Genomic DNA, 57671 nt, shown 5'->3' on the forward strand with positions numbered 1-57671 from the left:
CCGTCGCGGGCGCAGGAAATTTGAGAGGAGCTGTCCTTAGTACGAGAGGACCGGGATGGACATACCGCTGGTGTACCAGTTGTTCCGCCAGGAGCATCGCTGGGTAGCTACGTGTGGACGGGATAAGTGCTGAAAGCATCTAAGCATGAAGCCCCCCTCAAGATGAGATTTCCCATCGCAGTTTACTGCGAGTAAGATCCCTCAGAGAAGATGAGGTAGATAGGTCTCGGGTGGACGCGTGGCGACACGTGGAGCTGAGAGATACTAATCGATCGAGGGCTTAACCAAAAAAGCGTATTGTAAGGCACCGATTCCTTTACATATCCCGTTATCCAGTTTTGAGAGGGCAGTTTTATTATTTTATTCCACAGTAGCTCAGTGGTAGAGCTATCGGCTGTTAACCGATCGGTCGTAGGTTCGAATCCTACCTGTGGAGCCATCTGGAGAGCTGTCCGAGTGGCCGAAGGAGCACGATTGGAAATCGTGTAGGCGGTTTTAACCCGTCTCGAGGGTTCGAATCCCTCGCTCTCCGCCAGAATGGCCCGTTGGTCAAGTGGTTAAGACACCGCCCTTTCACGGCGGTAACACGGGTTCGAATCCCGTACGGGTCACCATTACTTAATTTTCACAGTAGTTGATATTCACCCGAGTTTTCAAACATGATCTTCAGGCAAGAAGGTCGAGAAAACAAAGGAAAAGACGTTTGAGCGTACTTCGGTGCGTGAGAAAAGGAAACGAGTGCAGTTGACGAAGAGATTCGCAGCTTATTGCATTAAGATGGAGGATTAGCTCAGTTGGGAGAGCATCTGCCTTACAAGCAGGGGGTCGGCGGTTCGAGCCCGTCATCCTCCACCATTTTAATAATACCGCGGGGTGGAGCAGTCTGGTAGCTCGTTGGGCTCATAACCCAAAGGTCGATGGTTCAAATCCATCCCCCGCAACCAATTTACATATTGGCTCGGTAGCTCAGTCGGTAGAGCAACGGACTGAAAATCCGTGTGTCGGCGGTTCGATTCCGTCCCGAGCCACCATTGTTACCTTGCTGGCCTAGCTCAATTGGTAGAGCAACTGACTTGTAATCAGTAGGTTGGGGGTTCAAGTCCTCTGGCCAGCACCATTTCTTACTTGACCAGTTTTAAGCCTTTTGATAATATTAAGCTTATCTTTTCTGAGATTAAGTTTGAAATGGCAGCCTGCAAAGAAATTCGCAGCTTATTTGCAAGAAAACGTGGAGGGGTAGCGAAGTTGGCCAAACGCGGCGGACTGTAAATCCGCTCCTTCGGGTTCGGCAGTTCGAATCTGTCCCCCTCCACCATTTTACTACTCCTGCATGGCGGTTGTGGCGAAGTGGTTAACGCACCGGATTGTGATTCCGGCATTCGTGGGTTCGATTCCCATCAGCCGCCCCATAAAATTAAAAACAAAGATAGGGCTATAGCCAAGCGGTAAGGCATCGGATTTTGATTCCGTGACTCGCAGGTTCGAATCCTGCTAGCCCTGCCATTTTTATATATTAAGCGGGAATAGCTCAGTGGTAGAGCACCACCTTGCCAAGGTGGGGGTCGCGGGTTCGAATCCCGTTTCCCGCTCCATTTTTATAAGGCGGCATAGCCAAGTGGTAAGGCAGAGGTCTGCAAAACCTCTATCACCGGTTCGAATCCGGTTGTCGCCTCCATAAATTAATTTTATATTGTACATAACTCCTAAGTTACCTGCCGGGGTGGTGGAATTGGCAGACACACAGGACTTAAAATCCTGCGGTAATTAATTACCGTGCCGGTTCAAGTCCGGCCCTCGGCACCAAAATTCAATTACATATTTGCCGGAGTGGTGGAATGGCAGACACGTTGGACTCAAAATCCAATGCCTTCACGGGCGTGCGGGTTCAAGTCCCGCCTCCGGTACCATATATATTAATTTCTCTATCCTGTTAATCAATAGGGTAGTTTTTTTATGGTTTCTGACAGCAGAAATGAACGAACTATTACTTATAAAAAGCTTTTGTCTAAAATCTGAAATGATAAGATAAAATAATGATTTTCAAGCAAAATGTTTCTCCAGGAGAAATTGACATACTTCATATGAAGTAGTAGACTTCATTCAGACTTGTAATACCAGGAACTAAGAAATTTGTAACTTTCAGCAGTGTATGGCGTCTTAATTTATGACTGAAGCTGCTTTTTGTGTAAAAGTGAGGGATCGGAATGAATGCCGATATTAAAAATAAAATAATTAAGTACAGTAAAGAAATTGGTATCGATAAGATTGGATTTGCTTCCGCTGATCCATTTGTTACGATGAAGGAAAGATTACGCGTACAGCAGGAAAACGGGTTCCAATCCGGCTTTGAAAAAGGTACATTGGAAGAACGGACTAAGCCGGATCTGCTGCTTCCTCAAGCAAAGACAGTAATTTCTATCGCCTTGGCGTATCCTTCTAAAATGAAAAATGCTCCCCGGTCTGTAAAAGGGGATAGAAGGGGAATATTCTGCCGTGCTTCCTGGGGGGAGGATTACCATCACGTACTGCGCCGAAAGCTGAATCTTCTCGAGGAATTCATTACAAATATGTATCCTGAAGAAAGATGCAGATCTATGGTTGATACCGGTGAACTCTCAGATCGGGCTGCAGCAGAAAGAGCAGGAATTGGGTGGAGCGGAAAGAACTGCGCAGTGATTACTCCAGAATTTGGCTCTTATGTATATCTCGGAGAAATGATTACTACGCTCTCTATGGAAGAGGATACGCCTATAGAAGATCAATGCGGCACCTGTAATAAATGTGTAGATGCCTGTCCTACCGGTGCTTTAGTGCAGGGAGGACAACTCGACGCTACAAAGTGTATCGCTTTCTTGACACAGACGAAAACAATGCTTCCAGAGAGGTATCGAAAAAAACTCGGGAACCGTCTTTACGGATGTGACACCTGCCAGACAGTGTGTCCTGAAAATAAAGGAATAGATGAACATAGACATCCTGAGATGGAACCTGACCCTGAGATAGTGAAGCCAAGCCTGGAACCATTGTTAACGATATCCAATAAAGAATTCAAAAATAAATACGGAAAAATCTCAGGCTCCTGGCGCGGGAAAAAACCAATTCAGCGAAACGCTTTAATAGCTTTGGCCGTATTTAAAGAAGAAACATCGCTGCCGTCTATTATAAAAGTAATGAATGAGGATCCGAGGCCTGTGATGCGGGGCACAGCGGTATGGGCATTGAAAGAAATCGCACCTACTGCAGAAACAAAGCATTTGTTACAATCCTTTAAGACGAAGGAAGAAGCACCGGAAGTACTGGAAGAAGTAGAAAAAGCGTTAGCCGATCTTTCATCTCAAGGAGGGATGTACGTATGACGAACATATATTATACGGAGTTATCCTCGCCAATTGGTCCGCTTACCATGGCGAGTACAGAAAAAGGTATCTGCAACATTACATTTGGATCTTCTGAGAAAATGCTGGATACGCTGAAGCGGGCCTGGAAAAAACATGAACCTGGAAGCAAATTTATTTATGATGAAAATGGCGGCTGGCTGACACAGGGAAGAAATGAGTTAAATGAGTTTTTTCATTCCGGCAGAAGGAATTTTGAAACAGCACTTGATCTTCGAGGGACGCTCTTTCAAAAATTAGTATGGAGACAGCTGCAGCAAATTCCTTATGGAGAGACAAGGTCTTATAAAGATGTGGCGGCAGCAATTGGGCTCCCTAAATCAGTCAGGGCAGTTGGCGGAGCAAATAACCGCAATCCTATTCCTATCATTATTCCCTGCCATAGAGTAATTGGAAGTAATGGTGCACTTGTAGGCTATGGGGGAGGAATGAATAAAAAAGAAATTTTATTAGAAATTGAAGGAGCTCTGCATAAACTATAAATGAAATAAGGAATCTGGTGAAATGATGAAAAAACTGCTATTATTGATGCTGCTCCTTTTCCTAAGCGCTTGCCAGTCACCGGAAGCAGTTTTAACTGAAGCGGAACAGAATGTCCCGTTTCAGCTTCTTATGCCGCAGGAGCTTTCTAAGGAATGGAGTTTAAAAGAAGTAATTTATGAAGATGACTTAGTCGTTGCTGTCTACAAAAATGATCAGAATGGGACGATTGAACTAATTCAGGATCCTAAAATACAAGGGTTAAATAAAGAAGTGCTGCGAGATTATCTGAAGCAGGGGGAATGGGGAGAGCAGGACATTCAGCTGTCTTCTCAGGACATGATGGTAATAAGGAATTATGTAGGAGAATGGACTGCGCTTGAAGAAGAAGAATGGAAAACGCAGTACACATTTGTAAGGCAGTTTGATTTATTCACAGAACCTTTAGATGGTCTCCCTTATTATCAGGTAATTGGGGTGGAAGTGCCGGCTGAGGAAATAATTAAATTTGTAAAATCCCTAGATAGATTGCACAGTTAAAAAACAAACAGAGGTGTACACAGTGGCTATACATGTTGTTCTTCATGAACCGGAAATACCAGCAAATACAGGAAATATTGCCAGAACATGTGCGGGAACCAATTCAGCACTTCATTTAATTCATCCGCTTGGATTTTCGACGGACGACCGGATGCTGAAACGTGCGGGATGCGATTACTGGCCAAATGTTAAAGTGGAGCATCACGATTCTATAGAGGAATTGATTGCGGCTTATCCTGAAGGGGAGTTCTATTATATTGAAACGATAGGCAAAACATTTTATTCAGAAGTAGATTACTCTGACCTGGAGAAGGATTACTTTTTTGTGTTTGGCAAAGAAACAAAAGGGCTCCCTGCGGAACTTACAGAAGCGAATGCAGAAAGATGTTTGTTAATTCCTCAAACGAATCTTGTACGATCGCTGAATTTATCAAATACGGCTGCCATTCTGGTATATGAAGCCATGAGACAGCAGAATTATACAAGTATTCATACCCATGTGAGCAATTAAATCAGTGTGAAATAAATAAGGGGGAATCTCAAATAAATGATGAGATTCCCCCTGCAGCTTTTAGAAATTAGTTACTGTCAGACTTTGTGTTGTAACCGCCGGTCCAGATTGACGCTAAAAAGACAACACATACTGCAAGTATCAGTAATAGATTCACAAACTCCGCCTCCTTATTTTCTCTCTACATTAAAATATACCATGTTTAATTAAAGAAAAAAAGTACAGATACTATTATGAGTGGTGAAATAATTCAGCAGAGAGTTATAATAAGGAAGTAATGATAATTAGGAGGAGGCACAAATATGTATGTAGTAATGAACCAGCTTCATGTTCCTGCAGAAGGAAGAGACAACGTGGCAGGGCGCTTTGCTAACAGTGCAGAGAAAATGCGGGAAGTAGAAGGCTGTCTAGATTTTATGTTTCTTCAGCCTGCAGAAGATGAAAATTATCCTGTCGTTTTAACAAAATGGGAGAGTAAAGAAGCCTACCATAACTGGATTCATAGTGATGCTTTCAAGAAGGCGCATCAGCCTAGAAAAGAAAATTTGGACAGCAGTCCGACACAGAGCAACAAGATATTCGAATACGAAGTACCGCACCACTTATAAAAATGAATGCTGATAAGAAGTGCCCCTTTACTAAGGGGCTGCTTTTTTATGAATCCTTCGAATATTACCAGCATATGCTGCTGATGCAACAAGAATGGCTGCCGTTTAGATAAGCCTATGGCTGAACGCATGTTAATGAGGACCTGCATTCGCTAAAATTTCACATGAATAAGAGATGCAATACAGTTCATATTAAACAGGAATCTTTTACCGTCATTTTATTAAGAAAAGCTATACATAGAGATTAGGAGAAAGAGCTTATGAGAAATGCTTATCTTACCAGCCATTTTCCATTGATTTCAATTGTTTTATTCAGTTTATCATTTGGAATTTATACAGAAAGAATTATCAGTGCCTATCTGCAGGAAATCGGAATCTATAGTGGAATGACTGAATTTTTCTCAGAGCAGGGAATTGTATTCGCTTTAGTTTTTGTCGCCTGGCTGATATATTTTATGATTTTTGCAGCAATGAAGCTGATAGCAGATACTATTAATGAATTGTCGCTGCTTTTTTTCTCTAAAGAGGAAGAAGGGGTCGATATTAGAGTTATTAGAGGCGGCTCCTGGATTTTTTTAGTAACAGGTATATTATCTTTAATAGCTGTGATAGATATTAGAGCACTCGCTGGTATTTTTCTGCTGGCATGCTTTATATATTTTATCTTTTTCGTTTACCGCGTAAGTGCTTCTATGAGCCCTATGGGATTAATAGGTCTGATTATGTTTCATATGATCATCTGGATTTCTTTTTTCATTGCCGTAGGGTACCTCCTGCTTCGATTGTACATGAGTGTTTTATCCAGTCTTCCTTTGTAATCCTGGCATTATTAGAAAGCAAAAAATATCTGGAAGATTTACTATAGAATAATGCCTCCTTCCCTGTATAAGAGGAAAGAGGCATTATTTTTTGTTAGAGGATTTTATTCCAGTGTACGCATGATATCTCTCCACAAATTCGTATGGCTGTTATTTCTGCTTTGTTCCTGAATACTTTCCGGCTGATCTTTTCCAAGCCAGACACCTGCTGTATAATTACTGTTTGCTCCTACAAACCACAGGTCATTATAATCGTTCGTAGTACCTGTTTTTCCGCCGAGGTAGCCGGACGTATTATAATAGGCCCCTTTACCAGTACCATTCGTTACAACCTGGCGCATCATACCACGTATTTCCGCTGAAGTTTCTTCGCTGTATACTTTCTTCCCCGGTATATTCCACTCATACAGAATTTCTCCCTCTAATGATTCAACAGACCGAATCGCCCGTGGAGAAGTATAGTAACCATTATTCGAGAAAACAGTATATGCCTGGGTAAGTTCGTTGACACTTACTCCGCGGGAAAGTCCTCCAAGCGCAGCTGGAAGCTTACGGTCCTCGGCAGTAATTCTGGAAAAATTAAATTTATTCAAGTATGAAAAACCGGTATCAATTCCTATTTTATGAAGAAGTCTTACAGCTGCTGTATTATAAGAATTCTTCAATGCCTCTTCCAGCGTAACTACGCCGTAAACAGCACCACCTGAATTGCGTGGAACATAGCCGTCATAGGAGAAGGTGCCTGCATCAATTAAAGAAGCAGGATCTTCGAGAGGATTTTCATTTAAATAAGGAGCGTAAGAGAGTAAAGGTTTTAAAGCGGACCCCGGCTGACGAAAGCTTTGATATCCTCTGTGAAAATCGAATTTGTTATAATTGGTTCCACCTGTAATTGCAACGATTTCCGCTTGGTGATGATCAATAATACTTGCAGCAGCTTCGATGGAGGAGCCTGAAAATCTATCGTTAATAATACTTGTCACTTCTTCCTGCACAGTTGGGTCCAGCGCTGTATTTATTGTTATTCCGGAACCAAGTACACTCTTCACTTTTTCATCAAGCTCTTCCTCCAGTACAATTCGGGTTTCTTCATCAGCAGACGCAAGGCGCTCTGAATATCCTTCTGAGGAAGAAATAAGTTCCTTCAATTCTGCATTTACATATGTTACATAATCAGGATATTTGTCTATTCGGGTATTCAAGTTCATTTCAATGGGTGCTGCCGCTGCTTCGTTGAATTCCTCTTCTGTAAGATAATTATTTTCAAGCATCCTCTTCAGCATATATTCCTGCCGTTCTGCAGTAGCTTCAGGATTCTCAAGAGGATCATACCGGGAGGGACTATTTGGAATTGCGCCGATATAAGCGATTTCAGCAAGAGATAGTTCTTCAGAAGACTTATTAAAATAAAATTGACTTGCTGATTCAAAACCGTACACTCCATTGGCAAAGTAAATTGAATTAATATATAACTCCAGAATTTCCTCTTTTGTTTTTTCACGCTCCAGCTGATAAGCATAGAGGAGCTCTGAAATTTTTCTTTCATATGTCTGTTCATGGGAGAGGTATAGGTTTCTAGCTACCTGCTGTGTGATGGTACTGCCGCCCTGATCTATCGTCTGTGCCTGCAGATTCACGAGCAGCGCTCTTGCTATTCCGTTGATATCAAAACCTTCGTGCTGATAAAAATAACGGTCTTCCACTGCTAAAAACATATTAATAACTTCTTGGGGAATACTATAGTAATCAAGATACACCCGGTTTTCTTCTGAATAAATATCTGAAACTATATTCCTGTCCCGATCGAGAATCTGGCTGTTCGTTGAGATCCGCAGATCATCAAACTGTATGTTTTCATCCAGGACTTCATGAAGCGTCTGCGCAGAAGATAGTTCTTCCGTAAGCTGTGCAGAAACTGCTAGAGAAAACGTAAGAAAAAACGCAGTGATTAAAAATCCCATAAGAGCTCGCAAAGGCTGAACCTGCTTTCTTGTTAAAGATACTATCCTATATTTTACCCTGCGGAGGAAGGAATAGAAAGAAAAAGTAGTAATTTTGCCATGTACATAATATTACCTGTTTAAATACTGGGAGAAAGGGCTATTTAATAACTATGATACATTGAAATAGCTAGTAAGCTGGAGGAGATGAAAATGCAATCTAAAAGGAAAGTAAAAGATATGTACCGGAAGCCGGTATGGCTTCGGATTGCCTGGGGTACAATGCAGGCTGTTCTCATAGTAGCAGTCTTCTCCTTTGTAGTAAGAGAGTTTATGTTTACGAATTATGTGGTGTATGGACAGTCAATGATGCCTACCATTAGAGATGGAGAAAGAATCATTGTTAATAAAATAGGTTATGAACTAATGGAACCCGACAGGTTTGATTTAATTATTTTTCATGCAGATGAAGACTCTGATTATATAAAAAGAATTATTGGTTTACCCGGAGATGAATTAAGATATGAGTCCGACACCCTCTACGTAAATGGAGAAGCGGTAGAAGAAGATTTTTTGGAAGAGTCAAAAGGAAGTAATGGATCAGAAGTTTTTACTGATGATTTCACTCTGGAAGATTTAACAGATGAGCAGACGGTTCCAGAAGATCATGTGTTTGTATTAGGGGACAACCGGCAGAACAGTATTGACAGCAGGCAGATTGGATACGTCCCCGCCGAGGAAATTGTAGGACGAGTAAATATGACTTTCTGGCCGCCACAGAATATACGGTTTGTCCATTAAGTAATTTGAAGAAAGTAATAATTCCTTTTTGGAATGCGATGCGGTTTTAAATAAAGCTGCCAGTAAGGATAGTAATTCATAATTGAATAAATCTTTACTTAACAAACTGAAAAGCTCCTGTACACGATCAGGAGCTTATTTCTTTTTTAATAGCTACCTTGAAAATAAAAGTTTTGCTAAAAAGAAGTAATCATACTGCTTCACTTTCGGCGAGGTTTGCCCAAGGGCTTGTTCTCGACTAATTTTGGCGGAAAGACCGTCCGCCAAAATTAGTCGAGAACTGCGCTTATCCTTTGGGTGTCCTCTCCTTCGTTACACAGCAGTATTAATTTTCATACTTCATGGTGCAAAAATTTTGCATGAGTGTCTCTGTTAATGCTAATTTGAAAAGAGAAAACTTCGCTGCAACCCGGCCTGCCGTGGACGAGCTCCTCCGCTTCCTCGCTTCGCTGTGGGTTCTTCCCAGCTCTTTCTTCCCTTGGCTAAACAAAAGAAAGAGAGTGTTTCTGTTACAAGTTTTTCTATCAACAAAACGTAGACAAAGCGGTATAGACGCTTGCGGGAAAGCAAGAGCAGAAGATCCGCCGCCGGCGAATTTCCGGCGGTTAGCTGAAGCTTTGGCCGTGGCAAGCGATTGTAGGTGGAAGAATCGTCCTCCCATAAATAAAAGCAGCTCTCCCCAATGAAATTTGGCGAGAGCTGCTTTTTTATAGAGGGGGTTTTGTCCCAGCCTCTTTCCATTACTGAAGAATAAAGCTCCAGTACCTATAAAAATTATGAGCGTTTCTTTTCTCTCTCCGCATCCAAAGCTGCTTTTTCTATACGTAATGATTTAATTAATGACCAAGTCATTAAGATCATTATAATTGAGAAAGGAAGAGCAGCCACGATCATCGCATTTTCGAGTCCCTCTAAGCCTCCAGTGAAAAGAAGGATAGAAGCAGTTGCTGAAAGCATCAGCCCCCAGATTAACTTTACAGTTTTAGGAGGAGTTAAAGAACCATTTGTCGTCTGCATCCCAAGAATAAACGTTCCTGAGTCAGCAGAAGTAATAAAGAAAGTAGCAATTAAAGTAATTGCTATTACAGACATAAATGCTCCCATTGGATAATTATCAAGTACTCCAAAGAGTGCTTCTTCTGTAGCTAATTCAGAAATTGCTGCAATTCCATTCTGTTCAAGGAAGATAGCTGAACCGCCAAAGATGGAAAACCAAAGGAATCCAACGATGGAAGGTACAAGTAAAACTCCCAGAACAAATTCGCGAAGAGTTCTTCCTTTGGATACCCTGGCAATAAAGGACCCTACGAAAGGTGCCCAAGAGATCCACCAGGCCCAGTAGAAGATAGTCCAGCCATCAATCCAGGCTCTCTGCTCTTCTTCAAAAGGTGCAATTCTAAAACTCATACTCGGTAGTTGCTGAATATAAGTACCAATCGTGTTCGTAAAAAGGTTTAAATTGAACAGAGTTGGACCAAAAACAAACATAAATGCAAACAAAGTTACTGCCAAAATTAAGTTAACATTGGATAAAATCTTTATTCCTCTGTTAAGACCTGTATAAGCTGAAATTAAAAATAATACCGTAACTACTAGGATAATAATAAACTGAACCGTAAAATTATTTCCGACACCTAAGAGAAAGTCAAGGCCGCCATTAATCTGCACAGCACCGAATCCCAGCGTACTTGCAACACCTACAACAGTAGCAGTTACAGCAATGATATCAACTGCATGCCCGACAGGTCCGCGTGAGTATTTTCCCAGAACAGGACCTAGTGTACCACTGATAAGTCCTGGAGCATCTTTTCTAAACTTAAAGTAAGCTAATGCCATTGCGACTACGGCATAAATTCCCCATGCATGTACTCCCCAATGGAAGAACGAAAAACGCATTGCCTCCATAATTGCTTCACTGGATCCAGTTTCTGCTGTTGGTGCATTTGTCATAAAGTGTGCTATTGGCTCTGCTGCACCCCAGAATACAAGCCCGATCCCCATTCCAGCTGAAAAAAGCATGGCGAACCAGGTTAAATAAGTATATTCCGGTTTGTCATCAGGCTTACCTAACTTGATTTTTCCAAAAGGACTAACAACAATAAATCCACATACCAATACAAAACCAGTGACCACCAGTAAGTAATACCACCCTAATGTATCAGCAATAAATCCTCTTAATTCTCCGCTGTAAAATTCAAATGTGGAAGGGGCAATAATTCCAAATAAAACGAAGAACAATAATATACCAAGTGCTACCCAAAATACAATTGTAAGTTTCTTCATCGTGTTCACCTCTCCTCATTTATTATATATACCCTAACCCCTTAAGTGGAAACAACACAGTGTTTATACAAGGGCTCATCTAAACAATCAACTATTAACTATACTATAGTTAATTGTTTGTTTGCAACATAAGCAGTTATAATCATACTTCTGCTCAGCAAACAGTAACCTAATATACTATATATAGAAATTTTCGGTAACTTTGCTCATAAAATAATGGAACTGATGTTGTTAAATGAACATTACTTTGCATCCATGCAAAATTTTGCACTATAAGAAAATAAACACTGCTGCGTAACGAAGGAGCACAAGCCCTTGGATAAGCCTATCTGGAAGTGCAGCAGCGTTATGGTTTTTATAAAACAAAACTTTTATTTTCAAGGCAGGTAAAATATAAAAAGTTGTGTTGATCCGGGCTCCGAATCTCATTATATATAAGTTAACCTTTCCATGCAGTTTTTTAGACATTTTTTATACTGGAAATAAAAGTATTTTTTGATATTCAGGATCTAAAATTTATATTTAATGAGTACATAACCTGAGGCAATTTCATAATACAAAATCAGATAATTTAAAACGAACAATAGAGGACCCCTTCGTTATAGACGGATGCTTTCCCGGGGGCTTGTCTTCAACTGAATAGGACGATAAAAAACCTTCGTCTTATTGGATCTTCAGACTGCGCTGATCCTTCGGGAGTCACCGTCTGTCACTCCGGAATACTTGTTAAAAACGAATATTAAATGTTTAATATCAATGAACGTTCTTCAATTCTCCTTGAAAATGTAATTATGAAATTGGCTCAATCTATTAAATCATTGTAAATAATTTAAATTAACGAGGCCCGTTTTTAAAAGGGATTGTCTTCAATTAAATAATTCTAAAAAAATATAATAATATCAAAAATATCTCTTCATCATTTTTGTTTCCATGGGTACACTTTCCGGGCGGACTGATCTCAGCTCATTTCCGCCCCATGGCTCGTCGGGAGGAATGGATCTTTGGTTCGGTCTTACCTGCCCTAGAGCCGTCCCATTTCCAAGCCGGCTGTAGAAAAAGTATTTTTTAAATTAGAAAGATCATTTATTTCATTCTCTCTATCCCTGTTAACTACACTTTGCAATATAGGACTTAATAATTCGAAATTAGCTTTAAATATCCCCTCCTTTTTCTTGTTATGCGGGTACTTGGAAGCAGGAGGAGATAATATGAAAATTCTTGATCAACGAGGAAAGCTAGTTCAGCAAAGTAATGCACGGTATAAAGATGGAGGACAGCCGAACAGAATCACTATTCACCACAGTGCGGGCAATACAGGAAGTGCAGATACTTTTGCACATTATCATACGCAGCACCTGGGATGGCCGGGTATTGGTTACCATTATGTGATAAACAGAAACGGAGATATAGAACGCTGCTGGAATGATACGGTCGTTTCTTATCATACCAAAGGAAGTAATACGGGAAATATCGGAATTTGTCTAGTGGGGAACGGGAGTTTTACAACGGAGCAGATGAAGCAGTTAATTACCTTAATACAGTCTTTGCAGAAAAGATGGGGGATTCAAACCTCTAATGTGAAAGGACACCGGGAATGGAAAGGCCAGCAGACGGAATGTCCAGGGTTTGAAGTTTCCAGAGTACGGGGACTGCTGCCTGTACGTAAACTGTTGAGAAAGGGAAGCAAAGGGGAAGAGGTCCTGGAGCTGCAAAACAGGTTGTTAAGCAGAGGAATTCCTTTACCCGTTTTCGGGGCGGATGGAATTTACGGAAGTGAAACTGAAAAAGCAGTTCGTGAGTATCAAAAACAATATAATTTAACAGCTGATGGTGTTACTGGAGCGGAAACTTGGGGAAGCTTATTACGAACTGAATACCTTACTACATGAATTCCAATATCTAATTTTTAGATGATAGTAAATAAGCTCTTTAATTTTAACTATATTAATTCAGGTTTACTTCATTCTGGAGGTTAAATAAAGAATGCCGAGCCATTGGAAAGAATCTTCAGACTGGCCTCCATTTCTGCCGCCGCAGAAATCAGCCGAGAGGAAACGGAGCGAATCGAAGATTTAGGGTGGGAAAGTCAGCGGAGAGAATTACCTCCGCAGGTGGAAGCTAGGGAGCGTATGCTTTTTACAGAAATTATTCTTTCCCAACATTATAAAAAATAAAGCTGCCGGAAGCCCGGCAGCTTTATTTTTTATTTTTTGTAAAGGAAATGCAAAAGTCGATAAATCGGTAAATGCCAAACAACAAAATAACTGAGAGCAGTGCGCCGGCCATGTAGCCTGCAGTAAAGTTACGGCGGAGAAACCATTCTTCGTTCATACCAACGATAATTCCGATGATTACCGAAATGATTAGAAGAGAAGCCATAATAATATATTCAATTCTTTGTTCTCTGCTTAATTCCTTAAGTGCAGTCATATGAATAGCCTCCTGAAATCATTTTACAGATATCATTTAGTATAAAACGAAAATCACTGCACTGCAATATCAGTTAAATTTAAATTGTTTTCAAAGCTTCTCCTATAGGAACATCCCCGCCAATTAACTCAAACGTTTTATTGTAAGTGTTCTCCAGCGTTAAGCAATTGGAAGCCACAGCTGCTACATCCTCCCGAGGAATAGACCCATCATAGCTGTCAAGCTTTTCTTTCACTGTAATAGTACCGCGCGCAGCATCATTTGATAATGGTCCGGGACGGAGGATTGTATATTTTAAAGAGCTTTGCTGCAGTTTTTCATCTGCTGCAAGCTTGGCTTTAAGATAATGCTGAATATCTTCAGAAGCAGTCTCTGCTTCATCTGCCATCATCGAACTGATCATTATAAAACGGTCAAGCCCTGCTTTTTCAGCTTCTTCTACAGTTTGAATAGCTCCGTTTCTGTCGATAACTTCTGTTTGTTCTTTTCCAGTGTGCCCGCCTGAACCTGCGGTGAATACTACTGCATCCATCCCGTGAAAGGCATGAGAAAAGTCTTTTTCCAAATCACCGATCACGATATCTTCAGCGCCCAGTTCACGCATATTTGCTTTTTGTTCTTCTTTTCTTATCATTGCCCTTACTTCATGCTTTGTACTTAAACTAAGCATTCGAACAAGATGGCTGCCTATTTTTCCATTCGCTCCTACTACTAAAACCTTCATTAAATATTCCTCCTTCTGCTTACTTAAGGATAAAATTCCCATGATTCCTTTTATATAAACATTTCTGAATTGACGGAATATAATTAGGAAGCTTAAGATAGCATTAAAAGGAGTGATCTACATATGAAAAAAATGCAGCCAAAAGTTGCTACATACTCTTTAATTGGGTTCGATCCTGAAACAAATGAGACAGGAATTGTGGTGCAGTCAAAATTTTTAGGTGTAGGAGCAGTGGTGCCATGGGCAAAAGCTGGAGTTGGAGCAGTAGCCACACAATCTTTCGCTAATACCTCTTTCGGTCCGCAAGGTCTGGACATGCTGGAAAAAGGTATGCATCCTGAAGAAGTAAAAAATCACCTCATTGCAGAAGATCACGAAAAGGAATTACGGCAATTTGCAATTATGAATGCGAATGGAGAGACTGCAGTATTTACTGGGACTGAATGCTATGACTGGGCAGGAGATCGTATGGGGAAATTTTGTTCTGCACAGGGAAATATTCTTCTGAACAAAGAAACAGTAGATGCACTGGTGGAAACTTTTGAAAATTCTTCAGGTCCTTTAGCAGAACGGCTTCTGTCAGCATTGGAAGAAGCAGAAAAGGCAGGAGGGGATGCTCGAGGAAAACAATCTGCTGCGCTGTTTATTGTTCAGGAAAAAGGAGGATATGGAGGTTATAATGATCGTAAATATGATCTGAGAGTGGATGATCATAAAGAACCTATTAAAGAATTAAAAAGGCTGTATGAGCTTCATCAACTTTATTTTTCAAAGCCGGAACCTGGAGATCTCCTTGTAATTGAAAAAGAAGTTTTAAAAGAAATTGAAGTAAATTTAATCAGCGAAGGACTTTTAGATCAGCATTATAATGCTTACAATGTAGATGTAAAAGAAGCTTTAAAAAATTATTTTTTGAGGGAGAATTTCGAAGAGCGCTGGCAGGAGGAAGATAAAATCGATCCGGCAGTACTTACATATATGAGAGCAGGCCAATAAGAATCCGGAGGAAGAGCTTCTATCAGCTATCCCCTGGAAATTAGCAAAGGTCTGCACAGCCAATCCAAGAAAAACACAGACCCTCTTTCTTGGTTTCAAGAGCCCGGCTGGCTTCCCACTGCTGTTTGGGTTCATCTACAGTGCGATCTTTACGCTTACTTTTTCCGCAGGCCTCTACACCGCCTTGTCTTCATTTTGTTGATAGAAAAGCTTGTAATAAAACAATCTTTTCAATTGTTTCGCCAAGGTAAGAACGAGCGGGAAGATCCCACAGCGAAGCGAGGAAGGGGAGGAGCTCGTCCACGGCAGGTCAGTTGCAGCGAAGTTTTCTCTTACCAATAATGAGCATTAGCAGAGCTATAAAATAGAAAACGTTTTAAAGGATGTCATAGTATGTGGTTAAATGACGTTATTATATGGATATTAGTAGGTTTTCTCATTATAGGCATCCTGGATAAAATAATTGGAAACAGAAAAGGCTATGGAGATGCTTTTGATGAAGGTTTTCGTACGATGGGCCCTCTTGGCTTTGTAATGATCGGTATGATATCTATTGCTCCAGTACTTGCTGAAATTTTAAGGCCGGTACTTATACCAATATTTACTTTTTTAGGTGCAGACCCCGGCATGTTTCCAGGAATGATATTAGCGATTGATATGGGAGGATATCCTCTGGCACTGGAACTCGCAGATTCAGAAGATGCAGCCATGTTTTCTGGTATAATTTTAGCTACGATGCTCGGTCCCACCTTTGTATTCACTGTTCCAGTTGCATTGGGTCTGTTACATAAAGACCAGTATTCTTTATTAGCAAGAGGAATTATGTTTGGATTAATTCCGGTTCCTGCAGGGGCCCTTCTTGCAGGGTTAATTGCGGGCATGCCATTACTTTTTCTACTGCAGCAGCTGCTTCCCGTCATTTTATTTGTAGGTGTTCTTATCGCAGGACTGACTTGGATTCAACCGGTGATGGTTTCACTATTTATCATCTGCGGAAAAGGGATTATGACTTTTATTAGTGTGATTATGGGAATTGTAGCTGTGCAGGAATTAACAAACGTAACTATTATTTCAGGACTGACTCCATTCGAGGAATCTATGCAGGTAGTTGGTTTAATTGTCCTTGCACTGGCAGGAGCCTTTCCACTGGTACATTTTATGAAATCTGTAATTGTTCCTTTATGTAAAGGATTAATTGATAAAAGCCCGATAGCTGGAGACGCCTGGGTAGGATTTGTTACTCAGCTCGCTCACAGTATACCGATGTTTAAGAAACTGCATTTAATGGACGAGAAAAGCAAGCTGATGAATGTAGCTTTTTCAGTAAGCGGCGCTTTTTTATTAGGAGGTCATCTTGGTTTTACAGCAGCTGTGGAGCCGGAGATGACAATTGCTATGCTGGTGGGAAAAGCAAGTGCGGGGATAATGGCAGTATTAATTGTATATTGGAAAGTGTCTTCTTCACCAGATTCCACTGAACAACCCCGCTTCTAGAAGGAAGCGGGGTTGTATTTTTGCAGTAATGGGAGGATGTTCTGTTCGCTCGCTGGTTTTCGAAGGTAGGCATCTGCACCAAGATGAAGCGCTCTGCGCAGATGAGACTGTTGAGAGCAGGAAGAGGTCATAATAATCCGGGAATTTTTTTTGTAAGAAACTAATTCTTTCAGCGTGGAGATTCCATCCTGTTTTGGCATGATAATATCCATGAAAACAAGATCAGGCTCATAATCCAGAAACATTTGTACAGCTTCAATGCCATTGCCAGCCTCATAAACTTTCTGAATTCCTGCTTCATTTAAAATCATTTTCAACTGTTCTCTGAAGATTGCAGAATCATCGCAAATCAGTGTACTAGCTGTCATATTAAACAATACCTCCGCATTTAATTTATTTACCAAAATTAAAAAGTGCTTGAATGAGGATAATAGTAGTACTGAGCTCCAGTAATTGAAATAAAAACTTAAGAACATATCAGCTTTTGATAATCGTGGGGGTCAATAGTAAACTGACTTTTAATTTATCTATTCTATCATTAATTATTCGTTTATACACAGATTTTTTAGAAAACTTCATAAATTCTTCGGAGCCAATTTCAAATTGCTTTCCAAATAAAATATATGAAAAATTTTAACTTAAATAAGTTACTTCTTTTCATACGAAATTGAAAAATTGTTTAAAAAGTATTTATTATTTTTTTAAAAGGTGATATATTGAATTTATGTTATAGAAAACGCTCTCATTAAATAACTGCGCCTTTTTTAAAGGTCAGACATCAAACAAGTAAATTTTTATTTTTTGGAAGCGTTTTTAAGATTATCTTTTTCAAATTTATATGGCATAATGGGAACAGAGTTTTTATCTCCTGAAAATACAGGAGATAAAAACTAAAAATATAAATTTTCAAGGGGGAAGTACTTAATGAAAAAAAGTAAAAAAGTATTATTGTCTTCTATTCTGGCAACGGGAGTATTATTAGCAGCATGTGGGGAGAACAACGAAGAAAACGATACAACACCTGTTAATAATAACGCTGGTAATAATGCGGAGAATACAGAAGTAAATGACAATGCTGAAAATAATAACGCTGCAGACGACGCAGCCGAAAACGATGCAGCAAATGAAGAGAACAATAATGAAGGCGGGGAAGCATCCGGGGACGGCTCAGACTTCTCATCTAAAATGGTTACAGATGTTGGTGGAGTAGATGACCGTTCATTCAACGAATCAGCATGGGCTGGTTTAACTCAGTTTGGTGAAGACTATCCGGAAGCTGAAGTTGATTATGTTCAGTCCGGAGATGCAGCAGACTATCTTCCGAACTTGCAGCAGCTTGCACGTGAAGGTACAGATATCACTTTCGCTATCGGATTTTTAATGGCTGACGATGTGCGTACAGTAGCTGAACAAAATCCTGATCAGAACTTTGCTATTATCGATGAAGTAGTAACTGATGAAGATGGAAATCCACTTGATAACCTAGCAAGTGTAACTTTTGCTGAGCATGAAGGTTCTTTCCTTGTAGGTGTTATTGCAGCACTCCACTCTGAAAATAACGAAGTTGGCTTTATCGGTGGTGTGGAAAGCCCGCTGATTAAAAAATTCGAAAATGGATTTAAAGCAGGCGTAAGCTATGTAGATTCTGATATTGAGATCGCAGTGCAGTATGCACAGGACTTCAACGATGCATCCACTGGTCAAAACATTGCTGACACTATGTACTCCAACGGAGCAGATATCATTTATCATGCTGCCGGAGGAACTGGTAATGGATTATTCACTGAAGCAATTGACCGCAATGAAGGTGGCGAAACTGTCTGGGCTATCGGTGTAGACCAGGATCAGGCGCTTACAGAAGGTGACTGGTCAGATGGAAATGTAATTCTTTCTTCTATGGTTAAACGTGTAGACCAGGCAGTATACACTGTTTCTGAAGATACAATGAACGGTAATTTCCCAGCTGGCGAGACGTTGGAATTCGCTCTGGAAGATGACGGTGTAGGTATCGCAGAAACTCAGGATAATGTTTCTGATGAAGCTCTTGATGCTGTGGAAGAGTATGAGCAGATGATCATTGATGGAGAAATTGAAGTACCGCAGACTGACGATGAATACGAAGAGTTTCTTGGTTCTCTCTAAGGAATAATATTTCCAGAGATAAAATGACAAAGGCTAGTCTAGCACTAGCCTTTGTTTTTACCTGATTTAGGATTAATCCGACTTATTATTTCAAAAAACGACAAATTATACAGGTAATTGTCTCTAGTTAAATTTTAGGGAAACTAAAAATCTCTTATGAAGCCGATAGGAGTTGTTAATCGTGGAATACGTTATTGAGATGAATAACATACGCAAGGAATTTCCCGGTATCGTTGCCAACGACAATATTACGCTGCAGGTCAAACAAGGCGAAATTCATGCGTTATTAGGGGAGAACGGGGCAGGTAAATCAACACTAATGAACGTCTTGTTCGGCTTGTATCAACCGGAGCGTGGAGAAATTAAAGTGCGTGGGGAAAAAGTTAATATTACAGATCCTAATGTTGCAAACGACCTTGGAATAGGAATGGTGCATCAGCATTTTATGCTGGTTCAGAACTTTTCAGTTACGGAAAACATAATTTTGGGCAGTGAACCTACCAGCCGGGGAAGTATCAATCTTCGTAAAGCAGAAAAGGATGTGCAGGAGATATCTGACCGGTACGGTTTAAGAGTAGATCCCCGGGCTAAAATAGAAGATATTTCTGTAGGAATGCAGCAGCGGGCTGAAATTTTAAAAACTTTATACCGCGGTGCAGATATACTTATTTTTGATGAGCCGACCGGTGCTCTTACGCCTCCTGAAATTAAAGAACTTATTCAGATCATGCATAATTTAATAAAAGAAGGAAAATCTATTATATTAATTACGCACAAATTAAAAGAAATATTAGAAGTCTGTGACCGTTGTACCGTTATTCGACGCGGTGTAGGCATTGGTACTGTAGATGTAGCTGATTCTACTGAAAACAGCCTTGCGGAAATGATGGTAGGGCGTGAGGTAAGCTTTAAGGTTGAGAAGACGCCGGCCTCCCCTAAGGAAACAGTTCTTTCTGTAAAAAATCTTGTCGTGGAAGATTCACGTAAAGTAAGTGTTGTGAACAATCTTAACCTTGATGTAAGAGAAGGAGAAATTGTTGGAATAGCAGGGGTGGACGGAAACGGCCAGACAGAGCTGGTAGAAGCTCTTACAGGTCTCCGCAAGATTAAGAGCGGAAGCATTAATATTACGGGCAAAGATACAACAAAGTTTAAACCCCGGAAAATTACTGAAGTAGGGGTAGGACATATTCCACAGGATCGTCATAAGCATGGGCTTGTGCTTGATTTTACGATTGGGGAAAACATGGTCTTGCAGACTTATTATCAAAAGCCTTATACAAAGACGGGAATTCTTAATTACCAGTCCATGTACGAAAAGGCAAAAGTATTAATTGAAGAATTTGATGTAAGAACCCCAAGTGAAAAAACGCCGGCTAGAGCTTTGTCAGGTGGAAATCAGCAGAAAGCAATTATTGCAAGGGAAGTAGATCGTTCGCCTGCTCTATTAATTGCTGCACAGCCTACAAGAGGACTTGATGTAGGTGCAATCGAATTTATTCATAAAAAACTGATTGAAGAGCGGGATAAAGGACGGGCGATTCTGCTTGTGTCTCTTGAGCTGGAAGAGGTCCTTAACGTCAGTGACCGCATTGCGGTAATTTATGAAGGTGAAATTGTTTCTGTAGTTGAAGCTGATAAAACAAATGAACAGGAGCTGGGGCTTCTTATGGCAGGCAGTGTAAAGGAAGCAGGTGAGACAACCTCATGATGTCTATGTTAAAAGGAAGAGCATTCGGAATAACCATTCCAATTATCGCAATTTTATTTGGTTTTCTTGCCGGAGCTGTAATTATGCTTTTCAGCGGAAATAATCCAATTACCGGATATACTGCTCTTGTAAATGGAATTGTAGGGGATACTTATCAATTCGGGGAAACATTGCAGCGCATGACTCCCCTGATTTTTTCCGGGATTGCAGTAGCTTTTGCATTTCGGACCGGCCTCCTGAACATTGGGGTCGAAGGACAGCTGATTGTCGGCTGGTTTACGTCGGTGTATGTCGGTCTGGCAATTGATCCTCCGATGATTATTCACCTCCCGCTTGCTATTCTGGCAGGTGCTGTAGCAGGGGCTCTGTGGGGATTTGTTCCAGGGCTGCTTAAAGCACGTTTCCAGGTTCATGAAGTTATCGTAACTATTATGATGAACTATATTGCAATGCATGTAACGAATTCTTTAATTCGTACGTACTTACTGGATTCCGGACAAAGAACTGGGTTTATTAACAGCTCTGCTTCTCTGGAATCGGAGTTTCTATCCGAGTTGACTCAATTTTCGAGACTTCACTGGGGTTTCCTGATTGCAGCTGCAGCTTGTGTATTGATGTGGTTCATTCTTTGGAAAACGAAGAAAGGCTTTGAACTGCGTTCTGTAGGCTTTAATAAAAATGCATCTTTATATGCAGGAATGAACGTAGATCAAAATATTGTTTTATCAATGTCTGTATCCGGTGCTTTTGCCGGAATTGGTGGTGCAATGGTTGGTCTTGGAACATACGGATATGCAAATATATTACCGACATTTACAAACATCGGTTTTGATGGAATTGCAGTAGCTTTACTTGGAGCAAGTTCCTCTATAGGAATTTTTCTTGCTGCCTTCTTGTTCGGTGGATTACAGCAGGGTGCAAACATGATGCAGTCTCAAGCTGGAGTTGCTCCCGAATTAGTAGAGATTATTATTGCACTAATCATTCTTTTCGTTGCTTCCAGTTATATAATTCGTTGGGCACTCGACCGCCTTCAAAGCAGGAAGGAGGAGAAATAAATGGATGTAGTATTACAGATATTGTATATTATTGTTCCAGCAGCCTTAATTGCTGCGACTCCTCTAATGCTTACTGCAATGGGAGGATTATTCAGTGAACGTTCAGGTGTAGTAAATATCGGTCTAGAAGGACTCATGGTAATGGGGGCTTTTGGAGGTATTATTGGTACACTTATGTTTGAAGCACTTGGTATGGGGGCACTCTCTCCCTGGCTGGGAATAGGATTCGCTGTCATTATTGGAGCAATCTTTTCTTTAATTCATGCAGTAGCGTCAATTTCTTTTCGAGCTGATCAGATTGTAAGCGGGGTAGCGATAAACTTTCTTGCAGTCGGGCTGACAGTTTTCATTGTAAGAGAAATTTATGATGCAGGCCAAACAGCTACAATTGGAACGAGAATATTAAGATCGAATATTCCATTCTTGTCTGATATACCAGTAATAGGCCCAATGCTATTTTCCAGAGTTTACTTAACTACGTATATTGCTCTGATCATCATTGCTGTTGTCTGGTATGTAGTATTTAAGACACCTTTCGGACTTAGATTGCGAGCGGTAGGGGAACATCCTATGGCTGCTGATACGATGGGTATTAAAGTACAGCGTATGCGTTACATTGGGGTAATGCTGAGTGGAGCTTTTGCAGGCGCAGGTGGTTCTGTGTATGCAGTTACGATTGCTGGTAACTTCTCTGCAGGTACGATAGTAGGACAAGGGTTTATGGCACTGGCTGCCTTAATCTTTGGTAAATGGACCCCGTTTGGAGCAATGGGTGCGGCGATATTCTTTGGGTTTGCAATGGCCTTGAGTACTTCTGCACAGCAGCTTCCAGGTTTTCAAAATATTCCTCAGGTATGGTTCCTGATTCTGCCATACGTATTAACAATCCTTGCATTAGCCGGCTTTGTTGGAAAAGCAGAACCGCCTAAAGCACTTAACCAGCCTTATACTAAAGGCAGCCGTTAATTCATAGAAAGCACCCTGCTTAAGAAGCAGGGTGCTTTTTCATAGTGTTTATAAAGTAAGAAATTTTGTATTTTTATAATTTTTCATGTATAAGGTTCTCCACCGCTTACCGGTGGAAGCTTGCCGACCGGTCTTCAGCTATTTCTCCTGCCCTTGGGCCAGAAGAAAGGATCTTCAGACTGCGCTTCAATCCCGCTGTCACCACCGGACGCTATGGAGAATAGGTTTTTATAGAAAAAGCTGCGCTTGTACTGGAGACGCTCTATAAAATCTAATCCTCTTTTTTCTCAGCTGCAGTCGCAGAAGGTCGACTCCTGGAAGATTAAGAACGATTCTTATATCTTCCCAGGCGTTCTTACTGGGAAGATATAGTAAGCATGTGCGAAACCAGCCAATGATCTTGAAAGCACTGGAAAGAGCTCTTTGCTTTCCAGTGATTTGGCTGCGTGAAGCCATGCTCCTCTTTTAAGAAGGCAGGTTCGCGGAGAGAGTTCCCTTCGGAAAGCGACCCTTCGGAGACAAAAGCATAAAATCGTATACTTATACAAAAAAACTATTACAACAGCCTGAGAAAGCAACTGCTGAAAAGCAGTGTGCTTTTTATTGTTGAACTAGTACTTAAGATACTTAGAAAACTTGAAATTAATTATAAATTAAAAATAATCAACAAAAACCTTTACTTTTGTAACGTGTCCTTTATACTATAATTAAGAAGTAATTAAAGGGGGAGCTAAAAATGAATGAGATTCCTCCATTATACGATAAAGAAACAATATGTCTTATGTGCAGTGCGGAATTTGAAACAAAAAGGCTGCGCAGCAGAGCAGTCAGGCTGTTGAAAACCTATAATGATTTTTACAAAGAATATAAAGACCCTGTACTAAATCCTGTTTTGTACGAAGTAAATGTATGCATTAAATGCGGGTTTGCTTACACAGATCAGTTTGAGCCTGTGAAAGCAGCAGAAGATAAAGAACTTTTTGCTGAAAAAGTTACTGCCAGATGGAATCCGCAGAATTATAGTTTGAGCAGAACGTACAATCAGGCGGTAAAAACATTTAAGCTTGCAGTGATGGCAGGGAACATAACAAACCAGCCGGCAGTGGTAATGGCCGGCCTGAGTCTGAAACTCAGCTGGATTTACAGATTTCTGGGTACGATGGAAGAAGAAAAAAGGTTTAAACATCATGCTGCTGCCTATTATGAAAGTTCTCTTCTAAATGGAGATTTTAAAGATAAGGGTATGTCAGAATTATCTTTACTGTATCTGCTTGGGGAGCTCAACAGGCAATTAAATCAATTTGTAAAAGCAGGACAGTTTTTTTCGGAAGTTTTGCAGCATGAGCAAAGGCATTTGGAACCCCAGCTGCTGGATAAGGCCCGGGAGCAGTGGTATGAAGCAAGAGAGGAAATGAAAAACACCAAGTGAAGAGATGAGGAAATAAAATGAACGCAGTACATATTAATGCGGTATGCAGAGCAGCTAAAACTATTTTAAACAGTCACCTTGGAGTAGAGGTTACTCCAAATAAGCCAACTGTAGGAAAGGATGCAGTTCCGTCAAACGATGTTTCAGTAGTTTTGGGAGTAAGTGGAGAACTGACAGGGCAGATTATTTGTTCTGTAAATACTTCTACCGCCAAAAAAATTGTGGGTTCCATGATGGGCGGTGTGGAAGTGTCCCAGCTGGATGATTTGGGGTGGAGTGCTATTCAGGAATTCGGAAATTGGATCGCTGGATCTACAGCAACAGAACTTTCTAAAGAAGAATGCGTCATTGATGTTACACCCCCCGTTGTGAATGAAGGATCTTCCAGGTTCAGGACAAGCAAAACTTTTATTACTGTTCCGATGGACACAGGTATTGGAGAATTATCAGTACATATCTCCTTATCTGAAATGTGAAATTATTAAGTATAAAAAGCGTATCTTTTCGTTTGTAGTATATGACGGATAGGTACGCTTTTATATTGTGCTCCAAAAATATAATCTGCGGATAGGATAAGACTCTGGAGCTACTCGACAGGCTAGCAGCGGAAGCCATTCCTGCCACCTAACAAAACCAGGCTTTAACATAGTCTCATGTAAAATTTTTGCACCATGAGGTATGAAAATTAATAATACTGTGTAACGAAGGAGAGGACGCACCCGCACAGTATGATTACTTCTTTTTAACAAACCTTTTATTTTCAAAGCAGCCTTTAATAAAGCGATCGAATTTCACCGAGAAATTCCTGTTAAAAAAACTGCACCTTGCAGGAGGAAAGAATCACACCTGATGACGATGTATTCACTTGGGAAATTGCCTGAAGATGCGTTAATGCATTGTATTCTGATTATTATCTAGAAATCATTTCCATGTATCGTGTACAGAGTTCTTATTAGGAGCAGATTACAGATTGTGCTAAAATATACAGGGTGAATTGAATCAAGGAGTGAGTTATATTGTCATCATTAGATATGTCAAAGTTTGAAAAGAAAATAATAGTTCGTAATATACGATTTGAAGATATAGACAGCATCATTGAACTCTCTAAAATTAGTTTTCCTAATATGGATCCCTGGACAAGGCAGCACTTGATAAGCCATTTGGAAGTCTTTCCGGAAGGGCAGTTCTGTGTAGAGCTTGACGGCGAAGTAATTGGATCATGTTCCAGTCTGCTGATAAATTTTGATGAGTATGACGATCAGCATACCTGGGATGAAGTAACAGATGAAGGTTATATTACAAATCATGATCCTGAAGGGTATAATCTCTATGGAATTGAGGTTGCAGTTCATCCGGATTATCGGCGAATGAAAATCGGCAGGCGTCTATATGAAGCAAGGAAAGAACTTGCAAGGGAATTAAATCTGAAATCGATCATTATTGGCGGGCGTATCCCGAATTTCAGAAAATATTCTTCAGAAATGTCACCGCGGCAGTATGTTGAAGAAGTAATGCACCATAATGTATTTGATCCGGTACTCACATTTCAGGTAATGAATGGCTTTACCCTAAAACGAATTAATAGAAATTATCTGGATGATGACTGGGCTTCTATGAGATATGCGACATTAATGGAGTGGAATAATGTAGATTACCGCCCGACTACAAAAAGACATTTTAAAACAGCCTTTCCGGTAAGAATCTGCGCAATTCAGTATATGATGAAAAAAATAGATTCTTTTGATGAATTTGCCCAACAATGTGAATACTATGCAGATGTAGGAGCAAGCTATAATTCAGATTTTGTAGTTTTTCCTGAAATATTCACTACGCAGCTGCTGTCCTTTATAGATGAGAAAAGTCCAAGCCGGGCAATAAGAAGACTGACAGATTTCACAGAAGACTACATCAATTTATTTACAGATCTTGCCATTAAATATAATATTAATATTATTGGAGGTTCGCATTTCGTAGAAGAAGAAGGCGATATTTATAATATTGCTTATCTTTTCAGAAGAGATGGGACGATTGAAAAGCAGTACAAGATACACATTACACCAAATGAAAGAAAGTTCTGGGGAATCCAGGGCGGAGATAAAGTAGAAGTGTTTGATACAGACTGCGGCAAGATTGCCATTCAAATCTGTTATGATATCGAATTTCCGGAACTTGGCCGGATTGCTACTGAAAAGGGAGCAAATATTATTTTCAGTCCTTTCTGTACAGACGACCGCCAGGGCTATTTAAGAGTAAGGTACTGTTCTCAGGCGAGAGCTGTGGAAAATCAGATATATACTGTTATTACCGGTACAGTAGGAAACCTTACTCATGTTGAAAATATGGATATTCAATATGCACAGTCCGGCATTTTCACCCCATCAGATTTTGCTTTTGCGAGAGATGGGATTGTAGGAGAATGTCATCCGAATATTGAAACAGTTGTAGTAGGGGAAGTCGATCTGGAGCTCCTGCGCCGTACCCGCAAATCTGGAAATGTAACACAGTGGAAAGACCGCCGAAAAGATTTATATTCTGTTGATTATAAGCTGTAACTTTTTTTTAACAGAGAAAGATGTATCAGGAAAACAAACATTCCTGATACATCCTTTTTTGATATACTGAATGTAAGCTTTTATTCGCAGGAATTCTCTTGCGAGTATTTCTTTATAATCTTGCTTTTTGCTCTTGCAGAGATTTTGTTCTAAGGTAAGAGTGCATAAAATGTCCAAAACCTTTTCACTTTTTTGCAGTAAATGATTACACATAAAAACATTACAGGAGTGGTTTAATTGAAAAAACTTACGGAGATACAAGGCCGGGATGTAGTAGAATATACGCTTACAAATAAGGCAGGAATGAAAGTAACAGCGCTTAACTTTGGAGCAGTAATCACGGGCATGCACGTACCTGATGGAGAAGGGAATTTACACAATACTGTTCTTGCTTATGATAATCCGGAAAATTATGCTGATAACAGCGTATTTTTTGGTGCAGCTGTAGGAAGGACTTCAGGCAGAACAAAGGATGCGCAGTTTGAACTTGATGGAAGTGTATATGAACTGGCTCCAAATGATGGAAGTAATAACCTTCATGGGGGAAAATCTGGATTTACACACCGTTTTTTTGAGGTCGAGCAGACCGAGAACAAATTAAAGTTTTCTTATGACAGTCCCGATGGAGAAGAGGGCTTTCCTGGAAATGTAGCACTCACCATCACTTATTCGCTCACAGAAAGAAATGAATTACATATTGATTATGCAGCAACAACGGACAAAGCTACTCCGTTAAATTTAACGAATCATTCTTATTTTAATTTAGGCGACGGAGACATTACTGATCACACCTTGCAGCTGAGCAGTGATTATTTTTATGAACTTGATGAAGAGTCGATTCCTGTAAAAAAGCAATCTGCGGACAATAATCCAGTATTTGACTTTAGAGAACCGAAAAAAATTAAAGAGGCACTGTACGCTGAAGATCCTCAAATAGCAATCGTCCAGGGGGGCATCGATCATCCATTTGAATTAAACAGCGGACTGCCGGCAGCGATATTAAAAAATGAGCAAAATGATATAACACTTACAATTGAGACAGACAATTCTGCAATTGTAGTTTATACCGGCAACATGCTTGGAGAAGAAATTCAGGCAAATGGAAGAAAACTGAGCCGGCATAGTGCTGTTTGTCTGGAAACTCAGCATGTACCTGATGATATTCCAGGGATTATTTTACGGCCGGAAGAAAAATATGAAAAGCGAACAACCTACCGTTTTACCAACACTGCAGGACTGTCTCAATAATTCTGTGAAGTGAATCTTGAAGAAGCGGAAAGACTTTAGTCTTTGCGCTTTTTCTCCCCTCTTTATAAATTCATTTGAAAAGGAGAACCTATGTTTAACAATACTACTATTCTGCCTGCAATCAGAGACTTAAAAGATATAGATAAAGCAATTAAAATGGACAGTGAATATATAGTTCTGCTTAACACTCATGTTGGACAGTTGAAAAGTTTAGTGAAAATGATTAAAAGTGAAAATAAGAAAGTGCTGCTTCATGCTGACCTTGTGCAGGGACTGAAAAATGATGAATTTGCGGCACAGTTTCTTGCGCAGGATATTCGCCCGGATGGACTTATTTCAACACGGAGAAATGTATTGATGACTGCGAAAAAAGCAAACCTTATCACGATTCAACGATTATTTATCCTGGATTCATTGGCTTTACAGTCCAGTTATCAGATGTTAAAAACAATTCAGCCGGACTGCGTAGAAATTCTCCCGGGGGTAATTCCACATATTATTAAAGAAATTTATGAGGAAACAAAAATACCGATTATTGCAGGAGGGCTGATCCGTTCGCATGAAGAAGTTCAGTCGGCACTGGATGCAGGGGCTATCGCGATTACTACTTCCAACAGAGATCTTTGGAAAAAATAATATAAATTATAGATTGACAACGCTTTCATACTTTGGTTTAATATTAATTAAGTTAATAACTTATTCATGGAGACATTGGAGACCAATGAATATTTGCTCAGTCACTAGGCATTACTGGGTCAAATTTTCATTGGTCTTTTTTTGTATCCAAAAATTATGAAAGAGGAGGAGTATTAACATGTCGCCATTCTGGGGAGAACTAATTGGTACGATGATCTTGATCATTTTTGGTGCGGGGGTAGTTGCAGGTGTTGCTTTAAAAGATTCAAAAGCTTCTGCCGGGGGATGGATTGTTATTACAGCTGGCTGGGGTCTTGGAGTTGCGTTAGCTGTTTATGCGGTAGGGGATATCAGTGGAGCACACATTAATCCTGCTGTAACTGTCGGACTTGCTACAATTGGAGAGTTTGCCTGGGCATCCGTTCCGGGGTATATTGCAGCACAGATAATTGGAGCTATGATAGGGGCATCTTTGATATACTTTATGTATTCTGCCCATTTTAATGCTACAGAGGATCCAGGTCCCAAACTTGCAGTGTTTTCCACCAGTCCTGCTATCCGTCACACGCCTTCAAACTTCTTCAGCGAAACATTAGGCACATTTGTACTTGTACTGGGAATTTTATTTATCGGTGCGAATGCTTTTACTGAAGGATTGAATCCGCTGATTGTAGGTCTGCTCATTGTAGCAATTGGTCTCTCTCTTGGAGGAACTACTGGTTATGCAATTAACCCTGCCAGAGACTTTGGCCCAAGATTAGTACATGCTTTAATGCCGATTAAAGGAAAAGGCTCCTCTGAATGGTGGTATGCATGGATTCCGATTGCAGGACCAATTTTAGGCGGGGGCTTGGGCGCACTTTTTTATGCAGCAGTTTTTGAAGGTGTTGTTCATAACCTGCTTTGGATATTCCTTGCGTTATTTGCAGCGACTCAGGTACTCACATTCTCTTTAGAAAAGAAACACATCAAGACGCATTCAGACAAACAGGTATTTCATAATCCGCAAGAGAAAAAAGCTTAAAGGGGAGATGTATTTATGACTAAAAAATACGTACTAGCACTGGACCAGGGAACAACAAGCTCGAGAGCAATTTTGTTTAATAAAGAAGGAGAAATTGTAGATACAGCACAGAAGGAATTTAAGCAGTATTTCCCTAAGCCGGGCTGGGTAGAGCATAATGCAAATGAGATATGGTCTTCTATTCTTGGAGTAATGGCAGAAGTATTAAATAATCAAAACGTTTCACCAAGTGATATCGCTTCTATAGGTATTACCAATCAGCGTGAAACAACAGTAGTATGGGATAAAAATACCGGAAGGCCGATTTATCACGCTCTCGTTTGGCAGTCAAGACAAACTGACGAAATCTGCCAGGAGCTGAAGGATGCAGGATATAATGATAAATTCCGTGATAAGACGGGTCTTCTGATTGATGCATATTTTTCCGGTACTAAAGTAAAATGGCTGCTTGATAATGTAGACGGTGCACGTGAAAAAGCAGAGAATGGGGAGCTGCTTTTTGGTACGATTGATACTTGGCTCATCTGGAAACTTTCCGGCGGAAAAGCGCATGTAACTGACTATTCAAATGCTTCTAGAACTTTAATGTATAATATTTATGACTTGGAATGGGATAAGGAACTCCTCGATATTCTGGGTGTACCGGAATCCATGCTTCCGGAAGTACGGCCATCTTCGGAAGTCTATGCCAATACAGTGGATTATCACTTCTTTGGTCATGAAGTACCGATTGCAGGTGCTGCAGGAGACCAGCAGTCAGCCTTATTCGGCCAGACCTGTTTTGAAAAAGGGATGGCAAAGAACACATATGGAACTGGCTGCTTTATGCTGATGAATACAGGGGAGAAGCCGGTAAAATCAACCCACGGTCTGTTAACTACGATTGCCTGGGGACTTGATGGTAAAGTAGAGTACGCTCTGGAAGGAAGTATCTTTGTAGCAGGCTCAGCAGTGCAGTGGCTGCGTGACGGCCTGAGAATGTTTAAGGATGCATCTGAAACAGAAAAATATGCGGAAAAAGTAGAATCCACAGATGGAGTTTATTTTGTGCCTGCTTTTGTAGGACTCGGTACACCATATTGGGACAGTGAAGTACGCGGGGCAATATTCGGACTTACGCGCGGAACAGAAAAAGAGCACTTCATCCGTGCAACACTTGAATCGCTGACATACCAGACGCGGGACGTACTTGATGCAATGGAAGCTGATTCTGGAATTGAACTCAAGAAACTGCGTGTGGACGGTGGAGCTGTAGCAAACAACTTCCTGATGCAGTTCCAGAGTGATATTCTTGGTACCGAAGTGGAACGCCCGCAGATTCAGGAAACTACTGCACTGGGCGCAGCTTATCTTGCAGGTATTGCTGTTGGCTTCTGGGAAAATAAAGAAGAAGTAGTAAAACAGTGGAGTGTGGAAAGATCTTTTAATCCGACAATGGGGGAGAATGAAAGAGAAGAACTTTACACCGGCTGGCAGACTGCAGTAAAAGCTGCCATGGCCTTTAAAAAGGGTACTCCTTTAACAACAGGCTGATCTATGATATAATGGTCTTAAATTAATAGAAGGTCTGGAGATTAAGGAGAGACCACAACGCTGAAGCTTTTTTATACTGCTTCCTTGTTGTGGTCTCTTTTTTAATATAAAAACAGACTTTTCTAAAATTCTGGAAAGGGTGTAAATCATGGCGAAACCATTCTCAGCATTACAAAGAAACACCTATTTGAAAAAAATGAATCAAACAGAATTAGATGTGTTAGTAATCGGCGGAGGGATTACCGGAGCAGGAATCGCATTGGACGCAGCTTCCAGAGGGCTGAAAACTGGACTAGTGGAAATGCAGGACTTTGCAGCTGGTACTTCAAGCCGTTCTACGAAACTTGTACATGGCGGGCTGCGCTATCTTAAACAGTTTGAATTTAATATTGTAAAAGAAACAGGGCGGGAACGCGCAATTGTTTATGAAAATGCACCGCATGTAACTAAGCCCGAATGGATGCTTCTTCCTATCGTAAAAGGAGGCACATATGGAAAACTTGCAAGTTCTGTAGGCCTGAAAGTGTACGATACGCTTGCTGGAGTAAGAAAACACGAACGAAGAAAAATGCTGAATAAAAATGAAACGTTAGAAAAAGAGCCGCTGCTTAGAGAAGATAAATTAAAAGGCGGCGGCTATTACGTGGAGTATAAAACCGATGATGCAAGACTGACCCTGGAAACTTTAAAAGAAGCAGTACACCGAGGGGTTACTGCTGTTAACTATACAAAAGCTGAAACGCTGCTATATGAAAATGGGAAAGTCATTGGGGCAAGAGTAAAAGATCTGCGCACTGGAGAAACTTTCGATCTTAGAGCAAAACATGTAGTTAACGCTGCAGGGCCATGGGTGGATGATCTGCGTGAACAGGATAAGTCAAAGCAGGGAAAGTACCTGTACCTTACTAAAGGGGTGCACATTGTTATCGATCAGTCCCGCTTCCCGCTCAAGCAGGCAGTGTACTTTGATACTGATGATAAGCGGATGGTCTTTGCAATCCCGCGCGGCAGGAAAACGTATATCGGTACTACTGATACCCACTACAAAGATGATATCGCTTCTCCGAAAATGACAGAAGCTGACCTGGAATATTTAATTAAAGCAGCAAATTATACCTTTCCTTCTGTAAATATCAGCAGAGAAGATGTGGAATCCAGCTGGAGCGGACTGCGGCCGTTAATACACGAAGAAGGAAAAAGCGCCTCAGAAATTTCCAGAAAAGATGAGACATTCATTTCTGATTCCGGCCTGATCTCCATCGCAGGCGGAAAACTCACTGGATATCGAAAAATGGCGGAAAGAATTATTGATTATGTGTTAAAGCAGGAAGGGATAAAAGAAAAATGTAAGACTGATAAAATTAAATTGTCAGGCGGGGATGTAGGTGGTTCCGATAAACTGGAATCTTTCATCAAAAAGGCCGTGGAAGAAGGAGTGCGTCTTGGTCTTCCTGTAGATGAAGCTGAAAGACTGGCAAATCTCTATGGATCAAATGTAACAAGAGTGTTTGAAATTTTGGAAGTACAGGGCGAAGAAGCGAAAAATTATGGACTGCCGGCCGGCGTATTTGCTTCACTCATCTACGGAATTGAAGAAGAAATGGTGTTTTCACCTATTGACTTCTTTAACCGCAGAACAGCTGCTCTTTACTTTGATATGGCATCCGTCGAAAAATATAAAGAAGGTGTGCTGAAGTATATGGCTCTCCGTTTTAATTGGAATCAAGAAGAAATGACGAAGCATATATCTATTTTAGAAGAAGAAATCTATTACGCGAGAAATCCAATCGTGACTAAAGAGAAAAACTGACAATTTATCCTTTACTAGATGCTGAAAAATGCGTATAACTAAGTGTATAGGTATACACACGAAGGGAGAGTTATACATGGATTGGAAGCATCACTACGAAAGATGGGCTGCAAAAACAGATCTGGATTCTTCTTTAAAAGCAGAACTGAAAAGTTTAGAGGGAGATCACAATTCTCTGGAAGACAGCTTTTATAAAACGTTGGAATTTGGAACCGGCGGTATGCGTGGGGAAATTGGAGCAGGTACGAATCGAATGAATGTTTACACGATCCGTAAAGCTGCTCAGGGACTGGCTGATTTTATTGCGGAAGCAGGAGAAGAAGCAAAAAGCAAAGGGGTCGTTATTGCTTTTGATAATCGCAGGATGTCAAAAGAATTTGCATTGGAAGCTGCCTGCACATTGGGAGCAAACGGTGTGAAAACGTATGTTTTTAAACAGCTGCGTCCTACACCGGAGCTCTCTTATGCCGTGAGAATGCTTGGAACTCATTCTGGAATAATGATTACGGCAAGTCATAACCCTCCGGAATATAACGGGTTTAAAGTGTATGGCGCTGATGGTGCACAGCTTGTACCGAGAGATGCAGACCGGTTAATTGCGATGGTAGACGCAGTGGCTGACGAACTGAGTGTGGAAACAGCCCCTGCTTCTTTTCTGGAAGAAAAAGGATTGCTGGAATGGGTTTTAAAAGAAATTGATGAAGCATATGCAAAAGAACTTCAGTCAGTCGTCATCGACAGGGAACTCATTCGTAAGCACGGTGATGACTTATCCATCGTATTCACACCGCTTCATGGGACCGCTACTGTGCCAATGGAACGCGGGCTTAAAGACGCAGGTTTTAATAATGTGCATACAGTCCCGGAGCAGAGAGAACCTGACACAGAATTTTCTACAGTCCGCTCTCCCAATCCTGAAGAAGCCGATGCATTTGAACTTGCAATGAAACTGGGAGAAGAAAAGAAGGCAGATTTGTTAATTGCCACAGATCCTGATGCAGATAGAATTGGCCTTGTGGTAAGAGACGGAGCAGGAGATTTCACTGTATTATCTGGAAACCAGACAGGTGCCCTGCTGCTGGATTATCTGCTGACGAAGAAAAAAGAAAAAGGCAGTATTCCTGAAAATGGGGTTGTAATAAAAACTATTGTAACTTCAGAATTGGGTAGAGTAATTGCAGAATCATTTGGAGTTACTTCTCTGGACGTATTGACTGGTTTTAAATTTATAGGAGAAAAAATAGCTGAATATGAAACGTCAGCAGAGCACACTTTTCTCTTTGGATATGAAGAGAGCTACGGTTATTTAATAGAGCCGTTTGCCCGAGATAAAGATGCGATTCAGCCCGGGCTGCTGGCAGCGGAAATGACTGCTTATTATAAATCCCAAGGTATCACATTATATGAAGGGCTCTTAAAACTGTATGAAACTTACGGATATTATTATGAAGATCTAGCTTCTTTCACATTTAAAGGAAAAGAAGGGGCAGAAAAAATCCAGCGTATTATGAACGTTTTCAGAGATGATGTACTTCAAGGGAATCTGCCTGAAATTGTTGATTTTGTAGAAGACTATCAGCGCTCTACAAGAACCTATATGGATGGAAAAGATGATGAAAAAATTGAACTTCCGAATTCCAATGTACTAAAAATCTTTCTGAAAGATGGCTCCTGGTACTGCTTACGGCCATCTGGAACAGAGCCAAAAATCAAATGCTACTTTGGAGTGAATGGAAAAACTTCTCAAGAAGCAGAGGAGAAGCTCTCAGATGTTAAAAAAGATGTTTTACAAAAAATAGAGGCTATATAAAAAACACGCTGCCCGGCTTTTTAACGGGCAGCGTGTTTTTTGTTATCAAGTTTTAGAGAACGAAAAGAAGTTACCGGAGAATGCAATAATATGCACGAAAGTTCATAGAGAATCTATCATTATTTCATTTATTATCCATTTTTTATACAATATATACAAGACTTATGATAAAATAGTAAGAACAGCCAAACTTAGTCAAAGTGGTTTGGAAGGAGAGAAAAACCAATGAAATGGAAGATGGAACTAACAGAACAAATGGAAAACAAACGCAGGCTAATGGTTTTTGCAGCCAATGAGTATGGCCTCACTTCTGTGGAAGCAGTTAAACACAGCCAGGAATTAGATCAATTAATGAATCTTTACAGAATGATCTGCCAGAAAGGCATAGCAGGTCCATTTTTTCCTATATATAGAGAATCAGCCAGTTTAAGATAATTGCTTTGTACGATTACGGAAAAGCAATGTAAAAATCCTGCTGGCCAGGATTTTTCTTAAAGAAATGAATTACTTTCAGCTGATGAAAAATCAAATTATTTAGTTTTCGTTCTTTTAGTAGAAAGATATACTCCTCCGAGCACAACAAGTCCTCCAAACAGCTGATGATAAGTAAATGTTTCTCCTAAAAGCGTTACCGCCAAAACTGTAGTAAAAACAGGAACTAAGTTGAAAAATACAGAAGCTTTTGAAGGCCCGATTTCTCCTACCCCTCTATACCATAGCAGCAGTGCTATTGCAGAAGGAAAAATGCCAATATAAAACAAACCTCCAACTACTGCCCAGTTGTTTAACTCTGGAAATCCTAAGATACTGCTTTCGATAAGTGCAAAAGGAAGCATGATGACAGCTCCTAAAATCATCGTCATCGTTAATCCTGCTACTGCGGGAAATTTATAGGTGTGCTGTTTAATAATGATAGAATATAATGCCCAGCAGATAATGCCGGCAAACATGATGATATCTCCAATGTTAAAAGCCAGGTTTGTTAACACCTCTATGGAACCTTCCGTAATTATCCAAAGAATGCCTAAAAAAGATATGACAATACCAAAGTTCTGTACTGGAAGAAGCCGTTCTCTTAAAAGTATAAAACCAAGGACTCCCGCTGCAGCAGGAGTCAGGGCATCCACAATAGCTGCATTAATCGTACTGGTAAATGAAACAGCAGCATATAAGGAAACGTTAAAAAGGATAATGCCGGTCACGGAGAGACCTACCAGGGGACGCCATTCCTGCTTCCATAAACTAGTATTGTCCAGAATGGTTTTCCAGCAGAGGGGGAGAAGCACAAGCGCTCCCATAAATGCTCGGAAAAAAGCTAAAGTCACAGGAGAAATTGTTCCTTCAAATGCTTTACCCGCGATGAAATTTCCTGAAAAAAACAGCATTGCAATTGTGATAAACAAATACGAACGAAGCACAGTGCCTCACTTCCTTGTTAAGCATAATCATTAAAAAGAGGCTGATCCACTAAAACAATATGGAAGCCTCACTGATACAAATTATTCATTTTCTTCTTTTAATTCTTCCATTAAATGATGAATCCCTACGGTTTCTTCCACTGGCAGAACGAAAGAAATTCCTCTGCCAGGTTCATTAATTCTCACATCTTCCTCGATTGCCTTAAGTACCTCTTTTGTCTGTGCCTTTTTGATAAGGGTCAGCACAACATCTTTTTCTGGTTCAATCTGGATTGAGAAAAGCTTCGCCTTTTCATGGATTCCGCTTCCGCGCCCGTTAATTACAGTTCCACCTTCGGCACCTCCCCGGCTGGAAGCATCAATTACTTTCCCTGAATTCCCTTTATCTACAATCGTAATAATTAAATCAAAACCTTTATGATGGATATCATCGGTCATTTCGTCCAGCTCCTCCTTTACATTTTCTTCGTATTCCATATGTGCAATTCCAATTGTTTTACGTATTTCGAGAATAAACCCTATCCCGTGACCCGGTTCATTCAGCTTAGCTTTATTAGTTATCTCTTCTACCACCTGAGGTAGGATGTCTTCCGGGATCAATGTAAGAATAACTTCTTTTTCATAAACAGTTTCCAGTCCAAATACTTTCTTTTTTTCATGAATTCCATATCCTTGGCCAAACAGGACAGTACCACCCTCAGAGCCAGCCTCTTTCGCAGCTTTAACAATTTTTTTTGCTTTTCCTTTCTTGACGATTGTAACGAGTAATTTGTGATCTTTTCGAAGTGAAGTCATGTATTCGACCTCTCCTTTGCTTTAAATAATAAACCTAGAATTAGAACTGCAAGGATTGGAGTTAAGGCTACTAAAGCAATCATACCAAACCCGTCAAGAAGAGGATCTCTTCCTTCTGTTACTTCAGCGACTCCTACGGCAATAGCCATGATAAAGGTGACTGTCATAGGGCCTGTAGCTACACCACCAGCATCAAATGCGATAGAAATAAATCTGTCGCTGGATAGAAATACAAGAATAAATGCTAAAATATATCCTGGTAAAATAAGATACCAGAGAGGAAAACCGACCACGATCCTTACCATGGAAAGTCCTATAGCCAAACCAACACCTAAAGACAAGGTAATTAACATTACGTTTTTGGAGATAGAGCCGGCAGTTACTTTCTCCACTTCGTAATTAAGTATTCTGATCGCAGGCTCAGCGAATGTGGCTACGAGTCCGAATAAAAAACCGAGAGCAGGTAAGAGGATTAACGTATTATCCCGTGCACCGAGTATTTCTCCAATAGCTTCTCCAGCCGGGAAAAAGCCGACTTCCACTCCCTGGAGAAATAATACAAGCCCCGCAAAAGTAAAAATCAGTCCAATAACAATATCTTTAATGCGTTTTAGCTCCAGTTTCAGAAAGAAAAACTGAAACACGAGAAAAAATATCAATAATGGCACTATTGCAAGTGTAACTTCGTATATAACATGATCGATCCCTTCAAATAATGCCATAATCATCCGTAAATCACTCCCAACACCATTACTGCCAGAATCGGCCCAATAGAAGCAAGAGCCACAAGGCCAAATCCATCACTTGTCGATGATTTTCCTCTTAATACTGAAGCGACACCGACCCCGAGGGCTAAGATGAATGGCACAGTCATAGGACCGGTTGTTACACCGCCGGCATCAAAGGAAATAGGGATAAAGGTAGCGGGAGTAAAGAGTGCGAGCAGTCCGACCACACCGTATCCGCCGAGCAAAAGGTATTTAAGAGGTATATTAAATACTGTTCTCGCCATCGCCAGCATTACAAAGAATCCTACACCAAGCGCTACAGAATAGACAAGAGTTAAATTTGCAATCTCTCCACCTGATACATCGTCCACCTGTGAAGAAAGGACTCTTACATCCGGCTCTGCAATAGTTACCACGATCCCAAGCACAAATCCTGTCCCAAGTATCAGCCAAATTTTGTTTGTTTTTGGCAGGGTGGAACCTATTAAGTCACCAATAGGCAAAAGACCAATATGTACCCCGACTAAAAAAAGGAATAAACCGAGGCCAACCATAACAACTCCGGCTACAAAGCGGAAAAACAAATCAGGGGGAAGGCCGATGAGGGTATATTGTAAAATTATAATTACAGCTGCTAAAGGCAATATGGCCATTACAACTTCTTTAAACTGTGTCCAGACTTCTCTCATCAACTTCACTCCTCGTATTACTTTAATTAAACATGGACAAAATGGAGAGGTTACCTCCGTAAGAATTGAATATTATCCTTAATTTTACGTTAATTAAAATATCAATGCGAATAATTTGAATTTGTGGTAATATTCTGACTAATCGTTTATAATATAAGAAAAGTGAAGGAGTGACCTCCTATGTCAATCATATTTATCTGCAAAGATTGCAAAGGAACGGGTCGAGTGGCGCAGAAGCTGTGGGTGGTGTCAAGAAACAGCACATGTAGAGCATGTGATGGAAAAGGAAAAAGAAAATATGTGAATATATCACGACCTCAGCCTGCCTCAAAATAGAGAGTAGGTTTCTTTTTTGTTACCGAAAATTGAAAAAACTTTCAAATAATAGGGTCTGGAAGATTTTGTCCCGGTATTTTAATATAGTTTTTACTATCTCTGCTGGAAATCAGGAAAAATATCAGGTGCATAGGAGGGAAGGACTGGAAACTTATCATCTGATAGGGATAAACAAACTAGAACTCAACAATTACAAAAAAAACCCTCCCGAAGGAGAGTGTTTTTGATTACTCTAAAATATCCCATCCTGTAGCAAGTTCTACATCCGGGTTTTTATCCTGGAACCACCGCAGCGAGAATTCATTCTCAAATAGCAGGACAGGACGTTTCTGCTGATCGAGTACAAGCATTTTACGGCTGTCAGTCATACTTTCATCCACGTGTCCTTTTGTGACCCAGCGGGCAAGTTCATGGCTCATGTGTGCAAATTCTATATCCACATTATACTCATTTTTCATCCGGTATTCGAATACCTGGAACTGCAGTTCACCAACTGCACCGATAATATAATCCTCAAAATAAGGAGTTTTATAAAGCTGAATTGTACCTTCCTGCACGAGCTGCTGCATTCCCTTATGGTACTGCTTATGTTTTAAAGCATTTTTTGCAGTGACCTTTGCAAATTTTTCCGGAGGGAATTGAGGCATTTCTTCATATTGAATCAGCTTCTGACCAGTACATAATGTATCTCCGACCTGGAAATTTCCTGAATCATATAATCCTACTATATCACCTGGCATCGCAGTCTCCACAGTTTCTCTGTCTGAAGCAAAAAAGGAATGGGATTGATTTAATTTCATTTTTTTCCCCGTCCGGGAATGTTTTACTTCCATGCCACGATCAAAAGATCCGGAGCATACTCTTAAAAAAGCGATTCGGTCGCGGTGGTTCGGATTCATATTAGCCTGAATCTTAAAAACAAATCCGCTGAAATCATTTGATTCCGGAGAAACAAACTCTCCAGAAGCTTTACGAGGCTGGGGAGGGGCAGCAAGGTCTACGAATTGATCTAAAAATGACTGCACTCCAAAGTTTGCCAGAGCGGATCCAAAAAAGACTGGAGTCATCTGGCCATTCTTAACTTTTTCCGCAGAAAATTCATTTCCAGCTTCCTCCAGAAGCATCGTATCTTCTTCCAGTGCATCTTTTTCATAATCTTCGAGCATGTGAGCTTCCTTTAAAGGCACAACTTTACGCTCATGATCTTCATTAAATATTTCCACCGTATCATCAGGAATACTGTAAATACCTTTTAAACGTTTTCCCATGCCAATCGGCCAGTTCATCGGGTAAGTTTCCATATCAAGAGTTTCTTCAATTTCTTCTAATAAGTCTAAAGGTTCTTTACCTTCACGATCGAGTTTATTAATAAACGTCAGGATTGGAATACCGCGCATACGGCATACTTTAAAGAGCTTTAATGTTTGTGCTTCAATTCCTTTAACACAGTCTATTACCATCACTGCAGTATCAACTGCGGTAAGTGTCCGGTAAGTATCTTCACTGAAATCCTGGTGCCCTGGTGTATCGAGGATGTTAATCTGCGTATCGTCGTAATTCAGCTGCATTACACTGGAAGTAACAGATATACCTCGTTGTTTTTCAATATCCATCCAATCCGAAGTTGCATATTTTCCGGATTTTTTTCCTTTCACCGTTCCTGCGCTGCGGATTCCGCCGCCTAATAAAAGAACTTTTTCTGTAAGTGTCGTTTTACCAGCATCCGGGTGTGAAATGATTGCAAATGTCTTTCTTGGTTTTTCCTGCATACTGCATAACCCTTTCTATTTATAAGATCCGTACATAAGTTCCAACAGGTAATTATACCTCATAAAAGACTTTTTCGCACGGAAATATTGCGAATATATAATATTTGATGAGATCAGCTGAAAATATGAGTGCCTCTCACTAGTCCAGAGTGAAGTATTCAATATCATTTATAGTGGTTCACTTGGTATAGAGGAGAGAAGAGATAAATATCAATGAAGGAAAAAATATATTCTTATAAAAAGTCTCCAATTCGCACAAAAAAATTATGCGCAAAAACACCTGCAAATCTTTTTAGGAATCTGCAGGTGTTTGTTTATGAGCGCTGCTGCTCAAACTGGGTAATCTTATCTTCATGGGTGAGAGTCACGGAAATTTCGTCCCAGCCATTCAGCAGCATTTCACGCATATAGGAAGTGATTTCGAAGGAGGCTTCAAATCCTTCGTTGTCGTAAACTCGCTGTGCTTCCAGGTCGGCGGTCAGCCGGTAACCTGGAGTTTCTGCTTTTTTCATTAGCTGCTGGACTTCTGTTTCTTTTAGTCGAATGGGAAGAATCCCATTTTTAGAGCAGTTACTGTAGAAAATATCAGCAAAGCTGGGTGCGATAATTACAAGAAATCCATAATCCTGCAGCGCCCAGGGGGCATGCTCCCTGGAAGAGCCACAACCGAAGTTTTCTCCCGCAACCATAATGGTAGCACCCTGATAACGATCTTCATTTAATGAAAAATCTACTCTTGGCTGCTCATTTTCATCAAAGCGCCAATTATAAAATAAGAACTGCCCAAAGCCTTGTCGTTCAATTCTTTTTAAAAACTGCTTCGGTATAATTTGATCTGTATCTATATTAGAACGGTTTAACGGGTAAACCAGTCCTTCATGCTGGCGTATAGGTATCATTTTTAAAACTCCTTTCTACATTTATACCGCACTTGTAAAAAAGCTGCGGACATCTACAAAGTGTCCTTCCACAGCAGCAGCAGCAGCCATTTCCGGAGCTACAAGGTGTGTACGGGCACCATTTCCTTGTCGGCCTTCAAAATTACGGTTAGAGGTGGAAGCGCATCTTTCTCCAGGAGGAACAATATCATCGTTCATTGCAAGACACATGCTGCATCCCGCATCTCTCCATTCAAAACCAGCCGCGGTAAAAATTTTATCCAGTCCTTTTTCTTCAGCAGCACTTTTTACGGACTGGGAGCCGGGAACAACCATTGCCCGGACACCTTCATGTACGGTTTTACCTTCAATTATTTTTGCTGCCCGCTCCAGATCACTCAGGCGGGAGTTTGTACATGAACCGATAAATACATGCTGAATAGGTACCGAAGAAATTGGCTGATTTGCTTCTAAGCCCATATATTCCAGGGCACGTTCTATTTCTTCTCTTTCTGCTCCCGTTTTAGCAGAGTCAGGGGATGGGACGTTACCACTTACAGGCAGACACATACCAGGATTAATCCCCCAGGTAACCTGAGGTTCAACTTCAGAAGCATCGATTTCTACAGCAGCATCATAAACAGCGTCAGGATCTGTAGCAAGAGCCTTCCACGAAGCTGCTGCTTTCTCAAATTCTTCCCCCTGCGGTGCGTGTCTTCTGCCGCGGATATATTCGATTGTCGTATCATCCGGACTGATAAGACCAGCTCTTGCTCCAGCCTCAATGGACATATTGCATATAGTCATTCTTTCTTCCATAGAAAGCCCGCGAATGGCTTCTCCTGTATACTCAAGAACATGACCGGTGCCGAATCGGACCCCAAACTTACCAATAATAGCTAAAATTAAGTCCTTTGCGGTTATAGAGGGGGCTAGGGTACCGTTTACCTTCACATTCATTGTTTTAGGTTTTGCCTGCCATATAGACTGTGTAGCAAGCACATGTTCCACTTCACTTGTACCGATGCCAAAGGCAAGTGCTCCAAAAGCACCGTGTGTAGAAGTATGGCTGTCACCGCAGACGATTGTTTTGCCCGGCTGTGTAAGCCCAAGTTCCGGACCGATGACGTGCACGATTCCCTGATCCGGATGATGAATATCCGTTAAAGGAATATTAAATTCCTGGCAGTTTTCATATAAAGTTTCCATCTGCTTCCGGGAAACTGGATCGCTGATAAAATGCCTGGCAATAGTCGGCACGTTATGATCCATCGTAGCAAAAGTTCTTTCCGGGCTGCGTACCGTCCGTCCTTTCATACGAAGCCCTTCAAATGCCTGGGGAGAAGTAACTTCATGGACGAGGTGCAGATCAATATATAACAAGTCCGGCTTGTTTTCTTCCTGATGCACAATGTGTTTGTTCCATATTTTTTCTACAATAGTTTGCGGGTCACCCATGATTAAAACCTCCTAATTTTACACGTAGCAGCTCATGATACTGCTGGTAGTAGTATCAGTTTTTAATAAGTCGATAACAACCTCTGTCATTTTTTCCGTATTTACTTCATGTCCATCCTGAATATCTAAGTCTGGCGTATGGAAGCCAAGATCCAAAGCCTGCTTCACCGCAGATTCAATTCTCTGAGCTTCTACATCCATTGAGAAAGAATGGCGCAGCATCATAGCTGCGGATAAAATTGTAGCAAGCGGGTTTGCTTTTCCCTGGCCGGCAATATCCGGGGCAGATCCGTGTACGGGTTCATATAAACCAAATGCTTTTTCATTTAAACTTGCTGAAGGAAGCATTCCAAGAGAACCGGTTAAAACAGAAGCTTCGTCGGATAGAATATCTCCAAACATATTTTCTGTAACAATCACATCAAATTGTGTTGGAGAAGTAATCAGCTTCATTGCCGCAGCATCTACGAGCATATGTTCTGTAACGACTTCCGGATATTCCTGCTTTATTTCTTCTACGACTTCACGCCACATTTTACTTGATTCTAATACATTTGCTTTATCTACAGAAGTTACGTGTTTATTTCGCACCATGGCAGCTTCAAATGCCCGGCGTACAATTCTTTCGATTTCTGATCTCTCATACGCAAGTGTATCTACTACTGACTGGCCGTTATTGCGGCGTTCGCTCGGTGTTCCGAAATACAGGCCGCCGGTCAGTTCACGGACAATTAGAAGATCACTGTCTTCGACAACTTCTCGCTTCAGGGGAGAAGCGTGCAGTAAATTAGAAAAGCCTCGAACAGGACGAAGGTTTGCAAACAGGTTCAATTCCTTTCTGATTCCCAGCAGTCCTTTCTCTGGTCGGAGGTGGGAAGGATTATTATCCCATTTTGGTCCTCCAACTGCTCCCAAAAGTACGGCATCCGCATTTTTACAGGCTTCTGTTGTATCCTGTGGAAGGGGCGTGCCGTGATTGTCGATAGCGATTCCACCAATGTCCTTGGATTCAAAAGTAAAAGTATGGTCAAATTCTTCAGCAACTGCAGCTAAAACAGTTTTTGCCGCCGATGTTACTTCTGTTCCGATCCCATCTCCGGGTAGTAGTACAATATGCTTTTTCATGAGAGATCCTCCTCAAATTTTTTAAATCAGCGGCAGGGAGGAGGCAAGCCTTAATAAGTAGGGCTCGCATCCTGTGCGTTCACTGGAGACTGCTGGTAAAACCCGCGGTTCACTGCATTTAGAAAAGCTTTTACAGCAGCTTCGAGCACATCCTGTGAGGAGCCTCTACCGCTGAATTCTGTTCCATTTACTGTCAGTTTTACATTTGACTGCGCCAGTGCATCCCGGCCGCTGCCAATTGAACTTAGGTTAAAGTCTGTAATATGCACGTCTTCTTCAATCATCTTATCCAAAGTGTTAAAAAGAGCTTCTACAGCTCCTTGACCACCAGCCGAACTTTCGATTGCTGTTTCATCAGGTTTCTTTAACTGTACCGTAGCAATAGGATGTTCTTCTTTTCCATACTCCACCTGGAACCCGTGCAGCTGATATTTTTTAACGTCTGCTGTCATTGTCTGAATTTCTGTGAGAATCGTAAACAAATCGTCATCCGTTACTTCTTTTTTACTGTCCGTTAATTTTTTAAATTCAGTGAAAGCTTCAAAGATTTTTTCTTCTGAAAGCTCGTAGCCCAGCTGCTTAAGTTTATCTTTGAAAGCATGCTTGCCTGAGTGTTTACCCATAACCAGAGAATTAGATTTCACCCCGACCATTTCAGGAGTGATGATTTCATAAGTCTGTGCGTGTTTTAAAACACCATCCTGATGAATGCCAGATTCATGTGCAAAGGCATTCTGACCAACAACAGCTTTGTTGCGGGGGACCTGCATTCCTGTCAGTTTGCTGATAAGATCACTTGATCTTTTAATTTCTTTCAGCACAAGGTTTGTTTCGTAAGGATAAAAATCCTGGCGTATTTTCAATGCTACTGCAAGTTCTTCCAGCGCCGCATTACCGGCTCGTTCACCAATGCCGTTAATCGTTCCCTCCACTTGTGTAGCGCCATTTTCTACGGCAGCGATGGAATTTGCTACAGCCATTCCGAGATCGTCATGACAGTGCGCGGAAAGATCTACTTTTTCAATATTCGGAACATTCTGTTTAATGTATTCGAACATTTTCCCGTATTCGTAGGGAGTAGTATATCCGACAGTATCAGGAAGGTTTATTACAGTAGCCCCTGCATCAATCACTTCTTCAATAATACGGGCTAAAAATTTCAGGTCTGATCTGGAAGCATCTTCAGCAGACCATTCAATTTTTGAGAAACGCTGCTTTGCGTATTTCACCATTTCCACAGCTTTTGCCACTACTTCATCAGGAGTTTTTTTCAACTTATATTCCATATGAATAGGGGAGGTAGCTATAAATACGTGCAGCCGGGGATCTGCACCACCCTTTAACGCTTCCCACGCTGTATCAATGTCTGATTTAACAGCTCTAGCAAGTCCTGTTACAGAGACATTGCGAATAGTATTGGCTATTTCTCTTACACTTTCAAAGTCGCCCTGTGAGGAAGCAGGAAATCCTGCCTCCATCACATCGACTCCTAAACGTTCCAGCTGCTTTGCAATTTCCAGCTTTTCCGGGCGGTTTAAGTTTACGCCGGGAGACTGTTCGCCGTCTCTCAGCGTTGTATCGAATATTTTAACGTGAGCCATTCGGGACCACATCCTTTTTCTTTTGTGATTGATTAACAAAAGGCATCAACTCACGAAGGTTACGGCCTACCTCCTCGATCTGGTGTTTATTTTCGCGTGCATTGATCGCGTTAAACTGTGGACGGTTTGCCTGGTTTTCCAAGATCCATCCATGAGCAAATGTACCATTTTGAATGTCTGAAAGAATATCTTTCATGCGTGCTTTTGTATCAGCATCTACAACGCGCGGACCTGAGACAAAGTCTCCCCATTTCGCAGTGTCAGAAATCGAATCGCGCATTTTCTCCAGGCCGCCTTCATAAAGAAGATCGACAATAAGCTTCATTTCGTGCATGCACTCAAAGTATGCTACTTCCGGCTGATAGCCTGCTTCCGTTAATGTTTCAAATCCTGCTTTGATTAAGCTTGTAACTCCGCCGCACAGAACTGCCTGCTCTCCGAAAAGATCTGTTTCTGTTTCTTCCTGGAAGGTAGTTTCAAGTACACCTGCACGTCCGCCTCCGATACCTTTTGCATAAGCAAGAGCGATATCTTTCGCATTGCCTGTAGCGTCCTGGTAAATACCGTAAAGTGCTGGAACACCTGCTCCTTCTTCAAAAGTTCTGCGGACAAGGTGTCCAGGGCCTTTAGGAGCGATTAAGAAAACATCCACATCTGAAGGTGGTACGATCTGGCTGAAATGGATGTTGAAACCGTGCGCAAATACTAATGCGTTTCCTGCTTCGAGGTTCGGCTCAATGTGTTCTTTATAAATTGCCGGCTGATACTCATCAGGAAGCAGAATCATCACTACATCTGCCTGCTTAACTGCCTCTGCTACTGTTTCTACCTGCACTCCATCTTCTACTGCCTGGTCCCAGGATTTACCTTTACGAAGTCCAACCACTACATCAAAGCCGCTCTCTTTCAAGTTAAGCGCGTGGGCATGGCCCTGTGATCCGTATCCGATAACTGCAATTTTCTTCTCCTGTAAAACAGCTTCCTCGATATTGTGGTTGTAAAGTACTTTTGTCATAATGCTCAATCCTCTCCGTTAATTAGTTTTTGGTTTACTTGAGTAATGAATACTGCGTGAGTTCTGCAGCCTGAGGCTGCTGTCCTCTGGAAAAAGCAGTCAGACCTGTTCTGGCAATATCCTTAATACCATAGGGCCTGAGCAGCTCAATCAGAGCTTCAATCTTTTCGGACTTGCCTGTCACTTGAACAGATAGACTATCTTTGCTGACATCGATGACAGCAGCCCGGAATGGTTCTATAATGCCTTGGACTTCATTTCTGACAGAAGCATTGCTGACTATTTTAATGAGAGCTAATTCTCTTGCTACAATTGCTTTATCTGAAAGATCTGTAATCTTCAGGACATCAATTTGTTTGTGAAGCTGTTTTGTTAACTGTTCCAATTTGCGGTGATCTTCCACATCCACCACAAAAGTCATTTTTGAAATGCCTTCTTTCTCTGTTCTTCCTACAGAAATACTTTCAATATTAAATTGGCGTTTCTGCATTAATCCTGTAATACGATTCAGCACTCCACTTCTGTTTTGTACTACGAGAGTGATTATTCTTTTCATTTTGGCTTCACTCCTACCATATCATTGATTCCTCTGCCTGGCGGCACCATAGGGAAGACGTTCTCCTGCTGAATTACTCTGGCATCGACCAGTACAGGTTCGTCGCTGCTCATTAGTTCGCCGATTTGATTTTCAAAATCAGCTTTCGATTCAATTTTTACCCCTTTGATACTGTAAGCTTCTGCAAGTTTTACAAAATCGGGCTGGCAGGCAACAAGCGACTCTGAATAACGCTCTTCATAAAACTCTTCCTGCCACTGGCGCACCATGCCAAGTGCCTGATTGTTTAAAATAACAATTTTCACCGGGAGATTTCGTTCCTGAAGGACAGATAGTTCCTGCAGTGTCATTTGGAAACCGCCGTCACCCACAAGCGCAATAACTCTTTCTTCGGGTTTAGCAAGCTGACAGCCGATCGCAGCAGGGAAGCCGAAACCCATTGTTCCAAGTCCTCCGGAAGTAACCCATCTGTCAGGCTTGCGGAACTGAAAATACTGCGCTGCCCACATTTGATGCTGTCCTACGTCAGTCGTTACAATTGGATCACCTTTTGTAACATCATGGATTGTTTTAATTGCCCACTGTGCTACCATTTCTTCCTTCGGACTGTTGAACCAGAGCGGATAAGCCTGCTTATTATAGTGAAGCTCTTCCAGCCAGGCGGAATGATCCTGCGGACCTTCCTTCATCTGTCGTTTCCATTCTTTCAATGCAGCTCCTGCATCAGACACGATTGGGATATGCGTATGCACATTCTTTCCGATTTCTGCTGGATCGATGTCGATATGAGCGACAACTGCATTTTTTGCAAAGTGTTCCAGGTTTCCTGTCAATCTGTCATCAAAGCGGGCGCCTACGTTGATAAGAAGGTCACAGTCGGTGATAGCCATATTGGAAGTGTAGGTTCCGTGCATGCCCGCCATTCCGAGAAACAGTTCGTGATCTCCAGGAAATGCTCCAAGTCCAAGCAGGGTAGAGGTAACTGGAATCTTAAACTCTTCCACAATTTCAAGCAGTGTTTCAGAACCTGCACCGTGAAGCACTCCTGCTCCTGTAAGGATAAGCGGCTTTTTCGCCTGCTTTACAGCCTCGGAAAGTTTCTTGATCTGCAGCGGGTTAGGATTAAAAGTCGGCTGATAACCCGGCAGATGGAAAGGCGACTGATCTGTTTCAAAGCAAGGATTTGCTGAAATATCTTTTGGTATATCAACAACAACCGGCCCTGGACGGCCTGTAGAAGCAATATGGAAAGCTTCTTTAATGATTTTTGGTATTTCATAAGCGGACTGAATTTGATAATTATGCTTGGTTATCGGCGTTGTGATTCCCATAATATCTGCTTCCTGGAATGCGTCTGTACCAGTAACTGTCGTAGCAACCTGCCCTGTCAGTACTACAAGAGGAAGGGAGTCCATCATTGCGTCAGCGATGCCGGTAACAAGGTTAGTTGCACCGGGTCCGGATGTTGCAAGAACTACCCCGGCTTTTCGGCGAACTCTTGCGTAGCCTTCAGCAGCATGAATGGCTCCTTGTTCATGTCTTGTTAAGATATGCTGGAATTCAGCATCTGAACGGTACAATGCGTCGTAGATCGGCAGCACTGCGCCTCCTGGATAACCAAAGATTGTATCTACCTGCTGTTCTACCAATGATTCTATTAAAATATCTGCACCGGTTTTCGTAACTGGCTGAGACTTTGTTTTCGTTTCTGCTTGAAGTTTCATAATCTAAATCCCTCCTAAGATTTTAGAACAATAAAAAAGACTTTTCTCCCCACACGTGCATACGTCTAAATAGACATAGCGACGAAGCGGGGAGAAAAGCCTTTCTTTTCACGGTACCACCCGGATTCACAATACCCTCGCGGATATTGACTTATGAAGCTGTATAAACGGCTTCTTTTGATAACAGGTGACTAGAGCACCTGGCTTTACCTACTGCTGAATTCAGTAAAGCACTCAAGGACGATGTCGGATTAAGTTGATATTCCGGGCTTCCACCATCCCCGGCTCTCTGTGATATCAGTACCTTAAACCTTTATTCCTATCATCGATTTCAATATTTAGTTTTAAACTGCACTTACTTTATGAGAAGGATAACACTGCACTCCATCTGTCTGTACAACATTTCTATACTCTGCTAATAAATGATTTGTTACGCTGCCTGGTGTTCCATCTGCAATAGTACGGCCGTCTACATCTACTACAGCAATAACTTCAACTGCTGTACCGGTCAGGAAAACTTCATCTGCCGTATAAACATCATGGCGGGTAAAAGGTGCTTCACTTATAGAATAACCATGCTGGTGAGCTAAATCAATAATTGCATTTCTCGTAATTCCTTCCAACGCTCCGAGGTAAACGGGCGGCGTTAGAATTTTTCCGTTTTTTACTATGAAAATATTATCAGCTGAACCTTCTGTGACATAGCCTTGATCATTCAGCATTAATGCTTCATCCACACCTGCCTGATTTGCTTCCAGCTTGACTAAAATATTATTTAAATAATTCAGGGACTTTACCTGTGGACTTAAAACATCCGGGCGGTTTCGGCGGCTGGCAACAGAGCCCATCCGCAGACCCCGCTGATAAAGTTCTTTAGGGAAGAGAGCTAATTCTTCGGCTATCACAATGACATTCGGGCGGGAACAGCTGGCCGGATCCAGTCCGAGGTTTCCAGGACCTCTGGAGACAACGACTCTAATATAAGCAGTCTCAAGTTCATTTTTACGGATTGTCTCGACAATAATCTGTTCCATCTCCTCCTTAGTGTATGGAATAGCAAGCATTATTGACTGTGCTGATTCATACAGCCTGTTTAAATGCTCTGTAAGTTTGAAGATGTTGCCACTATATGCTCTGATGCCTTCGAAAACACCGTCGCCATATAAAAATCCGTGGTCAAAAACAGATACCATTGCTTGTTCTTTTCGAACAAACTTACTGTCAAGATAGATCCACTGACTGCTCATAACTGTCCGCTCCTTTCTAATGAAGATTCAACTTGAACCGTTGCGATAAAAGTTGATGTTGAGCCTTATCTTACTCTCCTTAGATAGCATCGTCAACAGCTATTTGTTAAAAATTCTAACATTTCAAAACAATCTAACTAAAAGAAATCGCTTACACTGCTGGGGCGCAAGTAATATATATAAAATTCAGACTATTTGTAAATATTTATAAAGCGCTTTCAATTAGTTCGTTACTCGCTTTTTTCAAATCTGTTTTTACTTATACTTCCTTTCGTCTCAAGTTTTTTAATGTTGAAAAATAGCTGGTGTTTCTCTTTTTGTAAGCTGAATCACTTATCAGATTTTTAAAAACAGGTAGAATAAAAATAAGGAGGGGAGAGGCTGTGAGCTTTTCGAAACAAACGATTATAAAAATATTACCAATATTATGTGTGGTTCTCCTTCTATTATGGGTAAATTATAAATATATAGATCTCAGTGCAGAGGAAATAAGAAATTTTATAAACGCAGCGGGCTGGTTTTCTCCTGTACTATACATTGTTATATATGCGCTAAGGCCATTTATATTATTCCCCGCGTCTATATTATCGTTAGCAGGAGGTCTTTTATTTGGAGCGCTCCTCGGTACCTTGCTTATTATTACAGGGGCAACGTTTGGAGCTGTTCTGTCTTTCCTCGCTGCTCAAAAGCTGGGCAAAAATTTATCCGGCAAAGAATGGAGCGGGCGCGGAAAAAATCTTCAGCAGCAGCTCGAAATGAATGGTTTTGTTTATGTTTTATTCATTAGACTGATCCCGGTTTTTAATTTTGACATGGTGAGCTATCTTGCAGGCATTTCAAGAATTAAATTAAAACCATTCTTTTTTGGAACACTGTTTGGAATTATACCTGGGGCATCTGCATATAGTTTTCTCGGCGCAGGGTTGGTTGAAGGAGATGGGAATCTTCTTTTTATTTCAGCGGTGCTCTTCGTACTGATAAGCATTCTGCCATATCTATTCAAAAATAAAATATTAAATAAAACAGTTAGTAAAAGAAGGGGTCTGAAACGAGATGAATAATTATGACGTGATTGTAATCGGCGGAGGTTCCGGCGGACTGACAGTGGCTGCAGGAGCTGCTCAATTTGGAGCGAAAGTAGCACTAATTGAACAAAAAAGCGGATTAGGTGGAGACTGTCTGCATTATGGCTGTGTTCCTTCCAAAGCATTAATAGCTGCTGCAAAAGAAATTCATGAAGTAAGAAAGAACGGCATGAAACATGGTTTAGAAGTAAAAGGAGTGACTGACTGGTCGGTAATAAGAAATCAAATTCAATCTGCAGTTGATACTATTCAGGAACATGACAGTACCAGTCGTTTTCAAAATTTAGGAGTTGATGTTCATCATGCAAGAGCAGTGTTTCTGGATGAACATCATTTAAGACTTTCCAGCGGAAAAACAATTAAAGGCAAGCGAATAGTAATTGCTACCGGCTCAAGTCCTGTTATTCCACCGATCGAGAATATAGAGCAAGTGAAAGTTATCACTAACGAGTCACTATTTTATATGGAGCATCTGCCAGAACGAATAGTAATGGTCGGCGGTGGAGCGATCGGAATGGAAATGGCGCAGGCACTTTCCAGGCTTGGTTCGGAAATTACAGTAGTTGATCATTCCGACATGTTATTTAAAAAAGAAGATAAGGAAATAGCTGAAAAGATGCAGAAGGAAATGGAAAAAGAATTAACGATACATTTAGGTGCACGGGTAAATAAATTAGAAAACAATCAAGGGGAGATAACTGCTGTTATAGAAGGCGAACAGGAAAAGCGGGTAGGTATTGATGCTTTATTTCTTGCAGTGGGAAGAAAGCCTAATACTGAAAAACTGCAGCTGGACCGCGCCGGTGTGGAATTGGACGAAGAGGGAGCGGTAGTGGTAAATGACAGGCTGCAGTCTTCTGTATCTCATATTTATGCCATTGGTGACGTGAATGGGCAGTTTCCTTTTACCCATGGAGCTGGAGAGGAAGGGAAAATTGCAGTTTCAAATGCGGTTTTTGGACTAAAGAGAAAAATGAATTATGAAAACCTTCCCTGGGCGTTTTACACGCAGCCGGAAATTTTTCATCTTGGCATCACGGAGGAAGAGGCGAAAACAAAGCTTGGTGAGGACTACACGGTGATTAGAGCCAGTAAAGCTGACCGAATGATTGCAGAACAGGATGACACCTCATTTGTGAAAGTTATTCTTGATAAAAAGGGTTTTATACTGGGTGCGCACGGGATAGGCGCGAATGCCTCCGACTGGATGCAGATATTAGTAATGATGAAAACCAATGGCCAGAAAATCCGTGAGCTCTCTTCCATTGTGCATCCTTATCCGGCACGCACCGAAATCGTGAAGCAGCTTGCCGATCAATACTGGAGGAAAAAACTGTTCGAGAGTAATATTACGAAGCTTACGAGCAAATATATTAGTGTGTTTCGTTAATAAAAACATGCTGTCACTTTTTAACTGACAGCATGTTTTTTATTTTTGTCCTATAAAACTGATCATCCGGCCAGTTTTTCCCTGATCACGGCGGTGCGAAAAAAACAATTCTTCTTCACAGCTTGTACAGTAATCAGATACGAGGATATTTTCCGGCGGGACACCTTCATTAATAAGCAGATGCAGATTTGCTTCTTTCAGTTGAAGCGCATATTGATTTGGAGATAATTCTTCATAAGGTTTATGGTTGGGAAGAACCTCTTCCAAGGCTGTAATTACTTTCTCATCAACTACGTAACAGCATTTATCAATAGAAGGTCCAATCGCAGCGAACACAGTGCCAGGGTGTACACCCTCCATTTCCTCCCATAGTTTTACCATCTTGCCGCTGATATTTTTAACTGTACCCTGCCATCCAGCATGAGCGACGCCAATTAAGCCCTTTTCTTCATTCAGAAAATAAATAGGCACACAATCAGCAAAAGCCAGCGTTAGAAGCAGATTTTTTTCTTTCGTATAAAATCCATCTGTGCGTTTAATGGTGTCTTCAAAGGAACGTGCACCGCTTCCAGCAAGAGGGGCTGTAACTTTCACAATTTGATCTTCATGCGTCTGCTCAGCAGCGACCCAGGAAGAAAGTGGAAATCCGAGTTGTTCTGCAAGCTCTTCACGATTAGCAATTACAGCGTCCGGACTGTCGTTTACATGAAGTCCCATGTTATTTGAATGAAACGGAGGTTCGCTGGTACCTCCCGTCCGAGTAGTAAACCCAGCGCGCAGACCTGGAATATGATTTTCCCAGCGCTGAAGCAAAAGTTGATTTTTATTTAAAGAAAATGGCTCAGTCATAGCAGCGATTACTCCTTTAACAGAAATTAAATATCTTTATTTTGCTTTTGTTCATGTTCTTCTTTTGTCTCATACATTTCGTAAATTTCAGGTTCTTCTCTGGCAGCTTTCTTTTTGTTTGCCTTTTTAAAGCGGTGTACGCTGAAGGAAGCAGCTATAAAAACAAGGGTCATTGCCAAATATGCATATCCCATGCCAGGATCATCAGAATCAGGAATAGTAAACAAATCCATAAGATATAACACCCTTTCTTTAATATGCCTTACAGCTACAGTATAACAATATAGTAACGTTCACCGCTAATATTAGCTTACAATGTTTGTTTTACTGGTTTTGGCGAGAAAAAACATGCGAGAACCCCTAAAACAGGAAAGAGGAGCGAAATTAGCAGGATCTCCTCATAGCCCCCAAAGTAATCAAAGGCAATACCAAAAGGGAGTGGACCAAATGCAGATCCAGCAACCATAACCGTGCTTGCAATACTTTTAATACTTCCTATATGTGCTCTCCCAAAATAATCGGGAAAAATAACTGAAATACAGATTTTCTCCAGCCCTCCTGTAAACCCCCAGATAAGCCCAAATATTACGGCAAGAGTAAAAGAGTTTGTAAAATACAAAATGGTGATAAAAATAAATTGGCCTGCAAATACAAGCGCAAACATATAGTTCACTTTAAATTTCTCAAGCAGAAATCCAGCAAGGAGTGTGATAGGAAACCCGACAACTGCCATTAAACTTAAAATGAAAGCTGCCGTACCAATCCCGAGACCGGATGTTGATGCGATGGACACTAAGTGAAAGGTAAGTCCTGTATTAATCATTGAAGGAATTCCAACACATAGAAGGAGAAGCCAGAATTGGCGTGTGCTTTTTGCTTCCTTTAAAGTCCAGGAAATATCTTCTTTATGTACTTCATTGCTTTCAATTTTTTTGTTATTACCAGCATCGTCCGGCAGAAGCCCAATATCTTCCGGTTTATTTCTCATAAAAAAATAAACAAGCGGCACAAAAATAACCAATATGCTTATACCTAATATGCGCCAGGTTGTTTCCCACCCATATTCAGTAATTAACCAGGCATTTAACGGGGGAAATAATGTAGAACTTGCAAAGCCTCCGAGCATCATAAAGCTGAAGGCGCGCCCACGCTGTTTTATAAACCATTGAGGAATTAAAGTATTCGGCAGAAGGGTCATTGAACCCTGGCCGAGAAGACGAATCAGAAAAAAACCTACAAACAACATCCAGGGACTTATTACATAACTGTTCCAAATGCAGGCTCCAGCAAGCAAAATACTTACAAGCAGCGACATATTACGTTGTCCGAATCTGTCTATACCTGTGCCGATGATAAAAAGCAGAAAACCGGCAGCTAATGTAGCGCCAGAGTATATACCGGAAACAAGAGAACGCTCCCATCCGAAATCAGATATATACTGATCTATAAATACAGAGTTTGAATATGTCTGACCGGGACCGGAGAAAAAAAGACTTAAAGCTCCGATTGCTACAATATACCATCCGTAAAAAATACCTCCGCTTTTTGTATGGTTTTTCATTCCCAGTCACTTCCTTTTTGTATAAATACGACAATATCTATTGTAGCAGAATTTAGAAATACGAAAGAGTATAAAATTGATTTTAAGTTAGTAAAGTAGTTAGGATAGAGATAGACAGTATTAAATGGAAGGAGGGTTTTAGATGAATCTGATAGCATCCCATCCTTATTATAAGGTGGAAAGGGAAGTAAGCAGTATTGATCAACGAAATGTAGAATATGAACGTATGCTTTACCTTTACGAAGATAGGCTTGTTACGCATAGAAGAGAGTTTCCTACAGAAATTATTTTTGATATGTCCCATAGAGAAATGAGCGGGGAAGACTCACTGCTGTATGTACATTCAAGCAGAGGAGTATATTCTTATCCCGTGAAGGAAGATCCTGCAGAATTTATTCAAGCTTTTAAAAAACTGGAAAAGAGGATATTAGAGAAAGAAGCCCGAAAATATGATAAGTAAATAAATTTTGAGGAGTGACATTCAATGAAGTATAGAGATTTAGGTAAAACAGGATTCAAGGTAAGCGAACTTAGTTTTGGAACGTGGGCAATTGGAGGGGCATGGGGAAGTACGAACGATACAGAAGCTCTAAAAGGGCTGGAATATGCAATGAGCCAGGGAGTAAACTTTTTTGACACAGCAGATGTTTACGGAGATGGCCATGCAGAAGAACTGCTGGCAAAAGCCACCAAGGGGAAAGAGCAGGAAATTCACGTGGCGAGTAAATTTTGCCGGGCCGGGGATATTCATGATCCTGAAACATATTCCGAAGGAAAAGTAAGAGAATTTCTGGAGGCTTCCCTTCGCCGGCTCGGCAGGGAGCAGATGGATCTCTATCAAATCCATTGTCCTCCTAAAGAGATAATTAAAAATGGTGATGTATTTGAAGTACTCGATAAGCTACAGCAGGAAGGAAAGATACGCAACTACGGAGTAAGTGTAGAGACAGCAGAGGAAGGACTGCTGGCAATGGAAAATAAAAATGTCAGCACTCTCCAGGTAATTTTTAATATTTTTCGTCAGAAACCTGCCCGGGAATTATTTTCTGCTGCGCAGGAAAAAGAAGTAGGTATTTTGGCAAGAGTTCCTTTAGCCAGCGGATTATTAACTGGGAAATTCAAAGAAAACCATATTTTTGAAGAAGATGATCACCGCAGGTTTAACGCAGATGGCCAGGCATTTAATGTCGGAGAAACATTTGCAGGTCTTCCATTCAATACTGGCGTAACTTTAAGCAGAGAATTAGAGTGGATTACTGAGGGAAGAGGAAACATGGCAAGAGCAGCGTTGAAGTGGATTTTAGAGCATGAAGCTGTCAGTGCAGTCATCCCTGGATTTAAGAGAGAAGAGCAAGTGCAGGATCTTTTGCAGACGCAGGAGGCAAAGGAATTTAGTAAAGAAGAAATGGAAAAGCTGAAGAGTTTTTACGACAATCAGGTGCATGATAACATCAGAGGACCATACTAAAATTAATTTTTAAAAAAGCAGCGCTCCTTCTTCTATTTGAAAGGAGCGCTGCCATTTTAAGATGCAGTCAAAGAACTGCGCTTTGTATCTCTATCTTTTATTCTCTCTCTAATTTGCTCAGTTCCTCCTGCACAAATTCCATCAGGTCTTTAATCATTTCTTCTGAAAAATCAAATTGAATTCCTGCAGTTTTATAAACCTCCGACAGAGGAACGGAAGAACCGAGTTTTAACGCTTCCGTATAATTTTTCAAAGTTTTTTCAGGATTCTTCAGGTAGTTTTTATATATCTGCAGTGCCCCTAGCTGTGCAATCACATATTCAATAAAGTAAAAAGGCACTTCAAAAATATGAAGAATTCTCAGCCATGAACGTTCCTGCCAGCTCTCAAATCCTTCCCAGTTAACAACAGAAGAATCAAAACTCTGCTGTAACTCTGCAAATTTTGCAAGACGTTCTGCAGCACTGTGAGTGGGATTTTCGTACATCCAATGTTGAAATTGATCAATTATTATACCAAGCGGCAGAAAATCCACGATTCCTCTTAATTGATCGCGCTTTGCCTGAACCAGTGCATTTTTATCGGGGTAAAAATGGTCCCATTGATCCATCGTTAATAACTCCATCGTCATACTTGCTAATTCTGCAGATTCCATAGGTGTATTTTTGTAAGCAGCAATTTTAAAGTGCTGCGTAAAGTCATTGTGTATGCAGTGTCCCATTTCATGGAGAAGTGTAATCATATCATCATGAGTCTGCGAAGCGTTCATAAAAATAAATGAGAGGCCGGAAACAGGGAGATAAGTGCAGAACCCTCCAGGGGCTTTACCTTTTCGGGCAGTCAGGTCCAGCATTCCTTTCTTATCCATCGTATCCAGCAGCTCTGCAAATCGCTTGTCCAGATTATTAAAAATGATCGCTGATTTATCTACTAATTCATTTCTTGATTGGAAAGGCTGCAATGATTTATTATCTGGCGGCGTGCCTCTTCGGTCCCACGGCATATACTCTTCTACCTGAAGTTCTTTTTTGTGAAGTTTC

Annotated in this window: 51 protein-coding genes, 14 tRNA genes and 1 rRNA gene (1 of these 66 running past the window's edge); 43 read left to right on the forward strand and 23 right to left on the reverse strand. The window is 41.0% G+C overall.

Going from position 1 to position 57671, the window contains the following annotated elements; translation table 11 throughout:
* The 21 genes from BLP92_RS13565 to BLP92_RS13665 form a co-directional block, all read left to right on the forward strand.
* Positions 1 to 288, forward strand: a 23S ribosomal RNA gene (locus BLP92_RS13565); the annotation flags it as partial.
* Positions 289 to 364: 76 nt separating this feature from the next.
* Positions 365 to 439 (forward strand) — tRNA-Asn (locus BLP92_RS13570).
* Between the two features lie 3 nt (positions 440 to 442).
* Positions 443 to 535, forward strand: a tRNA-Ser gene (locus BLP92_RS13575).
* 4 nt (positions 536 to 539) lie between these two features.
* Positions 540 to 614 (forward strand) — tRNA-Glu (locus BLP92_RS13580).
* A gap of 165 nt (positions 615 to 779) precedes the next feature.
* Positions 780 to 855 (forward strand) — tRNA-Val (locus BLP92_RS13585).
* A gap of 12 nt (positions 856 to 867) precedes the next feature.
* Positions 868 to 944, forward strand: a tRNA-Met gene (locus tag BLP92_RS13590).
* Positions 945 to 955: 11 nt separating this feature from the next.
* A tRNA-Phe gene (locus tag BLP92_RS13595) sits at positions 956 to 1031 on the forward strand.
* 10 nt (positions 1032 to 1041) lie between these two features.
* Positions 1042 to 1117, forward strand: a tRNA-Thr gene (locus BLP92_RS13600).
* Positions 1118 to 1230: 113 nt separating this feature from the next.
* Positions 1231 to 1315 (forward strand) — tRNA-Tyr (locus BLP92_RS13605).
* Positions 1316 to 1333: 18 nt separating this feature from the next.
* Positions 1334 to 1409 (forward strand) — tRNA-His (locus BLP92_RS13610).
* A 19-nt stretch (positions 1410 to 1428) separates the two neighbouring features.
* A tRNA-Gln gene (locus tag BLP92_RS13615) sits at positions 1429 to 1503 on the forward strand.
* 14 nt (positions 1504 to 1517) lie between these two features.
* Positions 1518 to 1592: transfer RNA gene (locus BLP92_RS13620), tRNA-Gly, on the forward strand.
* A 9-nt stretch (positions 1593 to 1601) separates the two neighbouring features.
* Positions 1602 to 1675: transfer RNA gene (locus BLP92_RS13625), tRNA-Cys, on the forward strand.
* Between the two features lie 39 nt (positions 1676 to 1714).
* Positions 1715 to 1803, forward strand: a tRNA-Leu gene (locus tag BLP92_RS13630).
* 18 nt (positions 1804 to 1821) lie between these two features.
* A tRNA-Leu gene (locus BLP92_RS13635) sits at positions 1822 to 1907 on the forward strand.
* 297 nt (positions 1908 to 2204) lie between these two features.
* Positions 2205 to 3356, forward strand: a complete 1152-nt coding sequence (gene queG / locus BLP92_RS13640; RefSeq protein ID WP_090843510.1) for a tRNA epoxyqueuosine(34) reductase QueG — start codon at positions 2205 to 2207, stop codon at positions 3354 to 3356.
* Entirely contained in the window at positions 3353 to 3877 is a 525-nt protein-coding gene (locus tag BLP92_RS13645) for a methylated-DNA--[protein]-cysteine S-methyltransferase (protein ID WP_090843511.1), read from the forward strand. Before queG ends, BLP92_RS13645 begins: the two co-directional genes overlap by 4 nt.
* Positions 3878 to 3899: 22 nt before the next feature.
* Positions 3900 to 4415 carry a hypothetical protein gene (locus tag BLP92_RS13650; RefSeq protein ID WP_090843512.1) on the forward strand — a complete coding sequence of 172 codons (516 nt, stop codon included), beginning with the start codon at positions 3900 to 3902 and terminating at the stop codon, positions 4413 to 4415.
* A gap of 22 nt (positions 4416 to 4437) precedes the next feature.
* Positions 4438 to 4926, forward strand: coding sequence for a tRNA (uridine(34)/cytosine(34)/5-carboxymethylaminomethyluridine(34)-2'-O)-methyltransferase TrmL (trmL, locus tag BLP92_RS13655; RefSeq protein WP_090843513.1), 489 nt, complete (start codon positions 4438 to 4440; stop codon positions 4924 to 4926).
* Between the two features lie 302 nt (positions 4927 to 5228).
* Positions 5229 to 5534 carry an antibiotic biosynthesis monooxygenase family protein gene (locus tag BLP92_RS13660; protein WP_090843514.1) on the forward strand — a complete coding sequence of 102 codons (306 nt, stop codon included), beginning with the start codon at positions 5229 to 5231 and terminating at the stop codon, positions 5532 to 5534.
* Between the two features lie 260 nt (positions 5535 to 5794).
* A complete protein-coding gene (locus tag BLP92_RS13665; protein WP_090843515.1) occupies positions 5795 to 6352 on the forward strand; it encodes a DUF5366 family protein in 558 nt (185 codons plus the stop codon).
* Between the two features lie 104 nt (positions 6353 to 6456).
* Here the strand turns inward: BLP92_RS13665 and BLP92_RS13670 are convergent, their stop codons facing one another.
* The gene (locus BLP92_RS13670; protein WP_090843516.1) at positions 6457 to 8325 is read right to left on the reverse strand and encodes a transglycosylase domain-containing protein; all 1869 of its coding nucleotides are present in this window, start codon (positions 8323 to 8325) and stop codon (positions 6457 to 6459) included.
* Positions 8326 to 8505: 180 nt separating this feature from the next.
* On the opposite strand from BLP92_RS13670, the gene lepB reads away from it, so the two are divergent.
* Complete coding sequence (gene lepB, locus BLP92_RS13675; RefSeq protein WP_244516857.1) at positions 8506 to 9093, forward strand: signal peptidase I; 588 nt, start codon at positions 8506 to 8508, stop codon at positions 9091 to 9093.
* Between the two features lie 378 nt (positions 9094 to 9471).
* On the opposite strand, the gene BLP92_RS18130 is transcribed toward lepB, so the two are convergent.
* Positions 9472 to 9834 carry a hypothetical protein gene (locus BLP92_RS18130; RefSeq protein WP_210184572.1) on the reverse strand — a complete coding sequence of 121 codons (363 nt, stop codon included), beginning with the start codon at positions 9832 to 9834 and terminating at the stop codon, positions 9472 to 9474.
* A 33-nt stretch (positions 9835 to 9867) separates the two neighbouring features.
* Positions 9868 to 11376 carry a glycine betaine uptake BCCT transporter gene (locus BLP92_RS13685; RefSeq protein ID WP_090843518.1) on the reverse strand — a complete coding sequence of 503 codons (1509 nt, stop codon included), beginning with the start codon at positions 11374 to 11376 and terminating at the stop codon, positions 9868 to 9870.
* A gap of 1208 nt (positions 11377 to 12584) precedes the next feature.
* Between BLP92_RS13685 and BLP92_RS13690 the strand changes: the two genes are divergently transcribed.
* Entirely contained in the window at positions 12585 to 13265 is a 681-nt protein-coding gene (locus BLP92_RS13690; RefSeq protein WP_090843519.1) for a peptidoglycan recognition protein family protein, read from the forward strand.
* 307 nt (positions 13266 to 13572) lie between these two features.
* Here BLP92_RS13690 and BLP92_RS13700 read toward each other — a convergent pair whose 3' ends face one another.
* Both BLP92_RS13700 and BLP92_RS13705 read right to left on the reverse strand, forming a co-directional pair.
* Complete coding sequence (locus tag BLP92_RS13700) at positions 13573 to 13806, reverse strand: hypothetical protein (RefSeq protein WP_090843521.1); 234 nt, start codon at positions 13804 to 13806, stop codon at positions 13573 to 13575.
* Positions 13807 to 13885: 79 nt separating this feature from the next.
* Positions 13886 to 14530 carry an SDR family oxidoreductase gene (locus BLP92_RS13705; RefSeq protein ID WP_090843522.1) on the reverse strand — a complete coding sequence of 215 codons (645 nt, stop codon included), beginning with the start codon at positions 14528 to 14530 and terminating at the stop codon, positions 13886 to 13888.
* A gap of 123 nt (positions 14531 to 14653) precedes the next feature.
* Here BLP92_RS13705 and BLP92_RS13710 point away from each other — a divergent pair, with 123 nt between their 5' ends.
* Complete coding sequence (locus BLP92_RS13710; protein ID WP_090843523.1) at positions 14654 to 15526, forward strand: DUF1028 domain-containing protein; 873 nt, start codon at positions 14654 to 14656, stop codon at positions 15524 to 15526.
* Between the two features lie 393 nt (positions 15527 to 15919).
* Positions 15920 to 17020 carry an ethanolamine utilization protein EutH gene (locus BLP92_RS13715; RefSeq protein WP_090843524.1) on the forward strand — a complete coding sequence of 367 codons (1101 nt, stop codon included), beginning with the start codon at positions 15920 to 15922 and terminating at the stop codon, positions 17018 to 17020.
* Here the strand turns inward: BLP92_RS13715 and BLP92_RS13720 are convergent.
* The gene (locus tag BLP92_RS13720) at positions 17017 to 17388 is read right to left on the reverse strand and encodes a response regulator transcription factor (protein ID WP_175444299.1); all 372 of its coding nucleotides are present in this window, start codon (positions 17386 to 17388) and stop codon (positions 17017 to 17019) included. The genes BLP92_RS13715 and BLP92_RS13720 overlap by 4 nt on opposite strands.
* A 556-nt stretch (positions 17389 to 17944) precedes the next feature.
* Here BLP92_RS13720 and BLP92_RS13725 point away from each other — a divergent pair.
* The 14 genes from BLP92_RS13725 to BLP92_RS13795 all read left to right on the forward strand — a co-directional run bounded on the left by BLP92_RS13725 (position 17945) and on the right by BLP92_RS13795 (position 35374).
* Positions 17945 to 19162 (forward strand): BMP family lipoprotein, encoded by a 1218-nt coding sequence (locus BLP92_RS13725; RefSeq protein ID WP_090843526.1) that lies wholly within the window; start codon positions 17945 to 17947, stop codon positions 19160 to 19162.
* Positions 19163 to 19343: 181 nt separating this feature from the next.
* A complete protein-coding gene (locus BLP92_RS13730) occupies positions 19344 to 20873 on the forward strand; it encodes an ABC transporter ATP-binding protein (protein WP_090843527.1) in 1530 nt (509 codons plus the stop codon).
* Positions 20870 to 21931, forward strand: a complete 1062-nt coding sequence (locus tag BLP92_RS13735) for an ABC transporter permease (RefSeq protein WP_090843528.1) — start codon at positions 20870 to 20872, stop codon at positions 21929 to 21931. The genes BLP92_RS13730 and BLP92_RS13735 overlap by 4 nt, the downstream gene beginning before the upstream one ends.
* Positions 21932 to 22897 carry an ABC transporter permease gene (locus tag BLP92_RS13740; protein ID WP_090843529.1) on the forward strand — a complete coding sequence of 322 codons (966 nt, stop codon included), beginning with the start codon at positions 21932 to 21934 and terminating at the stop codon, positions 22895 to 22897.
* Positions 22898 to 23633: 736 nt separating this feature from the next.
* A complete protein-coding gene (locus BLP92_RS13750) occupies positions 23634 to 24326 on the forward strand; it encodes a DUF2225 domain-containing protein (RefSeq protein ID WP_090843531.1) in 693 nt (230 codons plus the stop codon).
* Between the two features lie 17 nt (positions 24327 to 24343).
* Positions 24344 to 24802: a chemotaxis protein CheX gene (locus BLP92_RS13755; protein ID WP_090843532.1), complete on the forward strand. Its 459-nt coding sequence runs from the start codon at positions 24344 to 24346 to the stop codon at positions 24800 to 24802.
* Positions 24803 to 25342: 540 nt separating this feature from the next.
* The gene (locus tag BLP92_RS13760) at positions 25343 to 26878 is read left to right on the forward strand and encodes a GNAT family N-acetyltransferase (RefSeq protein ID WP_175444300.1); all 1536 of its coding nucleotides are present in this window, start codon (positions 25343 to 25345) and stop codon (positions 26876 to 26878) included.
* A gap of 237 nt (positions 26879 to 27115) precedes the next feature.
* The gene (locus BLP92_RS13765; RefSeq protein WP_090843534.1) at positions 27116 to 28126 is read left to right on the forward strand and encodes an aldose epimerase family protein; all 1011 of its coding nucleotides are present in this window, start codon (positions 27116 to 27118) and stop codon (positions 28124 to 28126) included.
* Between the two features lie 90 nt (positions 28127 to 28216).
* The gene (locus BLP92_RS13770; protein WP_090843535.1) at positions 28217 to 28762 is read left to right on the forward strand and encodes a glycerol-3-phosphate responsive antiterminator; all 546 of its coding nucleotides are present in this window, start codon (positions 28217 to 28219) and stop codon (positions 28760 to 28762) included.
* A 178-nt stretch (positions 28763 to 28940) separates the two neighbouring features.
* The gene (locus BLP92_RS13775) at positions 28941 to 29786 is read left to right on the forward strand and encodes an MIP/aquaporin family protein (protein WP_090843536.1); all 846 of its coding nucleotides are present in this window, start codon (positions 28941 to 28943) and stop codon (positions 29784 to 29786) included.
* Between the two features lie 15 nt (positions 29787 to 29801).
* A complete protein-coding gene (gene glpK / locus BLP92_RS13780) occupies positions 29802 to 31319 on the forward strand; it encodes a glycerol kinase GlpK (protein WP_090843537.1) in 1518 nt (505 codons plus the stop codon).
* Positions 31320 to 31467: 148 nt separating this feature from the next.
* Entirely contained in the window at positions 31468 to 33129 is a 1662-nt protein-coding gene (locus tag BLP92_RS13785; RefSeq protein ID WP_090843538.1) for a glycerol-3-phosphate dehydrogenase/oxidase, read from the forward strand.
* 76 nt (positions 33130 to 33205) lie between these two features.
* The gene (locus BLP92_RS13790; protein WP_090843539.1) at positions 33206 to 34939 is read left to right on the forward strand and encodes a phospho-sugar mutase; all 1734 of its coding nucleotides are present in this window, start codon (positions 33206 to 33208) and stop codon (positions 34937 to 34939) included.
* 225 nt (positions 34940 to 35164) lie between these two features.
* Positions 35165 to 35374 (forward strand): aspartyl-phosphate phosphatase Spo0E family protein, encoded by a 210-nt coding sequence (locus tag BLP92_RS13795; protein WP_090843540.1) that lies wholly within the window; start codon positions 35165 to 35167, stop codon positions 35372 to 35374.
* Positions 35375 to 35469: 95 nt separating this feature from the next.
* Here BLP92_RS13795 and BLP92_RS13800 read toward each other — a convergent pair whose 3' ends face one another.
* From BLP92_RS13800 to ilvE, 13 genes are all read right to left on the reverse strand, one after another.
* Positions 35470 to 36357 carry a DMT family transporter gene (locus tag BLP92_RS13800; protein ID WP_090843541.1) on the reverse strand — a complete coding sequence of 296 codons (888 nt, stop codon included), beginning with the start codon at positions 36355 to 36357 and terminating at the stop codon, positions 35470 to 35472.
* An 81-nt stretch (positions 36358 to 36438) separates the two neighbouring features.
* Positions 36439 to 37152: a P-II family nitrogen regulator gene (locus BLP92_RS13805; protein WP_090843542.1), complete on the reverse strand. Its 714-nt coding sequence runs from the start codon at positions 37150 to 37152 to the stop codon at positions 36439 to 36441.
* Entirely contained in the window at positions 37149 to 37880 is a 732-nt protein-coding gene (locus BLP92_RS13810; protein ID WP_090843543.1) for a DUF1538 domain-containing protein, read from the reverse strand. The genes BLP92_RS13805 and BLP92_RS13810 overlap by 4 nt, the downstream gene beginning before the upstream one ends.
* Positions 37877 to 38569, reverse strand: a complete 693-nt coding sequence (locus BLP92_RS13815; protein ID WP_090843544.1) for a DUF1538 domain-containing protein — start codon at positions 38567 to 38569, stop codon at positions 37877 to 37879. The genes BLP92_RS13810 and BLP92_RS13815 overlap by 4 nt, the downstream gene beginning before the upstream one ends.
* 563 nt (positions 38570 to 39132) lie before the next feature.
* Positions 39133 to 40674: a peptide chain release factor 3 gene (locus BLP92_RS13820; RefSeq protein WP_090843545.1), complete on the reverse strand. Its 1542-nt coding sequence runs from the start codon at positions 40672 to 40674 to the stop codon at positions 39133 to 39135.
* Between the two features lie 314 nt (positions 40675 to 40988).
* Positions 40989 to 41573 (reverse strand): 3-isopropylmalate dehydratase small subunit, encoded by a 585-nt coding sequence (leuD, locus tag BLP92_RS13825; RefSeq protein WP_090843546.1) that lies wholly within the window; start codon positions 41571 to 41573, stop codon positions 40989 to 40991.
* 21 nt (positions 41574 to 41594) lie between these two features.
* Entirely contained in the window at positions 41595 to 43010 is a 1416-nt protein-coding gene (gene leuC / locus BLP92_RS13830) for a 3-isopropylmalate dehydratase large subunit (protein WP_090843547.1), read from the reverse strand.
* 18 nt (positions 43011 to 43028) lie between these two features.
* Positions 43029 to 44135 (reverse strand): 3-isopropylmalate dehydrogenase, encoded by a 1107-nt coding sequence (leuB, locus tag BLP92_RS13835; RefSeq protein ID WP_090843548.1) that lies wholly within the window; start codon positions 44133 to 44135, stop codon positions 43029 to 43031.
* 50 nt (positions 44136 to 44185) lie between these two features.
* The gene (locus BLP92_RS13840) at positions 44186 to 45736 is read right to left on the reverse strand and encodes a 2-isopropylmalate synthase (RefSeq protein WP_090843549.1); all 1551 of its coding nucleotides are present in this window, start codon (positions 45734 to 45736) and stop codon (positions 44186 to 44188) included.
* Positions 45723 to 46751, reverse strand: a complete 1029-nt coding sequence (gene ilvC / locus BLP92_RS13845) for a ketol-acid reductoisomerase (protein ID WP_090843550.1) — start codon at positions 46749 to 46751, stop codon at positions 45723 to 45725. Before ilvC ends, BLP92_RS13840 begins: the two co-directional genes overlap by 14 nt.
* 34 nt (positions 46752 to 46785) lie before the next feature.
* Positions 46786 to 47307: an acetolactate synthase small subunit gene (ilvN, locus tag BLP92_RS13850; RefSeq protein ID WP_090843551.1), complete on the reverse strand. Its 522-nt coding sequence runs from the start codon at positions 47305 to 47307 to the stop codon at positions 46786 to 46788.
* On the reverse strand, positions 47304 to 49031 hold the full coding sequence (gene ilvB / locus BLP92_RS13855) for a biosynthetic-type acetolactate synthase large subunit (RefSeq protein ID WP_090843552.1): 1728 nt from the start codon (positions 49029 to 49031) through the stop codon (positions 47304 to 47306). Before ilvB ends, ilvN begins: the two co-directional genes overlap by 4 nt.
* 344 nt (positions 49032 to 49375) lie before the next feature.
* On the reverse strand, positions 49376 to 50278 hold the full coding sequence (ilvE, locus tag BLP92_RS13860) for a branched-chain-amino-acid transaminase (RefSeq protein WP_090843553.1): 903 nt from the start codon (positions 50276 to 50278) through the stop codon (positions 49376 to 49378).
* Positions 50279 to 50661: 383 nt separating this feature from the next.
* Between ilvE and BLP92_RS13865 the strand changes: the two genes are divergently transcribed.
* Positions 50662 to 51339, forward strand: a complete 678-nt coding sequence (locus BLP92_RS13865; RefSeq protein ID WP_175444301.1) for a TVP38/TMEM64 family protein — start codon at positions 50662 to 50664, stop codon at positions 51337 to 51339.
* Positions 51332 to 52753 carry a dihydrolipoyl dehydrogenase family protein gene (locus tag BLP92_RS13870; protein ID WP_090843555.1) on the forward strand — a complete coding sequence of 474 codons (1422 nt, stop codon included), beginning with the start codon at positions 51332 to 51334 and terminating at the stop codon, positions 52751 to 52753. Before BLP92_RS13865 ends, BLP92_RS13870 begins: the two co-directional genes overlap by 8 nt.
* 39 nt (positions 52754 to 52792) lie before the next feature.
* Here the strand turns inward: BLP92_RS13870 and pgeF are convergent, their stop codons facing one another.
* From pgeF to BLP92_RS13885, 3 genes are all read right to left on the reverse strand, one after another.
* Positions 52793 to 53602 carry a peptidoglycan editing factor PgeF gene (gene pgeF, locus BLP92_RS13875; RefSeq protein ID WP_090843556.1) on the reverse strand — a complete coding sequence of 270 codons (810 nt, stop codon included), beginning with the start codon at positions 53600 to 53602 and terminating at the stop codon, positions 52793 to 52795.
* 26 nt (positions 53603 to 53628) lie between these two features.
* Positions 53629 to 53835 carry a hypothetical protein gene (locus BLP92_RS13880; RefSeq protein WP_090843557.1) on the reverse strand — a complete coding sequence of 69 codons (207 nt, stop codon included), beginning with the start codon at positions 53833 to 53835 and terminating at the stop codon, positions 53629 to 53631.
* 77 nt (positions 53836 to 53912) lie between these two features.
* Entirely contained in the window at positions 53913 to 55163 is a 1251-nt protein-coding gene (locus BLP92_RS13885; protein WP_090843558.1) for an MFS transporter, read from the reverse strand.
* 142 nt (positions 55164 to 55305) lie between these two features.
* Between BLP92_RS13885 and BLP92_RS13890 the strand changes: the two genes are divergently transcribed.
* Complete coding sequence (locus BLP92_RS13890; RefSeq protein ID WP_090843559.1) at positions 55306 to 55623, forward strand: hypothetical protein; 318 nt, start codon at positions 55306 to 55308, stop codon at positions 55621 to 55623.
* A 24-nt stretch (positions 55624 to 55647) separates the two neighbouring features.
* Entirely contained in the window at positions 55648 to 56631 is a 984-nt protein-coding gene (locus tag BLP92_RS13895) for an aldo/keto reductase (RefSeq protein ID WP_090843560.1), read from the forward strand.
* A 97-nt stretch (positions 56632 to 56728) separates the two neighbouring features.
* Here BLP92_RS13895 and BLP92_RS13900 read toward each other — a convergent pair whose 3' ends face one another.
* On the reverse strand, positions 56729 to 57671 hold the 3' portion of the coding sequence (locus tag BLP92_RS13900) for a M3 family oligoendopeptidase (RefSeq protein ID WP_090843561.1). It continues 755 nt past the right edge of the window; the window shows 943 of its 1698 coding nt (coding positions 756-1698); its start codon lies off the right edge, out of view; the stop codon is at positions 56729 to 56731.

The organism is Alkalicoccus daliensis (assembly GCF_900103955.1).
GTDB classification, from domain to species: Bacteria; Bacillota; Bacilli; order Bacillales; family Salisediminibacteriaceae; genus Alkalicoccus; species Alkalicoccus daliensis.

What these genes read in the sequence shown, in the direction of transcription:
- BLP92_RS13870 (WP_090843555.1), top strand. Translation starts at nt 51,332, where the DNA reads ATGAATAATTATGACGTGATTGTAATCGGCGGAGGTTCCGGCGGACTG.
- BLP92_RS13720 (WP_175444299.1), bottom strand. Translation starts at nt 17,388, where the DNA reads ATGACAGCTAGTACACTGATTTGCGATGATTCTGCAATCTTCAGAGAA.
- BLP92_RS13880 (WP_090843557.1), bottom strand. Translation starts at nt 53,835, where the DNA reads ATGGATTTGTTTACTATTCCTGATTCTGATGATCCTGGCATGGGATAT.
- BLP92_RS13770 (WP_090843535.1), top strand. Translation starts at nt 28,217, where the DNA reads ATGTTTAACAATACTACTATTCTGCCTGCAATCAGAGACTTAAAAGAT.
- leuD (WP_090843546.1), bottom strand. Translation starts at nt 41,573, where the DNA reads ATGATACCTATACGCCAGCATGAAGGACTGGTTTACCCGTTAAACCGT.
- BLP92_RS13690 (WP_090843519.1), top strand. Translation starts at nt 12,585, where the DNA reads ATGAAAATTCTTGATCAACGAGGAAAGCTAGTTCAGCAAAGTAATGCA.
- leuC (WP_090843547.1), bottom strand. Translation starts at nt 43,010, where the DNA reads ATGGGTGACCCGCAAACTATTGTAGAAAAAATATGGAACAAACACATT.
- BLP92_RS13795 (WP_090843540.1), top strand. Translation starts at nt 35,165, where the DNA reads ATGAAATGGAAGATGGAACTAACAGAACAAATGGAAAACAAACGCAGG.
- BLP92_RS13715 (WP_090843524.1), top strand. Translation starts at nt 15,920, where the DNA reads ATGTGGTTAAATGACGTTATTATATGGATATTAGTAGGTTTTCTCATT.
- pgeF (WP_090843556.1), bottom strand. Translation starts at nt 53,602, where the DNA reads ATGACTGAGCCATTTTCTTTAAATAAAAATCAACTTTTGCTTCAGCGC.
- BLP92_RS13805 (WP_090843542.1), bottom strand. Translation starts at nt 37,152, where the DNA reads ATGACTTCACTTCGAAAAGATCACAAATTACTCGTTACAATCGTCAAG.
- BLP92_RS13735 (WP_090843528.1), top strand. Translation starts at nt 20,870, where the DNA reads ATGATGTCTATGTTAAAAGGAAGAGCATTCGGAATAACCATTCCAATT.
- BLP92_RS13705 (WP_090843522.1), bottom strand. Translation starts at nt 14,530, where the DNA reads ATGAAGGTTTTAGTAGTAGGAGCGAATGGAAAAATAGGCAGCCATCTT.
- BLP92_RS13885 (WP_090843558.1), bottom strand. Translation starts at nt 55,163, where the DNA reads ATGAAAAACCATACAAAAAGCGGAGGTATTTTTTACGGATGGTATATT.
- BLP92_RS13810 (WP_090843543.1), bottom strand. Translation starts at nt 37,880, where the DNA reads ATGATTATGGCATTATTTGAAGGGATCGATCATGTTATATACGAAGTT.
- BLP92_RS13895 (WP_090843560.1), top strand. Translation starts at nt 55,648, where the DNA reads ATGAAGTATAGAGATTTAGGTAAAACAGGATTCAAGGTAAGCGAACTT.
- glpK (WP_090843537.1), top strand. Translation starts at nt 29,802, where the DNA reads ATGACTAAAAAATACGTACTAGCACTGGACCAGGGAACAACAAGCTCG.
- BLP92_RS13750 (WP_090843531.1), top strand. Translation starts at nt 23,634, where the DNA reads ATGAATGAGATTCCTCCATTATACGATAAAGAAACAATATGTCTTATG.
- BLP92_RS13840 (WP_090843549.1), bottom strand. Translation starts at nt 45,736, where the DNA reads ATGGCTCACGTTAAAATATTCGATACAACGCTGAGAGACGGCGAACAG.
- BLP92_RS13645 (WP_090843511.1), top strand. Translation starts at nt 3,353, where the DNA reads ATGACGAACATATATTATACGGAGTTATCCTCGCCAATTGGTCCGCTT.
- BLP92_RS13650 (WP_090843512.1), top strand. Translation starts at nt 3,900, where the DNA reads ATGATGAAAAAACTGCTATTATTGATGCTGCTCCTTTTCCTAAGCGCT.
- BLP92_RS13820 (WP_090843545.1), bottom strand. Translation starts at nt 40,674, where the DNA reads ATGCAGGAAAAACCAAGAAAGACATTTGCAATCATTTCACACCCGGAT.
- BLP92_RS13775 (WP_090843536.1), top strand. Translation starts at nt 28,941, where the DNA reads ATGTCGCCATTCTGGGGAGAACTAATTGGTACGATGATCTTGATCATT.
- BLP92_RS13755 (WP_090843532.1), top strand. Translation starts at nt 24,344, where the DNA reads ATGAACGCAGTACATATTAATGCGGTATGCAGAGCAGCTAAAACTATT.
- BLP92_RS13785 (WP_090843538.1), top strand. Translation starts at nt 31,468, where the DNA reads ATGGCGAAACCATTCTCAGCATTACAAAGAAACACCTATTTGAAAAAA.
- BLP92_RS13700 (WP_090843521.1), bottom strand. Translation starts at nt 13,806, where the DNA reads ATGACTGCACTTAAGGAATTAAGCAGAGAACAAAGAATTGAATATATT.
- BLP92_RS13815 (WP_090843544.1), bottom strand. Translation starts at nt 38,569, where the DNA reads ATGAGAGAAGTCTGGACACAGTTTAAAGAAGTTGTAATGGCCATATTG.
- BLP92_RS18130 (WP_210184572.1), bottom strand. Translation starts at nt 9,834, where the DNA reads ATGGAAAGAGGCTGGGACAAAACCCCCTCTATAAAAAAGCAGCTCTCG.
- ilvC (WP_090843550.1), bottom strand. Translation starts at nt 46,751, where the DNA reads ATGACAAAAGTACTTTACAACCACAATATCGAGGAAGCTGTTTTACAG.
- BLP92_RS13890 (WP_090843559.1), top strand. Translation starts at nt 55,306, where the DNA reads ATGAATCTGATAGCATCCCATCCTTATTATAAGGTGGAAAGGGAAGTA.
- ilvE (WP_090843553.1), bottom strand. Translation starts at nt 50,278, where the DNA reads ATGAGCAGTCAGTGGATCTATCTTGACAGTAAGTTTGTTCGAAAAGAA.
- BLP92_RS13710 (WP_090843523.1), top strand. Translation starts at nt 14,654, where the DNA reads ATGAAAAAAATGCAGCCAAAAGTTGCTACATACTCTTTAATTGGGTTC.
- ilvB (WP_090843552.1), bottom strand. Translation starts at nt 49,031, where the DNA reads ATGAAACTTCAAGCAGAAACGAAAACAAAGTCTCAGCCAGTTACGAAA.
- BLP92_RS13685 (WP_090843518.1), bottom strand. Translation starts at nt 11,376, where the DNA reads ATGAAGAAACTTACAATTGTATTTTGGGTAGCACTTGGTATATTATTG.
- BLP92_RS13790 (WP_090843539.1), top strand. Translation starts at nt 33,206, where the DNA reads ATGGATTGGAAGCATCACTACGAAAGATGGGCTGCAAAAACAGATCTG.
- BLP92_RS13660 (WP_090843514.1), top strand. Translation starts at nt 5,229, where the DNA reads ATGTATGTAGTAATGAACCAGCTTCATGTTCCTGCAGAAGGAAGAGAC.
- BLP92_RS13740 (WP_090843529.1), top strand. Translation starts at nt 21,932, where the DNA reads ATGGATGTAGTATTACAGATATTGTATATTATTGTTCCAGCAGCCTTA.
- BLP92_RS13725 (WP_090843526.1), top strand. Translation starts at nt 17,945, where the DNA reads ATGAAAAAAAGTAAAAAAGTATTATTGTCTTCTATTCTGGCAACGGGA.
- BLP92_RS13665 (WP_090843515.1), top strand. Translation starts at nt 5,795, where the DNA reads ATGAGAAATGCTTATCTTACCAGCCATTTTCCATTGATTTCAATTGTT.
- lepB (WP_244516857.1), top strand. Translation starts at nt 8,506, where the DNA reads ATGCAATCTAAAAGGAAAGTAAAAGATATGTACCGGAAGCCGGTATGG.
- queG (WP_090843510.1), top strand. Translation starts at nt 2,205, where the DNA reads ATGAATGCCGATATTAAAAATAAAATAATTAAGTACAGTAAAGAAATT.
- ilvN (WP_090843551.1), bottom strand. Translation starts at nt 47,307, where the DNA reads ATGAAAAGAATAATCACTCTCGTAGTACAAAACAGAAGTGGAGTGCTG.
- leuB (WP_090843548.1), bottom strand. Translation starts at nt 44,135, where the DNA reads ATGAAAAAGCATATTGTACTACTACCCGGAGATGGGATCGGAACAGAA.